The sequence below is a fragment of the Polyangiaceae bacterium genome, from assembly GCA_015075635.1.
Taxonomy (GTDB): domain Bacteria; phylum Myxococcota_A; class Polyangia; order Polyangiales; family Polyangiaceae; genus JADJKB01.
This window is the reverse complement of sequence record JABTUA010000002.1, coordinates 908,183-965,853: the sequence shown is the minus strand read 5'-3', so window position 1 is coordinate 965,853 and position 57,671 is coordinate 908,183. Positions and strand designations below refer to the sequence as shown.

At 68.8% G+C, this 57,671-nt stretch carries 53 protein-coding genes and 1 pseudogene (1 of these 54 cut by a window edge); 24 read left to right on the top strand and 30 right to left on the bottom strand.

What is annotated here, in order from left to right; genetic code table 11:
- Positions 1–76: 76 nt before the first annotated feature.
- From HS104_20705 to HS104_20675, 7 genes are all read right to left on the bottom strand, one after another.
- Complete coding sequence (locus tag HS104_20705) at positions 77–826, bottom strand: response regulator transcription factor (protein ID MBE7482388.1); 750 nt, start codon at positions 824–826, stop codon at positions 77–79.
- Between the two features lie 105 nt (positions 827–931).
- Positions 932–1,666: a hypothetical protein gene (locus HS104_20700; protein ID MBE7482387.1), complete on the bottom strand. Its 735-nt coding sequence runs from the start codon at positions 1,664–1,666 to the stop codon at positions 932–934.
- Positions 1,667–1,749: 83 nt separating this feature from the next.
- The gene (locus HS104_20695; GenBank protein MBE7482386.1) at positions 1,750–2,658 is read right to left on the bottom strand and encodes a cation transporter; all 909 of its coding nucleotides are present in this window, start codon (positions 2,656–2,658) and stop codon (positions 1,750–1,752) included.
- Between the two features lie 28 nt (positions 2,659–2,686).
- Complete coding sequence (locus HS104_20690) at positions 2,687–3,220, bottom strand: hypothetical protein (GenBank protein MBE7482385.1); 534 nt, start codon at positions 3,218–3,220, stop codon at positions 2,687–2,689.
- Positions 3,217–4,131 (bottom strand): FAD:protein FMN transferase, encoded by a 915-nt coding sequence (locus HS104_20685; GenBank protein MBE7482384.1) that lies wholly within the window; start codon positions 4,129–4,131, stop codon positions 3,217–3,219. Before HS104_20685 ends, HS104_20690 begins: the two co-directional genes overlap by 4 nt.
- Positions 4,132–4,135: 4 nt before the next feature.
- A complete protein-coding gene (locus tag HS104_20680) occupies positions 4,136–4,405 on the bottom strand; it encodes a hypothetical protein (protein ID MBE7482383.1) in 270 nt (89 codons plus the stop codon).
- A complete protein-coding gene (locus tag HS104_20675) occupies positions 4,398–4,904 on the bottom strand; it encodes a hypothetical protein (GenBank protein MBE7482382.1) in 507 nt (168 codons plus the stop codon). The genes HS104_20680 and HS104_20675 overlap by 8 nt, the downstream gene beginning before the upstream one ends.
- A 494-nt stretch (positions 4,905–5,398) precedes the next feature.
- On the opposite strand from HS104_20675, the gene HS104_20670 reads away from it, so the two are divergent.
- Together HS104_20670 and HS104_20665 are read left to right on the top strand one after the other, a co-directional pair.
- Positions 5,399–5,896, top strand: a complete 498-nt coding sequence (locus tag HS104_20670) for a hypothetical protein (protein MBE7482381.1) — start codon at positions 5,399–5,401, stop codon at positions 5,894–5,896.
- Between the two features lie 275 nt (positions 5,897–6,171).
- A complete protein-coding gene (locus tag HS104_20665) occupies positions 6,172–6,627 on the top strand; it encodes a hypothetical protein (GenBank protein ID MBE7482380.1) in 456 nt (151 codons plus the stop codon).
- 48 nt (positions 6,628–6,675) lie between these two features.
- On the opposite strand, the gene HS104_20660 is transcribed toward HS104_20665, so the two are convergent.
- The 5 genes from HS104_20660 to HS104_20640 all read right to left on the bottom strand — a co-directional run bounded on the left by HS104_20660 (position 6,676) and on the right by HS104_20640 (position 13,645).
- The gene (locus HS104_20660) at positions 6,676–9,954 is read right to left on the bottom strand and encodes a response regulator (GenBank protein MBE7482379.1); all 3,279 of its coding nucleotides are present in this window, start codon (positions 9,952–9,954) and stop codon (positions 6,676–6,678) included.
- Positions 9,955–10,123: 169 nt separating this feature from the next.
- Complete coding sequence (locus HS104_20655; GenBank protein MBE7482378.1) at positions 10,124–10,411, bottom strand: EAL domain-containing protein; 288 nt, start codon at positions 10,409–10,411, stop codon at positions 10,124–10,126.
- Positions 10,345–11,010 (bottom strand): response regulator, encoded by a 666-nt coding sequence (locus HS104_20650; protein ID MBE7482377.1) that lies wholly within the window; start codon positions 11,008–11,010, stop codon positions 10,345–10,347. The genes HS104_20655 and HS104_20650 overlap by 67 nt, the downstream gene beginning before the upstream one ends.
- Before the next feature lie 162 nt (positions 11,011–11,172).
- Complete coding sequence (locus HS104_20645) at positions 11,173–12,705, bottom strand: hypothetical protein (GenBank protein MBE7482376.1); 1,533 nt, start codon at positions 12,703–12,705, stop codon at positions 11,173–11,175.
- 16 nt (positions 12,706–12,721) lie between these two features.
- A complete protein-coding gene (locus HS104_20640) occupies positions 12,722–13,645 on the bottom strand; it encodes a ribose-phosphate pyrophosphokinase (GenBank protein MBE7482375.1) in 924 nt (307 codons plus the stop codon).
- Between the two features lie 545 nt (positions 13,646–14,190).
- On the opposite strand from HS104_20640, the gene HS104_20635 reads away from it, so the two are divergent.
- The 7 genes from HS104_20635 to HS104_20605 all read left to right on the top strand — a co-directional run bounded on the left by HS104_20635 (position 14,191) and on the right by HS104_20605 (position 21,323).
- A complete protein-coding gene (locus HS104_20635; GenBank protein ID MBE7482374.1) occupies positions 14,191–14,505 on the top strand; it encodes a four helix bundle protein in 315 nt (104 codons plus the stop codon).
- A gap of 357 nt (positions 14,506–14,862) precedes the next feature.
- Positions 14,863–15,054 carry a hypothetical protein gene (locus HS104_20630; GenBank protein ID MBE7482373.1) on the top strand — a complete coding sequence of 64 codons (192 nt, stop codon included), beginning with the start codon at positions 14,863–14,865 and terminating at the stop codon, positions 15,052–15,054.
- Positions 15,055–15,378: 324 nt separating this feature from the next.
- Positions 15,379–15,933: a hypothetical protein gene (locus HS104_20625; protein MBE7482372.1), complete on the top strand. Its 555-nt coding sequence runs from the start codon at positions 15,379–15,381 to the stop codon at positions 15,931–15,933.
- Positions 15,934–16,196: 263 nt separating this feature from the next.
- Positions 16,197–17,516, top strand: coding sequence for a hypothetical protein (locus HS104_20620; protein ID MBE7482371.1), 1,320 nt, complete (start codon positions 16,197–16,199; stop codon positions 17,514–17,516).
- Between the two features lie 12 nt (positions 17,517–17,528).
- The gene (locus HS104_20615; GenBank protein ID MBE7482370.1) at positions 17,529–18,464 is read left to right on the top strand and encodes a hypothetical protein; all 936 of its coding nucleotides are present in this window, start codon (positions 17,529–17,531) and stop codon (positions 18,462–18,464) included.
- 971 nt (positions 18,465–19,435) lie between these two features.
- Entirely contained in the window at positions 19,436–19,804 is a 369-nt protein-coding gene (tnpB, locus tag HS104_20610; protein ID MBE7482369.1) for an IS66 family insertion sequence element accessory protein TnpB, read from the top strand.
- Between the two features lie 13 nt (positions 19,805–19,817).
- On the top strand, positions 19,818–21,323 hold the full coding sequence (locus HS104_20605) for an IS66 family transposase (GenBank protein MBE7482368.1): 1,506 nt from the start codon (positions 19,818–19,820) through the stop codon (positions 21,321–21,323).
- Between the two features lie 813 nt (positions 21,324–22,136).
- On the opposite strand, the gene HS104_20600 is transcribed toward HS104_20605, so the two are convergent.
- The 4 genes from HS104_20600 to HS104_20585 all read right to left on the bottom strand — a co-directional run bounded on the left by HS104_20600 (position 22,137) and on the right by HS104_20585 (position 25,779).
- Positions 22,137–22,304: a hypothetical protein gene (locus HS104_20600; protein MBE7482367.1), complete on the bottom strand. Its 168-nt coding sequence runs from the start codon at positions 22,302–22,304 to the stop codon at positions 22,137–22,139.
- 296 nt (positions 22,305–22,600) lie between these two features.
- Positions 22,601–23,050, bottom strand: coding sequence for a hypothetical protein (locus HS104_20595; GenBank protein MBE7482366.1), 450 nt, complete (start codon positions 23,048–23,050; stop codon positions 22,601–22,603).
- The gene (locus HS104_20590; protein MBE7482365.1) at positions 23,051–24,727 is read right to left on the bottom strand and encodes a hypothetical protein; all 1,677 of its coding nucleotides are present in this window, start codon (positions 24,725–24,727) and stop codon (positions 23,051–23,053) included.
- Positions 24,728–25,020: 293 nt separating this feature from the next.
- Positions 25,021–25,779: a hypothetical protein gene (locus HS104_20585; GenBank protein ID MBE7482364.1), complete on the bottom strand. Its 759-nt coding sequence runs from the start codon at positions 25,777–25,779 to the stop codon at positions 25,021–25,023.
- A gap of 1,019 nt (positions 25,780–26,798) precedes the next feature.
- On the opposite strand from HS104_20585, the gene HS104_20580 reads away from it, so the two are divergent.
- The 5 genes from HS104_20580 (at position 26,799) to HS104_20560 (ending at position 31,852) form a co-directional block, all read left to right on the top strand.
- Positions 26,799–27,113 carry a four helix bundle protein gene (locus tag HS104_20580; GenBank protein MBE7482363.1) on the top strand — a complete coding sequence of 105 codons (315 nt, stop codon included), beginning with the start codon at positions 26,799–26,801 and terminating at the stop codon, positions 27,111–27,113.
- 251 nt (positions 27,114–27,364) lie between these two features.
- Positions 27,365–28,684, top strand: a complete 1,320-nt coding sequence (locus tag HS104_20575) for a transposase (GenBank protein ID MBE7482362.1) — start codon at positions 27,365–27,367, stop codon at positions 28,682–28,684.
- Positions 28,681–29,805 (top strand): acyl-CoA/acyl-ACP dehydrogenase, encoded by a 1,125-nt coding sequence (locus HS104_20570; GenBank protein ID MBE7482361.1) that lies wholly within the window; start codon positions 28,681–28,683, stop codon positions 29,803–29,805. The genes HS104_20575 and HS104_20570 overlap by 4 nt, the downstream gene beginning before the upstream one ends.
- Before the next feature lie 8 nt (positions 29,806–29,813).
- Complete coding sequence (locus HS104_20565) at positions 29,814–30,662, top strand: phosphate/phosphite/phosphonate ABC transporter substrate-binding protein (GenBank protein MBE7482360.1); 849 nt, start codon at positions 29,814–29,816, stop codon at positions 30,660–30,662.
- Entirely contained in the window at positions 30,659–31,852 is a 1,194-nt protein-coding gene (locus tag HS104_20560; GenBank protein ID MBE7482359.1) for a ferritin-like domain-containing protein, read from the top strand. Before HS104_20565 ends, HS104_20560 begins: the two co-directional genes overlap by 4 nt.
- An 883-nt stretch (positions 31,853–32,735) precedes the next feature.
- On the opposite strand, the gene HS104_20555 is transcribed toward HS104_20560, so the two are convergent.
- Genes HS104_20555 through HS104_20545 form a run of 3 tightly spaced genes read right to left on the bottom strand, consistent with a single transcriptional unit; the run spans position 32,736 to position 36,399 of the window.
- Positions 32,736–33,791: a hypothetical protein gene (locus HS104_20555; GenBank protein MBE7482358.1), complete on the bottom strand. Its 1,056-nt coding sequence runs from the start codon at positions 33,789–33,791 to the stop codon at positions 32,736–32,738.
- A 59-nt stretch (positions 33,792–33,850) separates the two neighbouring features.
- Positions 33,851–34,891, bottom strand: a complete 1,041-nt coding sequence (locus HS104_20550; GenBank protein MBE7482357.1) for a hypothetical protein — start codon at positions 34,889–34,891, stop codon at positions 33,851–33,853.
- Positions 34,888–36,399: a serine/threonine protein kinase gene (locus HS104_20545; GenBank protein ID MBE7482356.1), complete on the bottom strand. Its 1,512-nt coding sequence runs from the start codon at positions 36,397–36,399 to the stop codon at positions 34,888–34,890. Before HS104_20545 ends, HS104_20550 begins: the two co-directional genes overlap by 4 nt.
- Positions 36,400–36,559: 160 nt before the next feature.
- Between HS104_20545 and HS104_20540 the strand changes: the two genes are divergently transcribed.
- On the top strand, positions 36,560–37,657 hold the full coding sequence (locus tag HS104_20540) for an AgmX/PglI C-terminal domain-containing protein (protein ID MBE7482355.1): 1,098 nt from the start codon (positions 36,560–36,562) through the stop codon (positions 37,655–37,657).
- 288 nt (positions 37,658–37,945) lie between these two features.
- Here the strand turns inward: HS104_20540 and HS104_20535 are convergent, their stop codons facing one another.
- Entirely contained in the window at positions 37,946–38,095 is a 150-nt protein-coding gene (locus HS104_20535; GenBank protein ID MBE7482354.1) for a hypothetical protein, read from the bottom strand.
- A 147-nt stretch (positions 38,096–38,242) separates the two neighbouring features.
- Here HS104_20535 and HS104_20530 point away from each other — a divergent pair, with 147 nt between their 5' ends.
- Together HS104_20530 and HS104_20525 are read left to right on the top strand one after the other, a co-directional pair.
- Entirely contained in the window at positions 38,243–38,551 is a 309-nt protein-coding gene (locus tag HS104_20530; protein ID MBE7482353.1) for a hypothetical protein, read from the top strand.
- Positions 38,552–38,626: 75 nt separating this feature from the next.
- A pseudogene (locus HS104_20525) lies at positions 38,627–38,814 on the top strand (DUF1244 domain-containing protein).
- On the opposite strand, the gene HS104_20520 reads toward HS104_20525, so the two are convergent.
- From HS104_20520 to HS104_20500, 5 genes are all read right to left on the bottom strand, one after another.
- On the bottom strand, positions 38,805–39,704 hold the full coding sequence (locus HS104_20520; GenBank protein MBE7482352.1) for a hypothetical protein: 900 nt from the start codon (positions 39,702–39,704) through the stop codon (positions 38,805–38,807). The pseudogene HS104_20525 and the gene HS104_20520 overlap by 10 nt on opposite strands.
- Before the next feature lie 437 nt (positions 39,705–40,141).
- Positions 40,142–41,107, bottom strand: a complete 966-nt coding sequence (locus tag HS104_20515; GenBank protein ID MBE7482351.1) for a glycosidase — start codon at positions 41,105–41,107, stop codon at positions 40,142–40,144.
- Positions 41,104–43,374, bottom strand: a complete 2,271-nt coding sequence (locus tag HS104_20510; GenBank protein ID MBE7482350.1) for a glycosyltransferase — start codon at positions 43,372–43,374, stop codon at positions 41,104–41,106. The genes HS104_20515 and HS104_20510 overlap by 4 nt, the downstream gene beginning before the upstream one ends.
- 119 nt (positions 43,375–43,493) lie before the next feature.
- Positions 43,494–45,596, bottom strand: a complete 2,103-nt coding sequence (locus HS104_20505) for a serine/threonine protein kinase (protein ID MBE7482349.1) — start codon at positions 45,594–45,596, stop codon at positions 43,494–43,496.
- Complete coding sequence (locus HS104_20500) at positions 45,593–46,078, bottom strand: CBS domain-containing protein (protein ID MBE7482348.1); 486 nt, start codon at positions 46,076–46,078, stop codon at positions 45,593–45,595. The genes HS104_20505 and HS104_20500 overlap by 4 nt, the downstream gene beginning before the upstream one ends.
- A 371-nt stretch (positions 46,079–46,449) precedes the next feature.
- Here HS104_20500 and HS104_20495 point away from each other — a divergent pair, with 371 nt between their 5' ends.
- The gene (locus HS104_20495; GenBank protein MBE7482347.1) at positions 46,450–47,079 is read left to right on the top strand and encodes a hypothetical protein; all 630 of its coding nucleotides are present in this window, start codon (positions 46,450–46,452) and stop codon (positions 47,077–47,079) included.
- Between the two features lie 9 nt (positions 47,080–47,088).
- Here the strand turns inward: HS104_20495 and HS104_20490 are convergent, their stop codons facing one another.
- Positions 47,089–47,205 (bottom strand): hypothetical protein, encoded by a 117-nt coding sequence (locus tag HS104_20490; protein ID MBE7482346.1) that lies wholly within the window; start codon positions 47,203–47,205, stop codon positions 47,089–47,091.
- A 440-nt stretch (positions 47,206–47,645) separates the two neighbouring features.
- Positions 47,646–49,904 (bottom strand): potassium/proton antiporter, encoded by a 2,259-nt coding sequence (locus HS104_20485; GenBank protein MBE7482345.1) that lies wholly within the window; start codon positions 49,902–49,904, stop codon positions 47,646–47,648.
- A gap of 248 nt (positions 49,905–50,152) precedes the next feature.
- On the opposite strand from HS104_20485, the gene HS104_20480 reads away from it, so the two are divergent.
- The 6 genes from HS104_20480 to HS104_20455 all read left to right on the top strand — a co-directional run bounded on the left by HS104_20480 (position 50,153) and on the right by HS104_20455 (position 56,512).
- Positions 50,153–51,346, top strand: coding sequence for a hypothetical protein (locus HS104_20480; GenBank protein ID MBE7482344.1), 1,194 nt, complete (start codon positions 50,153–50,155; stop codon positions 51,344–51,346).
- 134 nt (positions 51,347–51,480) lie between these two features.
- Positions 51,481–52,656, top strand: coding sequence for a hypothetical protein (locus tag HS104_20475; protein MBE7482343.1), 1,176 nt, complete (start codon positions 51,481–51,483; stop codon positions 52,654–52,656).
- A 78-nt stretch (positions 52,657–52,734) separates the two neighbouring features.
- Positions 52,735–53,808: a hypothetical protein gene (locus HS104_20470; GenBank protein ID MBE7482342.1), complete on the top strand. Its 1,074-nt coding sequence runs from the start codon at positions 52,735–52,737 to the stop codon at positions 53,806–53,808.
- A gap of 343 nt (positions 53,809–54,151) precedes the next feature.
- Positions 54,152–55,429 (top strand): thiolase family protein, encoded by a 1,278-nt coding sequence (locus HS104_20465; protein MBE7482341.1) that lies wholly within the window; start codon positions 54,152–54,154, stop codon positions 55,427–55,429.
- A 2-nt stretch (positions 55,430–55,431) separates the two neighbouring features.
- Positions 55,432–55,836 (top strand): hypothetical protein, encoded by a 405-nt coding sequence (locus HS104_20460; GenBank protein MBE7482340.1) that lies wholly within the window; start codon positions 55,432–55,434, stop codon positions 55,834–55,836.
- 217 nt (positions 55,837–56,053) lie between these two features.
- Positions 56,054–56,512 (top strand): hypothetical protein, encoded by a 459-nt coding sequence (locus HS104_20455; protein ID MBE7482339.1) that lies wholly within the window; start codon positions 56,054–56,056, stop codon positions 56,510–56,512.
- Here the strand turns inward: HS104_20455 and HS104_20450 are convergent.
- From HS104_20450 to HS104_20440, 3 genes are all read right to left on the bottom strand, one after another.
- Positions 56,509–56,670 carry a hypothetical protein gene (locus tag HS104_20450; protein MBE7482338.1) on the bottom strand — a complete coding sequence of 54 codons (162 nt, stop codon included), beginning with the start codon at positions 56,668–56,670 and terminating at the stop codon, positions 56,509–56,511. The two genes, HS104_20455 and HS104_20450, sit on opposite strands and share 4 nt — an antisense overlap.
- A gap of 298 nt (positions 56,671–56,968) precedes the next feature.
- Positions 56,969–57,253 carry a hypothetical protein gene (locus HS104_20445; GenBank protein ID MBE7482337.1) on the bottom strand — a complete coding sequence of 95 codons (285 nt, stop codon included), beginning with the start codon at positions 57,251–57,253 and terminating at the stop codon, positions 56,969–56,971.
- 277 nt (positions 57,254–57,530) lie between these two features.
- Positions 57,531–57,671 carry the 3' portion of a hypothetical protein gene (locus HS104_20440; GenBank protein MBE7482336.1) on the bottom strand. 471 nt of this gene lie beyond the right edge of the window, so only the last 141 of its 612 coding nucleotides appear in the window; the start codon falls outside the window, past its right edge — the gene reads right to left on this strand; its stop codon occupies positions 57,531–57,533.

Here is a 57,671-nt window from a genome sequence, read left to right as displayed (position 1 = left end):
TGCCACCCGCACCCACACGCGACGTCGGCCGTGTGGCACCCGAGCTCACGTCGCGAGCCTCGAGGCGTCGCTCCCGTCAGGTCGTCCAGTGCTTCGCGAGGCTAGGCGGGTACGGTGACAGCGCGACGCCCTCGCGCGTGCGCTCGTACAAGTCCCTACCGGCGCCGAGCTCCTCCTTGAGCTGCCAGAGGAGGTTCTCCGTGGCCGACGAGGTCCGAACCCCTCCTTGGACCAGCCAGGCGATTCGAGCCAGCGGGAGCGGTGTTCCCTGCTGGGCAACGAGCAGCGCGAGCAACTTGTATCGAAGCGGAGCCAGTCTCACCAAGTGACGACCGGCCCAAACGCCCTCGCTGCCTGGATCGAGCCTGAAGGCGCCGAATTCCGTGGCCGGTGGCCCGCCCGACCGCGCGCGATCCTCGTGCCCCGCGCGCCGCGCACGGACGGCAGCGCGAATGCGCGCCACCAGATCCTCGATCTCGAGTGGCTTGATCAGGTAGTCGTCGGCGTGTGCCTCCTCGAAGGAGCGGACCCTGGTGCCGATGTCGCGGAGGCCGCTGACCATCAGGATCGCCCCCGCGAACCCGTCGCGCCTCGCTGCGGTGCAGGTGTCGATGCCGTTCTCTTGGCCGAGGTTGACGTCGGCCAGGATCGCGTCGCAGTCCATCAGGTCACCGCGGCTGGACGCCTCGGCGAAGCTGCCGAAGCCTTGGACGGTGAAGCCGCGCAACTTCAGAACACGGTGTAGCGTCCGAAGGAACACCGGATCGTCATCCACCACGACGACGCGGATGCCGGACCCGGGTTGCTGGGACGACAGGGAATCCACCGGCGCGAAGTCTCCGAGGAGCCTCCCGCGGCCCCCGTCCCGAGCGTACCACTTCGCGCGGGCGACCCGGCATGAGCGACAAACCGTGTCGTCACGAACGTGTCGCTACGTGATGTTTGCGCGCTCCAATCGCGGGGGCGCGCCGCGGTTTGGACGGCGACCTCCCGCGCGGAGGAGCCCGAGTGACAGCAGCAACACCGCGGCTCCCGGCCCGTTCGAGGCCGACGCTGCCAGGTCGCAGCCACAGCTCGAGCTCCGGCTCGCGGAGAGCTCGCTGCTCGGGCTGGGCGCCGGCGGGGGCGGGGATGCGGGCGGCGCGCTGGCAAGCGCGGCCGTCGGCCTGCTCTTCGCCTGAAAGTCGCCCTTGGTCTTGGTCGTCGCCGAGATCCGCTTCAGCCGGCAGCTGTCCTTGTCCCGCTTCTCGACGGAGTAGCGCGCCTGCACAAGGGTCACGTTCACGTCGCGGATGTTCAAGTCCTGATCGGCGAGCTCGCCGCAGGTCTTGGCCTTCGCAGCCAGGAACTTCGCGGACTCTTCGCGACCGGCGTCGCCTCGGATCTTGCCGAACAGCTCGATCAGATCGCCCTCGCGGAAGCCGAACACGCGCACAGGGCCCCGCTCCGGGGTGCACACGAGCGCCTCGCTCGGGTCCAGCACCGACTTTTCGGGCTCCTGGTTGCAGTTGGTCACGAACAGCTTCAAGTGTGGCACCGAGCCCTGCCCCTCCACCGTGAGCTCGAGCGTGATCTTCGCGCGGGGCGGCGGCGAGACGTCCGCGCGCGCCGCCGCGACTGCCAAGAGCAGCGCCCCCACGCAACTGGCCAGAGCTCGGCGCTTCATCTCGTCTCGCGGGCCCGCTCAGCCGATGCTCCTCGATTCACCGGCGAACAGCAAGCCGTTGCGCCGCCCTCAGCGCGCATGAGTCAGCCTTCGCGCCGGTCGAGCTCTTCGTCGTCGAACGAGCGTGGATCGTCCAGCGACTCCAGGTGAGTGAGCACGTTGGCGTTCGGGACGACGGCGCGGACGTCGCGCTCGATCTGCTCCAGCAGGCGATGACCGCGGTCCACCGTCCAGTCGCCCGGCACCAAGACGTGCATGGAGACGAAGCGACGGGCTCCGGCCTGCCGGGTTCTGAGCGCGTGGAAATGGACCTCGGGGCCCGTGTAGCGGTCGAGGACCTGACGGACGGCGCCCTGCTCGCTCGGGACGAGCGAAGCATCCAGCAAGCCCCGCGCGGATCGGCGGATGAGCTGGATGCCCGACCACACGATGTTCAGCGCTACGGCGATCGCCACCAGCGGATCGAGCCTCTCCCAGCCGGTGAGCGCCACCAACCCGACGCCGACCAGCACCCCCGCCGAGGTCCAGACATCCGTCATCAGGTGATGCGCATCCGCCTCCAACGCGATGGAGTGGTGGCGCTTGCCGGCCTTGAACAGCACGCGCGCCACGGCGAGGTTGATCACCGAGGCGACCACCGAGACTCCGAGCCCCAGGCCGGCCTGCTGGATGGGGGCGGGGTTCAGCAGGCGATCCACGGCTGCCCAGGCGATGGCGACGGCAGCGACCAGGATCAGCGCGCCCTCGACGCCGCTCGCGAAGTACTCGGCCTTGCCGTAGCCGTGGGCGTAGTCCTCGTCCGCGGGCCTGGCGGCCAGCGTCAGCATCCAGAGCGCGGTGCAGGCCGCCACCAGGTTGACGATGGACTCCGCGGCGTCCGACAGGAGGCCGACCGAGCCCGTGACCTGCCACGCGGCGAACTTGAGCCCGATGGTCAACACCGCCGCAGCGATGGACAGCCAAGCGAATCGGGTGAGCTTGGGGGTCGACATGGGCTCGGGGGCCCGGAGCATAGCTCCGTCACGTCGTCGCCGGGACACGGCGTAGCCTGAGCGCAGTGAGCCCCAGGACCACCAGGGTCGTCCCGCCGTAGAAGGCCACGCCCGCGGGTGAGGCCGAGTCGGTGCCGGCGAAGAGCCCGTGGACCAGCGCCAGCACGTACACCAGGAACGAAGCGTAGTGCAGCACGCGCCAGGCACGCCCCCCGATACGCTTGCGCACGTAGAAGCTCAGCGTGACCAGCACCAACAGCCAGAGAGCCAGCTTCCCCAGCTCCAGCGCGGCCGAGTGACGGGGCGCCAGGAGTGGGAGCAGCGTGCCCAGCACGTCGCTGCCGTATTCTCGATCGCCGGTCGGTGCCAGGGCGTGCAGCGCCGTGAAGCCGATGGCCAAGAGGCTCGCATGTTCGTGCACGTCGATGGCCATGGCTGGCCCCGGCCACACGCGGGTCAGCTTCAGGCTGGCGAACAGCCCGAGCACCACGGAGAACCACGCCAACCCGAAGGCCAGGAGCCCGCTCGAGCGGGTCAGATACCAGATGTCGTGGGAGCTCAAGTTGTGCTCCAGAGGTGACGGTCCCAGCGGGAGCTCTGCCGAGTTGCGCCGCCCTCGAGGACGAGCAACGCCGCCAAGTCGGGCTCGCGCTCGAGCCAGGCGAGCCCGGCAGCGCTGCCGGCGATCAGCAGCACCTTGGCGGCGACATCAGCCCGCGCAGCGCTGCTCCCGACGACGGTGGCGGAGAGCACGTCGGTCTCCGCGGGTCGTCCCGTCCTGGGATCGATCAGGTGGTGGGCGTCGCCGCGAGCGGTCGGCCAGCGGCGATGGTCGCGTCCCGAGGTCGCCACACCGCCGCGCGAGAGCGCGAGCGTCGCCAGGCACTCGTCGTCGTCGAGCGGGCTCGCCACCCCGACCGGCCAGGGACTGCCGTCGGCTCGAGCGGCGCTGACGGCGATGTCTCCGCCAGCATCGACCAGCGCCGGTGCTGCGGTCCCGAGGCTCGCGCAGAGCTCGTCGGCGGCGCGGCCCTTGGCCGTACCGCCGAGATCCAGGCGCACGCCCCGCGGTAGGAATACCCGGGAGCGGTCGGCATCCAGCTGGATCTCCTCGAAGCTCGGGGCCGGCTCGCCGTCCACCCGAGCTCGATCGGCCGGCGCGAGCTGGTCGAAGCTCCGATCGTATCCCGCGCGCTCCAGCGCCTCGAGCACGGTGGGGGTGGAGAGGCCGGCGCTCCAGCGGGCCGCGCCGAGCGCTGCTGCAATCTCGGCGAACAGCGGCGCGCTCACCGCCACCCACCCGCCGCTCTCGGCGTTCAGGCGGCAGAGCTCGCTGTCGGAGCGGAAGCGGCTCGAGCAGCGCTCGCGCTCGGCGAACCAGCCGGGCAAGTCGAAGCGAGGCGCGAGCTCCGGCTCCGCGTCGAGCGCGACGAACACCCGACTTCCCATGGCTCGGCACTCGACGGAGAGCACGGCTTCACCTCGAAGAGCGAGTCAGCGTGATCGGCCGCGGCGGTGGCTGGCTCACCACGCGCAGGCGAGGAGCGGGCGCAGGTTCGGCTGCGGCGCCCGGGACGGAGACCTCGACGAGCACCGGCAGCTCGTCATCACTCGACACCGTGGCCTGGGCTTGGCTGCTCGGCTGCTCGCGCGCCGCGAGGACCACCCAGCCGCCCAGCGTGCCTGCGACTGCCGCGACGGTCAGCACCAATTTCGCCGTCGTCGGGGACAGCTTCGAGTCAGTCATCGTCGTCCTCGTGATCGTCGTGGTCCTCGTGGTGCTTGGACTTGCGCTTGCCATTCAGGGCCAAGGGTGCGGCGCTGCCGTCATCGGCGGGGGTGGTCCCGTCGTGCAGCACCTCCGAGGTCGAGGCGTCCACGTAGACCGTGCCCCGGTCCAGAACGACCTCGTAGGCCGGGAGGCCGCGGTAGGACACCAGCTCCGGCGGGCGGGAGAGCCGCGCACCGGGCGCGCGTCGATAGGCGGCGGCGGCGGCGGCGTTCGCGTCGATGCCGGGTTGGGCCTTCGGGCCTTCGGGCCTCGATGCCGCCGCGAGCATCTGGTTCTGGCGTGCGATGCGGGCGTTGGCCTCGTCGATCAGGCGCCGGTAGGCGGCCTCGCGCTCCGTGGACATGGGCTTCTCCGCGGCGGCGCTCGAGGCTCGACCGAGCCAGATGCCGGCTCCGAGGAGAGCGAGCGCGCCGAACGCGGCGGCCGCGATGACGAGGGGACGTTGACTGCTCATGAGGGTCCTTTGGGCATGGCGGCTCGCGCCGCACTCGGAGCCAAGACGCCACGAAACGCTGGAAAGACGATGCGTCGGACCGCGCACGGCCAGGAGATTGCAGCGTTTTTCAGCGCGTGATGCGTCGGATGACGCATGCCGACTCGGCGTCCCCTCGAGCCAACCCCCTCACTTCAAGGTGCCGCGCAGGACCCGCGCGCCCCACACGCGCACGTGCTGTTCAGGGCTACCGCGAGCACCCAGCCCTTCCTGCATCTGTTCGGCGCGCTCATCCGCTCAGGCCGGGTGCACGGCTCATACCATCCTTAAAGTGGCAGATTCCCGGCCTCCGCCGCTCTTCGCAGCGCGCGCGACGTAACAAACTGTGACGCACCGACCCGCATCGGATGATCCATGAGCGTCGTTTCGAGACGCCGCGACGTCGGCGTTTTCGGCACGTTCGTGCACGATTCGACGGGAGGAAGTTCTGCTCGACGGTGGTGGACGCCGCCACGATGGACTCGTCCCAGTACAGCATCTGGGGGATCAGCTCCCTCGCCGTGGGCACGGGGGCGGTCGCGACCGGCAGCATCGTCGGCCCGGACGATGGCGGGAGCAACGTCGTGCAGAAGCAGCGCGGGCTGCTCATTGCAGCCGGTGGGCTCATCGCGATCGGCGCCGGGGCGTTCCTGCTGGGTCGGTCCGACGCGGCGTCGAAAGCGGCGTCGGAGGCGAACGCGGCCGTGGTCCAGGATCCGAAGGACGCCTTCGCGACGCGCGTGCAGGCGAAGTCGGCGTGGATCGCTTCGCGGACCGACTCGAACGCCGCGTTCATAGCGGCGATGCGTCAGGTGCGCGCGGCTGAGGATTCCGCAGCGAAGGCCAAGGACGACGCGGCGAAGGCGAAGAAGGCCGCGGACGAGTCGGAGAAGGATGCCGAGAAGGCGAAGTTGGACCCCGCCGACGCCAAGAAGACCGCGGACGAGGCGCTCAAGGCTGTGGCGCCGAAGTAGGCGCGCGACTGACCGGCCGAAGGTGGCGTCGGAGGCAGCAGTCGGGTGAGGGGGGCACTCCGCAGCGCCCTCCGGCGCCGCCCACGACCGGTCAGTAGACAGAAGCGTATCCGAGGTCAGTGGACTCTCATGTCCGGACTTGTGCGGAACTGCGTGCAGCTAACGCTGCAAGCCGGCGTCCGCAGTGGCATTCTGAGAGTCTGCATCCTCACGTCACGCGACTCACTCTGCTCCCGCAGGGGCTACCGCTTCGCCCGGCGGCCAGGGAGCAGTGTATGGCCCTGCTGCTCCGCGCCGGCGCCGACGCGCAGCGGCTGATCGACGGCCAGGGATGGCCGCTCGAACGCTTCGCCCGGCACATCAGCCGCCTGACGGTGCTTCGGGGGTCGGGGGCTCACCCGCTGGTTGTCTTGACCGAGACGAACCCCATCGCGCTGGCCGTCCTGCAAACGCGTCGAGTCCTCGCCGAGGCGGTGCCCGAGCTCGAACAAGCGCCCTGGGTCATCTTCCACGACGAATCGGCGGACCCATTCTTCGCGAGCTCCGCGCTGGGGATGGGCACGTTCGACATCGGCTACGAGCTGGGCCCCATCTGGCTCACCCCACCCGGGTACCAGTTCCTGGTGTTGAGCTCAGACGAGAGGCAGCTGGACTACGTGGCCGCGCGGCTCGCGACTCTCGCGCACTCGGTCGCCTTCTCCACTCGGCCGGGCGACTCGTCCGAAGACTGAGCTGCCTTCTTGGCGCGTGAGCCCCCTGCGCTGCCGCTGGCTCGCCACCTACCGGTTACCGTTCCCGTTGTTGCGCTCGATGACCTCGCGGACCTTGCGCGTCAGCGACGCAGGCGTGAGCGGCTTCTGGAGGTAAGCGACGCCGGAGTCGAGGATACCGTGCTGGAGGATGGCATCGTCGGTGTAGCCCGACATGAAGAGCACCTTGAGTCCCGGTCGCATCGCTCTGAGACGCTCGGCGATTTGCCTGCCGCTCATGAGCGGCAGGACGACGTCGGTGAGGAGCAGATCGATCTTCGCGCCGTGCTGCTCGCAGATGAGAAGGGCCTCACCGCCGTTGGCGGCTTCCAGTACGACGTAACCGTGCCGGCGCAGGATGCTCCGGGCGAGCGTACGCACTTGGGCGTCGTCTTCGACGAGCAAGATGGTTTCGTCGCCGTGGAGCGACGCCAGTGGCGGGCGATTCGACGACACCGCCTCCGCGCCGCTCACCCGGGGGAAGTAGACCTTGAACGTCGCGCCCTCGCCGGGTTCGCTGTAGACCCAGATGTGGCCGCGACTCTGCTTGACGATGCCGAACACCGTCGCGAGGCCGAGCCCCGTCCCCTTGCCTTTCTCTTTCGTGGTGAAGAAAGGCTCGAATATTCGGGCCTGCGTCGCCGCGTCGATGCCGATTCCAGTGTCGCTCGCGGCGAGCATCACATACGCGCCAGGCTGCACGTCGTGGTGTACGGCGGCGTAATCCGCGTCCAGCTCGACGTTTGCGGTTCGGATCGTCAGCTTTCCGCCCTGCGGCATCGCATCTCGCGCGTTGACGGCGAGGTTCATCACGATCTGCTCGATCTGGCCAGGATCGGCCTCGACGTTCCAGAGCCCGCTCTCCGGCAAGACGGTGAGAGTGATGTCGGCGCCGAGCAAGCGGCGGAGCATCTTCTCCATGCCAGCCACGATGTTGTTGAGGGAAAGCACCTTCGGCTCCAGCACCTGCTGGCGGCTGAACGCGAGGAGCTGGCGCGTGAGCTCCGTCGCACGAACCGCAGCCGCGCTTATCTGCTCGACGTCCGCGCGGAGCGGTTCGTCCGCGTCGAGGTCCGCGCCGATCATCTCCGCGTAGCTCAGGATGACCGACAACATGTTGTTGAAGTCGTGGGCGATCCCGCCGGCGAGGCGCCCGACAGCCTCCATCTTTTGCGCTTGGCGAAATTGTTCTTCCAGGCGCTTGCGCTCGGAGAGGTCGAGGGCGATGGAGATGTACTCTCCGTTCTCGAGCGGCGCGAGTGCGACCAGCACGGGGACGCGGCGTCCATCCTTGCACCGGTATTCCGCCTCGCTGGCCCGCGCCCCTGCCGACGCGTCGCGCCCCGCCGGCGCGAGAAGCTCCCAGACGACCTCGCCCGCGAGCAGCTGCTCGCGCGAGCACCCGGTCATGCCCAAGAATGCGTCGTTCGCCTCGAGAATCCGTCCGTCCGCGTCAGAGACGGTGACGCCGATGATGCCGGACTCGGCAAGGCGCCGGAACCGCGTCTCGCTCGCGCGCAAAACGCTCGTCCGCGAACGAGCGGCGTCCAAGTGGGCGCGCACCCGCGTGAGCAGCTCGCGCGCCGAGAAAGGCTTGAGCAGGTAGTCGTCAGCCCCGGCTTCGAGCCCCTCTACAACGGCCTCTTCCCCGGCGCGCGCCGAGAGGAGGATCACCGGGATTGGCCGCGTTGCGGGTATGGCGCGGAGGGCGCGGAGGAGCGCGAACCCGCCCATGCGTGGCATCATCACGTCGCTCAAGACGAGGTTGGGCACGGCCGTCCCGATCTGCGCCAGAGCGGCCTCGCCATCGGCCGCAGTATCGACGGTCCAGTGCGGGCTGAGCAGGCTGACGATGTAGTTGCGCATGTCTGCGTTGTCGTCGACGACGAGGATCCTCTCACGGTCCGCCGGCGACGGTTCCGCCGCCGGTTGCTCCGGGGAAGCGGCGCGTGCGTCAGCGGGTATCCACTGAGACGCTTCGAGAACGAATGGCGTGGCTACGCCTCCCCTTGCACTCTCGTCGGTGTCGCTTGCGACTACGATGCGGTCCTTCGGCAGGTGGGCGGAGCCGAGCGGAATCGAGACTGTGAAAGTGCTCCCGCGGCCCACTGCGCTCTCCACGCGGATCGAGCCTCCGTGCAGGCTGACGATCTCCCGCACGAGCGCCAGGCCGATGCCTGTCCCCTCGAAGCTTCGCCCGTGCGAGTTCTCCACGCGATGGAAACGCTCGAAGACGCGTTTCTGCTCGTCCTCCGGGATACCCGTCCCCGTGTCGCTGACCACGAGGTCGACTCGGTCGCCGTGCTCCCGCAACCGCACGGCGATCTCGCCTTCCAAGGTGAACTTGAATGCGTTCGAGAGGAGGTTCGAAACGACCCTCTCCCACTGCGAGCGATCGACGAAGACCGGTTGGCGCAGGCTTGGGCAATCCACCACCAGTGACAGCCCGGCGGACTCGATGAGTGACTGGAACGCACCCGCAAGCCCCGCCGTGAGCGCTGCCAGATCCGTCGCTTCGAAGCGCGCATCGAGCCGCCCCGCCTCGATGCGCGAGAAGTCCAGGAGACTGTTGACCAGACGAAGCAAGCGGACGGCGCTGCGGTGGACTGCGCGAAGGGGCTCGCCGCCGAGAGTCGACTCCCGACGGAGCGCGTCCTCGATCGGCCCGAGCATCAAGGTGAGCGGTGTACGGAACTCGTGGCTCACGTTGCTGAAAAAGGCGGTCTTCGCGGCGTCGAGCTCTCCGAGCTTGACGTTCGCGTCGCGGAGCTCGCGATTGGCTGCGGCCAGCTCTTGGCTGCGCTTGATGACCTCCCGTTCCATGGCTTGCGTCTTGTCACGCAGCACTTGGCCGAGCTCGGTCGCCTCGACCAAGTTGGTGACGTCTTCGACCCGATGCAGGATGTAGAGCACTTCGCCGGAGCGGGAGAGGACCGGGATGTTCTTTGGGCTCCAGTACTTCGTCTGGAACGTGCCGTCTGGGCCGCGGATGTCATAACGCTGCACGGCCATCGTGTCGGGTGCACGCGTCGCCAGCGCTCGCTCGAGCGATGCCCGGAGGTTGCTCGCACCGGTGGCCTCGGGATCGTCCGGGTTGTCTGGGAAGACCTCGAAGAGCGGCCTACCCATCGTCTTCTCTCGCGTGGTTTGGGTCGCGGCCAGGCGTGCGTCCGTCGCCGCGACCATCGTGAATCTCGGCGCGTCTGGGAGAAGTACCAGGAGAACGTCCGGCGACGACTCGAACAGCAAGCGGAGATCGGAAGCGATCGCATCGCTCGCTGCTGCAGCCGGATCGTCGACTTCACTCATCGCTGGTCCCCCCGAGGATTAGTCTGCGGCACGGGCAAACACCCCTCGGTCAGGCTCTCCGGAACGCTGCTGGCGAGCTGGGGAGGGTCAGGGACGGGCGGTGTTGTTCCCATGAAGGCGCTGAACCCGTGCTGATGCCGCGTATGGGAGACAAGCCCCAGCGGTTCGGTCACCAGTTTGCCTGCGCGAACGGCCGCGCCGGTTTCGAGAAGTGGTAGCCCTGAAGGAGGTCCAGACCGAGATCCACCAGGGAATCCCGTTCTTCCGGGGTCTCGACGCCTTCGGCGATGACGCCGAGCCCCATCTCCTGGCAGAGCGAGGTCATCGAGCGGACCAGGCGCCGCTTCAGGGAGCTCTGGTGGAGCCCGCGGATCAGCGACATGTCCAGCTTCACGAAGTCCGGCTCCATCTGAACGAAACTGGCGAGGCCGGCGTACCCCGCTCCCAGATCATCCACAGCACCGGATGAGGCAACGTGGGCTCCTCGCTCCTGAGCAGCGCCTCGTACGCAAACACCTGCCGGTCGGCGGCGCTGACGATCGGCTGAAACGCCATCCAGAGCGAGTCGAGTGCGCGATCGAAGCTGGTCTCGAGCCCGGCGCGGTCGGAAGCTTCGCCGGTCATGGTCCCGAGAGCACGGAGGGCCTCCCGCTTTGCCCTGCCGAGGTGGTACAGGCGCACCGCGCGACGGACCGCCTCGGTGATGTTTTCCGACGAGACCGGCTTCATCAGGTACTTCATCACGCCGTAGTCGATGGCCCGCAGGGCCGTCTCGAGCGTCGGACCGCCTGTCATCAAGATCACGGGCAAGTCACGGTCGCGGCGGCGCACTTCGCGTAGGAGCTGAACGCCGTCCATACCCGGCATGGAGATGTCGCTGACCACGGCGTCGAAGGCGCCGCGCTCGAGGAGCTCGAGGGCGCCAGCCCCGTCCGACGCCGGGAAGACGTTGAAGCCCGCCGAAGTCAGCACGCGAGAGTACACGCCGCGGACGGCGTCGTCGTCATCGACCAGAAGCACGCTGGAACGCTCCGACTCCATCTCGTCGCTTAGCAAGTCTCCCAGTTTAGGGTTGGGCCTCCGGCAAAGGAAGCGTCAGACATAGACCATAGACCCCCTTGTCGTCGGACCGCGCACGGCCAGGAGATTGCAGCGTTTTTCAGCGCGTGATGCGTCGGATGATGCATGCCGACTCGGCGTCCCCTCGAGCCCACCCCCTCACTTCAAGGTGCCGCGCAGGACCCGCGCGCCCGCGCCGCCCAGGCTGAGCTTCTGCCCGGCGGCGAGCTCGTGCTGCGCGACGACCTGACCGGTTACGACGTCCACGACCTCCAGTGACAGCGCCGCCCGCGCCTCCATCTGAGCCTGGTTCAGGATGCCGAGCGGCAGCACCAGGAAGCTCTTCCCGCTCACGCTGCCCGGCGCCGCGACGACCCCGCTCTCGGGAGCGGAGAGCTCCGGCCACATCACGTCCGGCTTCGCCTGACCGCCTTCCTCCGCGTAGAAGCGGAGCGGGGCGTCGCTGGCCTTGGGATCGCGCCGCGCCCAGGAGGCGAGATCTCCCGGCACGTACGACGGCAGCGCCGAGAAGGCGTCCGCGCCGGACATCTCCCACAGGTTCTGATCCCCGCGCACGCCGGCGCTCGAGTGAAACACGTGCAGCGGCAGGCCCGACACGTAGCTGGCCACGGCGCCCGTCACCAGCTCGAGCACGCCGTTTTCGCTCGACACCGAGGCGCCGGGACCGATGGGCTCGTTGTTGCTGGCGACCGGGATGCCGGCGCAGCCGTGGACCCACCAGGGCTGCCAGACCGGGCGCCAGTGGCCGTCCACCTGGCCCACGTCGCGATCGAAGTGCAGCGTGGCCAGATCGGCGATGCCGCCGGCGTAGAGCGCCTGCGTGGCCGAGCAGACGCTCGGATCCGGCGCCGAGGCGGCCACCAGGATGTTCGTCTTGCCGTTCAGGTACTGCGTCAGCGCGCGCAGCTCGGACTCGCCCTGGGCGCCCCCAAAGCCGTTCTGCCACGCCTCGTTCGCGAGCTCGAAGTGGATGATCTTGTGCTCGCGTCCCTGCGACATGGCGACGAAGCGATCCACCAGCGCCTGGCGGTCCGCGGGGTTGGGCAAGTTCTTCTGCCCGTCGCCGATCAGCGTCCACTCGATGCGCAGGCCGTATTGGTCGTAGGCCAGATCCGTGAGCCCCGCGATGACCTGGTCGTAGTCCGGCCAGTGCCAGTCGATCTCGCGACCGTCCCAGTAGTCGTTCGCCGAGTAGTCGCCCACCACTCCCAGCGCGCGCACGTAATGAAAGCCGTGCTGCGCCAGGAACGCCAGGTTCTGCTCGAGCCGCGCCTTGTCGTGCTTGTAGCCCCAGGCCGCCCACATCATCGTCGCGCCGAGCGCGTTGAAGCGACCCTGGTCGTCGCTGAGCGAGCTGCCGTCCAGCACCACCGGGCCGCTGCGCTTGCCGCCGCTGCCGCCCCCGCTGCCGCTCGAACCGCCGCTTCCCCCGCTGCCGCTCGAGCCGCCGCTGCCGCTCGAGCCGCCGCTTCCCCCGCCGCCGCCGCAGCCGACGCAGGCGTCGTAGCCGAGGCCGTCCGCGCGGCACGCCTTCACGCCCAGCCCGCCGCCGGGGCAGGCGCACTCGACCTGCTTGCCCGCCACGCAGGTCTTGGCCGGCGAGCCGCCGCCTTCGTCGCCGCAGCCGGCGAAGCACGCGAGGGCGAGCAGCAGGGCACCCGATCTCGACACGCTCATCATCCTACCTTCAACAGCGCGCCAGGGCGCTCGCCAGGAGCTCCACCACGGAGAACACCGCCTGCTGGGGCAGCTTCTGGCTCGACGGATGCGAGTCCGTTCCGCTGATCGTGTCGAGCACGCCGGAAGCCGAGAGCGCGCGGAGCGAGTCGCCGGGCAGCACCAGGTGGCTGGCGATGGCGTGCACGCGGGTCGCGCCGGCTTCTTGGTACGCGCGCGCCGCCTGCAAGAGCGAGCCACCGGTGCGGATCATGTCGTCGTAGATCACGACCTCGCGGCCGCGCACGTCGGCGTTCACCCCCGTGACCGCCAGGTTGCCCGAGGCGGCGTCCCGGCGCTTGTAGACGAAGGCTGGCTCCACGTCCAAGGTGTGCGCGAGGCTCTGCACCCACTTGGCGCGACCCGCGTCGGTGGCGCCGAGCACGTAGTCGCGACCCGCCATCGCCTGCTCGATGGCACGCGTCACGATGGGCGCGCCGTAGACGTGGTGCGTGACGTGAGCGTCGCCGAAGTAGAACTCGATGCCGTCGGTGTGCAGGTCGAAGAGGAACACGCGGGTCCCGGCCTCGCAGGGCGGGATCGCCGAGATCAGGCGCGCGCGGGTCTTGGCCGTGACGACCTCGCCCGGCAGTATCGCGCGCTCCATCGTCGAGTAGCCGAAGTAGGGCATCACGATCGAGAGCGAGCGCGCGCCGGCGCGGGAGATGGCGCAGCCCAGGTCGTAGACCTCGAGCCAATCCAGATCGCTCGGCGTGCCGCCGAGCAGCACGACGTCCCGACCCCACACGTCACAGGCGAGCCGCCGATACTGCTCGCCGTCGGGGAACGACTTGCGCTCGACCTCACCGCGCTCGAACGGGCCCGCGGCCAGGAAGCGCGGCTCCAGGTAGGCGTAGGTCGAGGTGGTGACCAGGAGGTGGCTGCCGCTCGGCATGGGGGCCTACGCTACCTCGCCCGGGCCGAGATCCAGGACAAGAGCGGGTCGCGCGGCGGTTTCACGCGAAACTTCATGTAGCCGGCACAAGGGCGCACCGAGGAAACGGGCGCGCAGGGCGGCGAGGGGCGGCGAGGGGTGACCGAGGCGCGGTGAGGGGCGGCGAGAGTAACGCGCATGCGCGCGCGGAAACGGGCGCGCGCGAGGGCGAGGGCGAGGGCGAGAGCGAGAGCGAGAGCGGGGGCGAGGGCGAGGGCGAGGGCGAGAGCGAGGGCGAGGGCGAGGGCGAGGGCGAGAGCGAGGGCGAGGGCGAGGGCGAGGGCGAGGGGCAGGAAATGTGTCAGCGATGTCCTGGCAGTGCACATCGAAGAGAGTCTGCTCGCTCGCTCTTCGATTTTACCGCCGTGCTCGACCGCGTCCAGGCCGCGGCCGCGCGCTGACGCGCGCGGTGCTCGCTCGCTGGCGCTCGCTCGCAGCCTGGACCCGGTCTGTGCGCGGCGGGCGGAGCGCAGGCGCTCTCACGAGCAGAAAGAGAGAAGAACGAGATGCTGCGAATCTACCCCATCACCGTCGAGGCCATGCGCGAGCTCCGGCCGTTCATCGAGCGCATCGAGAAGAGAGACAGCGACCTGTGCCGGCAGATGAGGAGAGCGGCGTCCAGCGTCGTGCTCAACATGTCCGAGGGCATGGGATCGCGAGGCAAGCTCAGGCAGGTCAGGTACCACACCGCGCTCGGGTCGGCGCGGGAGACCCTGGCGTGCCTCGAGGTCGCCGAGGCGTTCGGCTACATCGCCGGGGTCGATGCCGCGGTTCGGGCGCGCCTGGACCGCATCATCGGGACGCTGGTGAAGCTCGTTTAGGGCGCGCCGGGAGTGGGCGAGAGCGGGGGCGGGGGCGGGAGCGAGGGCGAGTGGGGGAGCCGGGGCACCCGGGGATTGATCGGGAGCGGGGGCATTGGAATTCGCTCCGCGGACCAGGCCCCGGCGCCTCGCGACTGTTCCTACCGGACAAACAGCCGGCGCCGGTCCCGGGGGATTTATCTCGCTCCGCGGATTGCCCCCGCGCCTCGCCACTCTGGCGTGCGGTTGAAACAGCCGGCACCGGCCCGGGCCGGTTCTTGCACACGTCTCTCAGTGGCTGATCGTGATCTGATCATGGCAAGACTGAGGATGTAGTCCCGGGCTCGGCCTTCGGCCTCGCGAGCTCTTTGCGCTCCCATGGTCCTCCGCGCCATGGTCACCGCGGCAGAGACGGTCACCCGCTTCCTCCGGAGGCTCGGTGAAGACCCCGAGCCTCCACGCCTCGCTCCCCCGAGGAGACCGCCGTTCTTCGTCAGCCCCGCCCTGCGTCAGAGGCTCGGCGGGCACGGGGGCGACTCCAGCGCGCAGATGGAGATGTTCGTGTCGTAGCGCGCTCCCGCCGCCGTCGCGTGCAGGGCGGACGTATGCCTGGTAGCCTCTGTGACGGGGACCATGGTGGGTGCAGCAGCGCGGGTCGAGGACTTCGAGAGCCGAAACAGGCCGGCTTCCGGCGTTGCTCGCGCCGGCGGCAGCCTTCGGCAGAGAACTACCCCCCCTTTGTCTCACCTCCGCGCGCGAGATCGAGGGAGTATTCCCGACGAAGCGCGGGAAGCGGGGTTTCGAAGGCCAGCGCAAGAGCTACGTGGAGTCACACCCAACGCATCGGCTCTCCGGCGCGCTGAATGCGGCGCGTGCGGCGGCGCCATCGCTCTGGTGAGTGGGAAGGGCAGCGGCTACTACGGCTGCCTGAACGGCTCGCGGCGCTCCTGTGAGAACCGCGTGCTCATCGCGCGCAAGCGCCTCGAGGAGAAGTTCCTGGGCGCGTTGAACCAGGACGTGCTGAAGCCCGAAGTACTGGCCTTGGTCTACGAGCGCACCGCGGCGAAGGTGAAGGAGCAGTTCGCGCACGTGCCCGAGGAGCTCCGGCTCAAGCGGCTCGAGCTGAATCGGGCCGAAACGCGCGTGCACAACTTCGTCGAGTTCGTCGCGAGCGGCCGGGCGACGGGGGCGCTGGCCGACGCCCTGGCCCAGGCCGAGGAGCAGGTGAAGACCCTGTCCGCCGACATCGCCAGCATGCAGACCGCCAGCGAGCACGTGTTCACCCCGCCGCCGAAGGCCTGGATCGCCGATCGGATCCGGAAGCTCCGCGCTTTCCGGACCACGCACCGCGGAGCCATCGTGACGTTCTTTTCGACCTGCTCGTGCGCCGAACCCGCATGTTCGACCGCAAGCTCGCGCCGAAGAAGAAGCGCACGCGAGTTGAGTTGATCGACATCAATTTCGGTCGGCGGAGGGCTTGACAACCCCCGGGGGGGGGGGGGGCTAACCTGAGTCGTATGATTGGCGCAGCGGAGGCCGCCATGCGAAAGGTGCCGGATCGTCAACGGCGCAGAACAGCAGCGGCTTCGATCGCTGCGCTCGCCGTGCCGCTTCTTGGCAGCTCGGTGGCGTCGGCGGGCCCATTCACGACGGTAGACTGTCCGCGGTACCCAGCGTGGCAGGAGATACCCGTTGGCTACTCCACGGGAGAGATGCACCAAGACTACAATCGGCCAGGCCACGCCAACAACCTGGTGCATGACCGGACGATTCACGCGAACGCGCGTGTGTCACACATGTATTTCAAGTTCGCGCCCGGTGGCAACTTGGAGTTCAACTATGACTTCTTTCACGCGGCACCACAATTCACTGTGGACCCCGCGGACTGGCAGTCCTACACGGGCACGCTCAGTACCAGCTGGCATCACGTCTCGCTGCCATTTCGGGCTCAAGCACAGGCGCTATGGACACGCCTGACTACGGATGGAAGCGTCGCTGCCGCCGGCTTCGCACTCGACAAGGTCGGTGTGAGCTGCGAACCGAACTTGGCGACCGGCCATGGACTGCTCAATCCCGGGGTTCGCAGCATGGGTGTTCTCCTCGGTGCCGACGACAGTGTCACTTTCTATTTTCCCGCTGCATCCGGCAGCGGCGGTGCGCGAAGCACCAACTTCATTCTGTGGTCGGACACCCCCGGTGCCGACGTCGACCTCTACGTGAGGTGCAACGCCGTGGCCACCAAGGAAATCTACACCTGGCGCGGATACTCGAGTGATGCTCAGGAGTTCATTCACGCCGCCGCCGCCGACTGCGCGCCAGGAGGCGTGTGGTACGTCACGGTTCATAACTTCCTGAGCACGCCGTCGCAGTTCAACCTGGTAGCCTCCTATAATTTGGAAGCGTTGGCTATGGACGTCGGCGTAAGAGTGAGCGACTACCATCCTGGATTCACTGAGCTGGAGGCGATCGCGTACACATCGCAGGCTGTTGTCCAGGGTACCCGCCGGCTCTACGGATCCACGGAAGGTGGGCTCTTTCTGCGACGCATCGACACATGTAGCGAGAGTACTTACTCGACGTACTGTAGCCAGGCTGGCGTCCAGGTGGAGCGGAGATATGACTGCGAGCGGTCCTACGCCTGGGGATGGCCCATCCTCAAGCAGATCGTGCTCTGCAACGACGCAACCGGCGTCACTGCGTCCCACGAATTTGGACACGCCGTTCTGGGCCTGGGCGACGAATACCGGGACGTTGGCAACCCACCAGCGTCCTTGGCGACGTGTGGACACAGCTTGATGGGAAACTACCCGTGGTGGCTGAACAACCTCTGCTATTCCGGCAACCACAACAAGGACTGGCAATCCGGTTCGGGCGGCCCAAGTAGTCTGCCGAACGCTTGGTCAGTGGTCACGGGTGGAGATGGTTGGTGGCCGCGAGCGCCTCCGGAAATGGTCCCGTTCAAGACCCCTGACAACGTGTCCTTCGTCTCCCACGACTTCAACGGCGCGGTGCCCGTGTTCATTCACTACTAGAGGAGGTCGTACATGAAACACCAATGGGCGCAGCTTCTCCTTGGCACATTTGGAACTGTGCTGCTCGCGTGCTCAGAGTTGGGGGAGCCGGCGGGAAACGCGGCGGAGAAGAAGAGTCAGACGCCGGCTCCGGCGACTTTAGTCGTGGTCACTGTCACCCCCGCGGACCTGTTGTCGGCGACCGGCACGACTCCCATCGTGTTCTGGTTTGACTACGGCGACCGGGCAGTGCCAGGTAGTGTCTTGGACGCAGTGAAGAAGACCATCCAGCTCGAAGAGTTTCCGAGCGGCAAGCCGGTCGCGTTCAGCGTGCAAGAGCAGCCATCTCCTGCAGTGAGTGTACCGTCGGATTCCACTCAACCCAAAGGGAGCAGTCCTGCACCGCGGGCGCCGGTCGTCGTGACCAGCAACCCCCAAAGGGCTTCGTTGACAGTGGTGCCGGTCGAGGATCTGTCCAACACCTGGCACCGCGTGTCCTTCGACGCAAAAAGCGCCGGTGTCACCACAATGCGAACGATGAACCCGACCTCTCCGGATGGGCGCTCCGGTTCCCGCTTCAACCCTGGAAACGCACCTTCGCTGCAAAGCGTGACCTCCTGTGCAGGGCCGCCCGGATCGAACAAGGTTGTCTTGCGGTTCTCGGAACCGGTCCGAACCGAGAAGCAGAGCGACATCGCGGTCACCTGGGGAGTCAGCCCAACATGTACATCGAACTCGGAGCCGGGCACCGACGCCCGAACGATGTTTGGCTTCAGTTGCGCGGCGGCCGGCGCGCCTGTGACCCTTCAGATAGGCATCGGGACGCTGAAGGGCGTCGATGGACAGCTCGCTTCGGTCTTCGGCCCTTCCGGCCAAGCCAACGCTTTTGTGAGTGCGCCCCTCCAGCAGCTGATCGATATGACCCAGGCGTTCGAGTCCGAAGCGCTCTGTAGAACCTGGGTTCCGTAGTGTACGACACACGCTCACTGGCTGCGATTCTTTTGGTGGCTTGCAGCGCTGAGTCGACGCCTCGCACGACGTTACGCCTCGAGGACTACGATCGCTCCTGCACGGTAGCCAGCGATTGCACTCCGGCCTCGGTGGGGTCGTACTGTCCGTGCACGCCATGCGCGAACGCTGCGATCAACAAGTCAGAACGGGCGAAGTACGACGCGGACGTCGCTGAAGTCGATTGTCAAGGCCACACGGCACTCTGCTCGCCCTGCCCACCGGTGCCTGCGACGGACTGCGTTGCCGGACTATGCCGGCTCGTCCAGTAGGTTTGGCCGCCAGCGCTGCCTTGGCGGCGACGTAGTTCGACTGCCCGCGGTTGCCGCGGCGCGACCCGCTGGAAGGACAAGAGCGGGTCGCGCGGCGGTTTCACGAGAAACTTCATGTAGCCGGCACAAGGGCGCACCGAGGAAACGGGCGCGCAGGGCGGCGAGGGGCGGCGAGGGGTGACCGGGGCGCGGTGAGGGGCGGCGAGAGTAACGTGACCCATCAGCGACACCGGGATGATTTCCGCGGACGTGGCCGCCAGGCTCGGCTTCGACGCGGAGGTCATCAGTGGCAAATGGACGGAAGATCGAGGACGAGGCGGAGGCGCGGCGGTGCCTGCTCGCGGCGAAGCGGAAGGGCCTGAGCGCCGGGGAGTGGGCGCGGGCGCACGACATCGACGGGCGGTCTCTGAACGCGTGGCGGGTGAATCTCGAACGGCGGGGAGCGAGCGCTCAGCCGCGACGGCGAAAGTCGAAGGCGGCAGCGACGGCGCACGCGTTGGTCGAGCTTGTTCCCGCTTCGCCGAGCATCGCCGTGGCCGGGAGGGGCCGGTACGTTCTCGAGGTTGCCAGGGCTCGGGTGGAGTTCGGTGACGACGTTTCGGTCGAGACGCTGCACCGGGTACTCGAGGCTTTGCGCTCGTGCTGAGCCTACCTCCGACGGTGCGCGTGTTCGTGGCGGTGGCCCCACTCGACATGCGCGGCTCCTTCGACGCCCTCGCCGGCGCTGTGCGCGGCCTGGGGCTCGATCCAGTCGATGGCCACCTGTATCTCTTCCTCAACAAGCGCAGGCGGATCGCGAAGGCTCTGTGGTTCGACGGGTCGGGCTGGTGTGTTCTCGCCAAGCGCCTCGAGGCTGGGAGCTTTCAGCTTCCGCTGCTGGACGGCGACAAGCCGCAGGTGGTGATCGACGGCTCGGCGTTCGCCTCGCTGCTGGCTGGGATCGACTTCACAGCGGCGCGGCGCGGCTGGTACCGGCGGCCTCGATTCGAAAAAGCACGCAAGGGGATCGACACGGATCTCCAAGTATGATCTCTACTCGTCTGTGGACGGGCTGGAAGCGCTGCGCAAGGAGAACGCCGAGCTCCGTGCGCAAGTCGCGCAGCTCCTCACCGAGCTGGCACGGCTCAACGATCGCGTCTCGGAGCTGCTCGCGGTAGCGCAGCGCAAGCAGCGAAAGGCTCCTGCTCCCGGCGCTGCAGCGCCAGCCGCTGCCCCGCCCGTCGTCGAGGGAGAAGCCCAGCGTGCTTTCGAGGAGCGGCCCAAGGCCCCGGACAAGCCTGCCGCCGAGCCTCCGCCGAAGAAGAAGGCGAGGCCAACGGGGCGCAAGCCGATCCCCAGCCACCTCGAAGCCGAAGAGCACGAGCTCCGCCCCGATGCGTGCGGCGAGTGCGGCGGAGCTGCCCTGGACGTCGTCGACGAGCTCGTCGAGGAGAAGCTCCACGTCGTCAAGGAACACCAGCGCCGGCGCGTCGTTCGTCGCTACACGTGTCGCTGTCGCGAGTGTGGCGAGCGCACGACGCTGCGCTCTCTGCCTGCCCCTTACGAGCGCTCCAAGGTCACCTGCGAGTGGCTCGCGTGGCTCGTGTACCAGAAGTTCTGGCTGCTCACGCCGCTCGACCGCATCCGGCGCGACCTCGCCGAGCGCGGAGTCCCGATCGCGATGAGCACGCTGGTGACCTTCATCGAGCGCGCTGCCGACCTGCTGTCGGGCATCGACGGTTTGCACTGGAAGCAGCTGCTCGCCGGCTCCTGGATGGCTACCGACGGCACCGGGTTGAAGGTCATCATCAAGAAGCTTCCCGCTGCGCACAACGGTTACGTGGAGCTCTACCGCAACCACGACGTCGCGGTCTTTCAGTACGAGCCCGACAAGAGCGGCGAGGTCGTCGCCGCGAAGCTCAGACCCTTCCGAGGTACCCTCACCGCCGATGCCGAGCATCGCTTCAACGACGTCTTCGCTTCAGGCCGCGTGCTCGAGGCCGGGTGCAACGCCCACGGCCGTCGCAAGTTCCGTGACGCAGAAGACACCCAGCCGGTGCTCGCTCTCGAAGGCGGCGCCTTCCTGGGCGCGATCTACGGCGAAGAGGGAGAGGCGCAGAAGCTCGGCCTGGTCGGAGAGGCGCTCAGAGAACATCGCCAGCGGTGCATTCGCCCCATCGTCCAGGACTTCGAGCGCTGGCGCGACGCCGTCGAGCCGACGCTCTTGCCCTCCGAGCCGCTGGCGGCGGCGATTCGGTACTACAAGAACCATCGGGACGCGCTCTTCCGTTTCGTCGACGACCCGCTGGTCCCCATCGACAACTCTCCCACCGAGCGCGAGTTTCAGAACGTCGCCAAGCTGCGCCTCAACATGCTCTTCGCCGGCAGCACGGAAGGCGCCCACCGTGCTTGCGTGCTCCTCGGCATCATCGCCACCTGTCGAGCTCTAGGTGTCCCTGCGCAGGCCTATCTCACCTGGGCCTTCGAGCGCCTCGGGACCCACCGCGATGTCTTCGCGCTGCCGCTCGAGGCCCTGACCCCCGCCGCGTTCAAGAAGACCCTCGGCTGAGCCCCACGCACGATTCCACCCGCCGCGCATCCCGGCGTCGCTGATCGGTCACGCCCCGCCCAGCTCCCCCGCGAGCGCGATCAAGATCTCTCTCGGTGTTGCTGCCCCAACTCGTCGCCGCTTCGCGGCGCCGGTCTTCCCCAAATTCGGGCTTCGCCCGAATGGGGAAGACGCGTCGTCCCGAGACCGCGGCGCCGGCGCCCGTCGCATGGCCGGTGGCGCGCTGCGCTGGCCGAGTGACTCGGCCTGACGCTCACGGGACCGGGTAGCGGCGCAAGCGAGCTCGTGCGTGTGGGTCTCGAGCTGGCGCAGAGGAGCAGTGACCACCGGTGCAGAGCTGAGCGACGGGGCAGTCCTCGGTTTGCTTGCACAAGATCCATGCTGGCGGAGGGCCGCAAGAGGCTAGGCACTGCGCGCTGTTCGGGCGAAGGCAACACCAGAGGCTTGGCGGGCAATCGGCCGACTCGTCGCAGGCAAGATCGAGGCTTGCTTCGTCACAAGAGCGATCACGCGCTACGCACGTGCGTTTCGCGCCGTCCCAAGATTGGCAGCATCGCTCGCTCTCCAGCTCGCAGTCGACCGAGCCACAGCGCAGGCGGCCTGGATCTGATCCGGGAGCGGGCGGTGCGCTTGCTCTCCGTCTTGGCGGAGGCACCGGCCGGGCTTCGACGGACATCGGAGGAAGAGGCCTGATCGCCCGACCAAGGCGCTCGCCTTCCCGTGGTTCAGATCTCGACGCGTACGTCGCGAAGCCCACGGCGACAGCCACTGACGCGATAGCCCAGGCCGCGGACCGAGCTCTGCGCTGCGCGGTCACTTGCCACTCATGCAGGCGCTGAGGATCGTGCACGAGCTCGGACAGCACACGTGCGGTGAAGGGCACCCGCCCGGGACACCGCCGCAAGTGCACTCCGGCGCGCCGGCGTCGTCGAACAGAATGCAGTACCCCTCGCAGAGCTTGCCGTTGCAGCAGGTTCGCACGGGCTCGTAGATTTTGGGTAGCGGCGGGAGACAAGCAGTTCCGCCGTCGACCAGCACGTATCCGGGCCCTGCGTCCGATGGAGCCTTGGGGCCGGCATCCTTGGGTGCGGGCCTGATGGGTGGCGGGATTGGCTTCTTCGACGGGGCCGGAGGGGGTGCGAACGCATCGGAGGGAAAGGGCTCATCGTCCGGTGGGGGGCTCCGGTCCGCCACGACGTGCCCTCCGCACGCGGCGAGGCTGAGCGTCGCGCTGAGCATGGCGCTCCAACCTCGACTGGTCTTTCCTTCCGACGCGCTCATTTCCGACCCTGGATCTTGCAGAGCTCCGTCCTCGCTCCGACGCACAGCCCACCGCAGCACACCGCGGGCCAGAGGCAGCCCCCAATGGTGGTGCCGCATTGGCACTCCACGTCGAGGATGCACCACCCGCCGCAGTATTTGCCTTCGCAGCAGCTGTCGTACCAGATGCCCTGCCCGACGTCGGCGCAGGACGTTGGAGCCCCCGACGCCCCGTCGAAGCCCACGTCCGGCGCCCCTTCGACCGCCTTCGCGTCTTCAGGATCGGCGTCGGGCTCGGCGTCCTGATCGCCTGCGGTCCCACCGGAGCTGCCAGGTGCGCTGGGCCCCGCTTCAGCTTGTGGCCGCCCCTCCGGCGCGGCCACACCTTCCAGCGGAGCCGTGCGTGTCCCGCAGTGCAGCGCCCCGACGAGCGAGAAGGCGACCCAGACCCAGCCCTTCGAGGTCATTCACTGCACCAGATCGGCGCTCACCCACGCGCTCCCAGAGACGCTCTGCGGCTGACCAAGGACCGGCGTCTCCCAGTAGCAGGGCACTGGACCGCCGGCGCGACCAGAGGCGGGCCGCGAGTCGGTGAAGCCGGCCACGTTCTGCCAAGCACCGACCGCGCCGCCGCCAAACGGATCGATGATGAACGGATTGTGCAGCTGAGTGATGCCGAAGTAGTCCCCCCAGTAGCCGTTGGATTCGGGGCATGCGTACCAGTTGATGCTCCCGTTCACGAGGGGAGCGAGGGGCCAGTAGAACGCGAACGCGGGGAGACTCTGGGTACCAACGGTTCGATCCGAGATGGTAACCCCCCACGGTGCGACGTACTTGTCAGTCGGATCGGTCACGAACGCGGTCGAGAGATGCGCGAACGTCCACCCGAACGGACCCGGCGGCTCCGCGCGAAGGTTGAAATCCAGCGCCGGTTGGAACTGCCTGCCTGGGTTCGGCGCCAGGCTGATCAACGACTCCGTCGAGAGGAACGGGTTCTGCTCGCACGCTGCAAAGGTCGAGTCGATCTCCGCCACCTGAATGCGATCATTGCCCGCGCCGTCCGTGTATTGGAACGCGAAGCGGTACGCAGAGTCGGTTCCATTGGTGTTCGACCCCACGGCGAAGTCGTGCCGAAACGCGTTCTTGATCAGGTGCGTGGTCGCTCCCGTGCCGATGTTTACGTGAGCCATACCCTGCTTCATTTGTGAAACTGCGCAGGTGCCGGGGAGGGCGTTCAGGACGTCACCATAGAAGACCTCGCTCGGACCGGCGACCTGGATGGTCCTGAGCTCGTACGGCGCACTGCCCAACGGGCCTGGCGGCACGAAGACGCTTTGGAGGAAAATGTCACCCGCGCCGTCGGACTTCAGGCGGGGCTCCAAGTTGCCGAGTCCCGCGATGGCCTGCGGCGGGACCGTGACCTCAGTGAAGTTGTTCCAGGCCGCTGTCGTGTTGCGGTAGAGCCTGAGCGTGCCCGTCCCAGCCCCGGGAGCCGGGTGTGGCGCGTCCCGATCCTCCGTCACCACCCACACGCGGCCGGCCCAGTCCACGGCGATGCCGGTCTTGTCCAAGAACACGCTGGTCGCCGGCGGCTTTGGGAGGACCTGATGGCACGTCACGTCGAAAGAAATGGCGGCGTTTACGGAGCGTGCGACGCAGAAGCCGTTGATGGCCTTCCCGAGCTCGGGCAAGTCCGCGATGACGTCGCTACCCTTGCTATGGGTGTCGAACGACTCATCGGAGGCCGCCATCTGCGCCAGGTAGACGGTGCTCGGAGTGCTCCGATCGGTCGCGTTCGAGGGGTCGGCCCAAATGGTCCAACCCGCCGCGTGAACCTTACCGTTGTAGGTCCAGACAACGCCGCCCCCAGGGACCGGGACGCCACGTGCCCAGCCCATGAGCGACGCGCCTCGACGAACTTCCACGATCGAGTTGCTGTCGAAGTAGAAGAATTCGGGCCCCCCCGGGAGCTGTTCGATCGTGAAGTCATTGAACGACATCACGGCCGTGTCGCTGAAGATGCCGTCCGCGACTTCGACGCGCGCGGTCGTGAGGGCGGTCTCCGACTGGAACGACTCATCCCCGATCGGCGCGGGTGGAGTGACGGGGACGGACCAAACGCAGCCGCCGGCGAGCGACCACAACGACGAGAGCGCCAGCGTACCACCCAGAGCTCTCAGCCACCGCCGCTGCGTGCTGCGTGCTGCGTGCTGCGTGCTGCGTGCTGCGTGCTGCGTGCTGCGTGCTGCGTGCTGCGTGCTGCGTGCTGCGTGCTGCGTGCTGCGTGAGCATGAGCCGACCCTCCCTGAATGTCGCTTCAGGCTACGCGGTCGCGCCGGGCTCGGTCAATCGCCCGCGCCACGCCCCGCGAGGATTGGTGCGAGGCGCTCCGACATCTACATGCGTAGCAACCGTGGCCACGCCCGCCCCGAGCCCGCTACCCGCCCGAGAACGCCGCCCCCCCCAGCTCCCCCGCGAGCGCGATCAAGATCTCTCTCGGATCACTGGTCTTGAGCGCGGGCAGCGCGACGAGCGGAGTCTGCTTCGGCACCAGATCGCCCAGCGCGGCGGTCGCTGCTCGCGTTTGTGCTTCGCGCGCCGCGTACTCCGCGCGATAGGCGGCGAGCGCGGGAGCGAGCTCCGGTGCGGCGGGCAGGCTCGCCTCCAGGGCCTGCACCCAGACGGGCGGCGCGGTCACCGCGCGGTTGAGCAAGACCGCGGAGGTGGGCAGGGAGCGCGCGCGGAGCTGGTCGACGAGGTAAGTGGCATCGTCCAGCGAGCTTCCGCTCGGGCCCGTCACGATCACGTAGCGCGTGCTCGGGAGGGCGATGCGGCGCTCGACGTTCCGCACGAGGTGGAGCCACTTCTCCCGCACCGGGAGGAACTCGGCGAACAGGGCCGCGATGTCCCGGATGGCCACGGCGCCGACCAGGTTCGAGACCAGGTGGCCGACGCGCTTCTTGCCCCAGGCGAAGAGGCCGCGTTCGTCGGGGCGGTCTTCCAGCGTGGCGCCCGCGAGCTTGGCGAGGCCCACCATCCACTCCAGGGTCTTGGCTTCGAGCATGCGGCCGAGGCGCGCGGGGTAGTCGAGGAACTCCAGGGCGTGGCGCGAGGGGGCGGTGTCGAGCACGACCTCGTCGTAGCGGCCGGACTCGAGCTCGTGATCGATGAAGGCGACGCTGATGAGCTCGTGCACGCCGCCAGCGCGTTCGACAGCTCCTGGTACATGCCGTTCGCGAGGACGCGCGCGCGGGCGGCCGGGTCGTCGAAGAGCCAGTCCACGAACAGATCCACGGAGCGGTGGGCGTCGGGCATGCGCGCCCAGAGCTCGGCGCCATCGATCTTCACCGGGCAGGCCTCGATGCCGATCTGCACGCCGAGCGCGTCGGCCAGGCGACGCGCCGGATCCACGGTCACCACCAGCGTGCGCCGCCCCTGGCGCGCGAACGCCAGCGCGAGGGCGGCCGAGGTCGTCGTCTTGCCGACGCCGCCGCCGCCCACCACCACCGTGAGCGCCGCGCTCATGCGAAGACCTCGAGGTGAGGTGAGAGCTCCCGCGGGGACGGATCGCGGAACAGCTGTAGCCGGCACAAGGGCGCACCGAGGAAACGGGCGCGCAGGGCGGCGAGGGGCGGCGCGGGGTGACCGGGGCGCGGTGAGGGGCGGCGAGAGTAACGCGCATGCGCGCGCGGAAACGGGCGTCGGCGCGAGGGCGAGGGCGAGAGCGAGAGCGAGAGCGAGGGCGAGGGCGAGGGCGAGGGCGAGGGCGAGAGCGAGGGCGAGGGCGAGGGCGAGGGCGAGGGCGAGGGCGAGGGGCAGGAAATGTGTCAGCGATGTCCTGGCAGTGCACATCGAAGAGAGTTTGCTCGCTCGCTCTTCGATTTTACCGCCGTGCTCGACCGCGTCCAGGCCGCGGCCGCGCGCTGACGCGCAACGGGCGTCGGCGCGAGAGCGAGGGCGAGAGCGAGAGCGAGAGCGAGAGCGAGGGCGAGGGCGAGGGGCAGGAAATGTGTCAGCGATGTCCTGGCAGTGCACATCGAAGAGAGTTTGCTCGCTCGCTCTTCGATTTTACCGCCGTGCTCGACCGCGTCCAGGCCCGGCCGCGCGCTGACGCGCGCGGTGCTCGCTCGCTGGCGCTCGCTCGCAGCCTGGACCCGGTCTGTGCGCGGCGGAGGAACGCATGCGCTCTCACGAGCAGAAAGAGAGAAGTGCGAGATGCTGCGAATCTACCCGATCACCGTCGAGACCATGCGCGAGCTCCGGCCGTTCATCGAGCGCATCGAGAAGAGAGACAGCGACCTGTGCCGGCAGATGAGGAGAGCGGCGTCCAGCGTCGTGCTCAACATGTCCGAGGGCATGGGATCGCGAGGCAAGCTCAGGCAGGTCAGGTACCACACCGCGCTCGGGTCGGCGCGGGAGACGCTGGCGTGCCTCGAGGTCGCGGAGGCGTTCGGATACATCGCCGGGGTGGATGCCGCAGTCCGGGCGCGCTTGGACCGCATCATCGGAACGCTGGTGAAGCTCGTTTAGGGCGCGCCGGGAGTGGGCGAGAGCGGGGGCGGGGCGGGAGCGAGGCGGGAGCGAGGGTGCAAGCCCGAGCTCGACTTCATCGCCAAGGGCTCGCCGGCACGGAAGCGTTTAGCTTCCTAGACTTCGCTTCGAGTGGCGATCGCCACCGGCGAACGGGCGGTTCGCCACCTCCAGGAGCCCGCGCAGCCGGCTAGCACGCGGCAATTTCGCCAAGGACGTGCCTGGCACGCGGCGTGCGCAGGGGCGCGCCGATGGCCGTCCTGTGGTGGGTTTCCGAGCTCACGCCGAGCGCAGCCGGCGCCGAGTATCGCCGGCGCCACCCGGAGCTCGGCGAGCTCTACCGCGTCGTCGCCGACAACTTCCGCACGCTCGAGGCCGCCGCCGACCACGACGTCATCGCGCCGCTGCCGTCCTTCGTGAGGGACGAGTTCCTGGGCTACCTCGACTGCGGCGTGCTCGGGCGAGGCTTCGGCCTCCTCCAGTGCACGGACCCCGAGTGTCGAGACAAGCTCCTGGCCGCGTTCTCCTGCAAGGGACGCGGCTGGTGCCCCTCGTGTCTGGGCAGGACCATGGCCGAGACCTCCGCGAACTGGGTCGAGCACGTCCTGCCCTCGAGCGCTCCGCTCCGGCAGTGGGTCCTCACCTTGCCGTTCGAGCTGCGCGCTCGCGTCGCCTACGACCGAGAGCTCTGCGGGCGCATCACGCGGCTGTTCGCCGACAGCGTGCTCGGCTTCTACCGCCGCACGATGCGTGACCTGCATCGCGTGGGCAAGGGCGAGAGCGGCGCCATCACCGTCGTGCAGCGGGTTAGCTCCGACCTCCGGCTCAACCCGCACCTCCACCTCCTCGCCTTGGACGGCGTCTTCGTCGAAGCCGACGACGGACAGCTCGCCTTCCACCAGCTCTCCTCGCTCGACAACTCCGACGTCGCCGATCTCCTGCACACCGCTCGCGTTCGGATCCTGGCCTTCCTCGAGCGGCGCGGCGTCATCGAGCGCGGTCCCGACCCGCACCTCGCCGACGACGGTTTCGCCGAGCGCGAGCCGGAGCTCGCCGCCCTCGCCACCGCCGCCGTCAGCGGCAACCCACCCGCCGGGCCCGAGCACCGCCAGCGTCCCCCCATCGCCTTGCCCGAGCACGGCGAGCGCTTCGTCTCCGGCCTCTCCGCCCGCGAGGACGGCCTCTCCGTTCACGCCGCCACCACCGCTCCCGCCGGCGACGCCCGCGCTCGCGAGACGCTCTGCAAGTACGTCCTGCGCCCGCCGCTCGCCCAGGACCGCGTGCGCCGGCTCGGGAGCGGGCTCGTCCGCATCCTGCTGAAACGAGCGTTCTCCGACGGCACCACGGCCATCGAGTCGCGCGGCGGTTTCCGCCGAAAGCTCGGCGTTGACTCGCCCGCGGAGGAACCCGACCATGCGCGCTCCGGTTCGCCGGAGGTCTCCCCACATGCACCGCACCTGAATCCACCCATTGGCCCAAGGGACTTGGGCCCGAGCAGCGCGACTTCGCTGAGCCGTCGAGGATTCGTCTTCGCCGCGCTCCGAGGGGGGAGCGCGAGGAGAAGACGATGACCGAAGCAAGCCATCTGAAGACCATCGAGCAGATCGCGACCGACGTCGTGGCTCAGCACGCCGTCAGCGTGGACAAGAACGCCGAGTTCCCGACCCAGAGCATGGCGGCGCTCGCCGAAGCGGGCCTGCTCGGCCTGGTCAGCGCCACCAGCGTGGGCGGCATGGGCCTCGGCATGCGCGCCGCCGCCGACGTGGTCGAGCGCCTGGCGCGGGAGTGCGGCTCGACCGCGATGGTCACCGCCATGCACTACGCGGCGGTGCAGGTGATCGAGCAGCACGGCCCCGAGGACGTGCGCAAGCAGATCGCCGCCGGCAAGCACCTGACGACGTTGGCGTTCTCCGAGCTCGGCTCGCGCAGTCAGTTCTGGGCGCCGGTGAGCGTCGCCGTCGCGGACGGCAAGAGCGTGAAGCTCACGGCACGCAAGAGCTGGGTGACCTCGGCGCACGCCGCGCAGAGCTACGTCTGGTCGAGCAAGCCGCTCGCGGCGGCGGAGGCCTCGACGATCTGGTTGGTGCCGGCCGACACGAAGGGGCTCCGCGTCACGGAGCGTTTCGACGGCATGGGCCTCTGCGGCAACGACTCGGCGCCGATCACCGCCGAGGACGCGCGCATCGACGCGAAGAACATGCTGGGCAGCGACGGCGCGGGCTTCAAGCTCATGCTCGAGGTGGTCCTGCCCTGGTTCAACCTGCTGAACGCAGCCTGCTCGCTGGGGCTGATGGAGGCCGCTACGGCCCGCACCGCGCTCCACGCCACCGCAACCGGCTTCGAGCACTCGGGCAGCCGCGTGGCCGATCTGCCCACGGTGCGCGCCTACCTCGCCCGAATGCGGGTCAAGACCGATGCGGTGCGCGGGCTCCTGCTCGACACGCTGGACGCCCTCGAGAAGGGACGCCCCGACGCAGTGCTGCGCGTGCTCGAGATCAAGGCCTTCGCCGGCGAGACGGCGACCGAGGTCACCGATCTGGGCATGCGCGTCGCCGGCGGCGCCGCGTTCCGCAAGGAGGTCGGGGTCGAGCGCGTGTTCCGCGACGCGCGCGCAGCCTCGGTGATGGCTCCGACCACCGACGTGCTCTACGACTTCATCGGCAAGGCAGTGTGCAACCTGCCGCTGTTCTGAGGTGAAGCATGGCCAGCGAAACGTTGATGCTCGGCGCGGTCGCCTACGACCCGAAGGTGGTGACCATCTGGGAGGGCTTCCGCGCCTGGTTCGCCAAGCGCGACCTCGACTTCGACTTCGTGCTCTACTCGAACTACGAGGCACAGGTCGAGGCGCACTTCCACGGCGACTTCCACGTCGCCTGGAACTCTCCGCTGGCCTGGCTCGAGGCCCTGCGCGCGGCGCCGCTCCGTGGCCGCCGCGCCGAGGCCATCGCGATGCGCGACAGCGATCAGGATCTCCAGAGCCTGGTGTTGGTCCGGGCCGACTCCGGCCTGAACGAGCCGGTGGATCTGGCCGGAAAGCGCGTCGGTGTCGGCGCGCCGGACTCGCCGCAGGCCACGCTCATCCCGCTGCTCTTCTTGGCGGAGTGTGGGCTCGAGCCGGGGCGCGACTTCGAGGTGGTCCGGCACGACGTCCTCGTGGGCAAACACGGCGATCACATCGGCGGCGAGCGCGACGCGGTGCGGGCCCTCGCGCTCGGGCAGATCGACGCCGCCTGCGTCATCGACGGCAATCACCTGCTCTTCGCGCGCGAAGGGCTGGTGACCCCGGGGGCGCTCAGGGTCGTGGCGCAGACGGGCAAATACGACCACTGCAACTTCACCATCCTCGACGACGCCCCGAAGGCGCGAATCGACCGCTTCCGTGAGCTCCTCTTGTCCATGTCCTACGACGACCCGGAGGTGCGGCCTCTGCTGGACCTCGAGGGCCTCAAGGCCTGGCGCCCGGGACGCACCAGCGGGTACGCTCTACTCGAACGCGCGGTCGATCGCTTCGAGTACCTCGACGCTTGGCTCGCCCGCATGAAGCCATGAGCGAGGAGCAGCTCGACCTCGGCGATCTGGGCCTCGACGAAGGCGCGCACCTGCTCCTGGCTCGCCGGCTCGGCGCGCTCTCACCCGGCGCCGAGCTTCGCGTCACCGGGACGGCACCGACGCTCGCGATCGATCTCGGAGCGTGGTGCCGCAGCGAAGGGCACGAGCTTCGCGCGAGCGGCGCCGAGCTCCGCGTGCGGCGCGGGACGGCGCAAAACGCGCGGCGCGTCGGGGCGGAGCGTGCCGGCGCGGCGGATCCGCGGGGTGAGGACGCCGTCTGGGAGCGGCCCCGCGCGAGCTTCGGCCTGGCGGCCCGGGGCGCGCTGGTCGAGGCGGGGTCGCCCGAGCTCGGCTTCCTGCTCGACGACAAGCGCGTGGTCTGGGCCGACGAAGCCGCGCGCCTCTACGCCCAGGCCGCGGCGGCGCAGTGGGACCCGGCCACGGCCATCCCCTGGCACGAGAAGGTCGAGCTCCCGGACGACATCGAGGACGCGGTCGTGCAGTGTTTGACCTACTTGATCGAGAACGAGACGGCTGCGCTGATCGTGCCCGCGCGCTTCGCGTCGCAGATCCACCCGCACTTCCGCGAGGTGCAGCAGCTGCTCGCCATCCAGGCCGCCGACGAGGCGCGACACATCGAGGTCTTCACCCGGCGCGCGCTGCTCTTCCGCAGCGAGCTCGGGCTCTCGACCGCGGGCGGGCAAGCGTCTCTCGCGACGCTGCTCGGGGAGCCCGACTTCGCGCTCTCGGCGTTCCTCCTGTCGGTACTCGGCGAGGGCAGCTTCCTCTCGCTCTTGTGGTTCCTCCGCGATCACGCGCCCGATCCGGTCACCGCCGCCGTCGCGCGCCTCGCCGCGCAGGACGAAGCCCGGCACGTCGCGTTCGGGCTCGCGCACCTCGCGCGGCACGTCGAGCTGGATCCGAGCTTGCGCGCGCGGCTCGGGGCGGCCGTCGAGCGGCGTCACGCGGCGCTGGCCGGGACCGCGGGCTTGAACAGCGAGGTGTTCGACGCGCTGATCCTGCTCGCCGCCGGCAGCCTCGAGCCGCCGGCGCTCCGCAAGGGACACGCCGCCGTGATCCAGCTCACCCTCGACATGGACGCGGGCCGCCGCGCGCGACTCGAGCGGCTGGGCTTCGCCGCGACCGACGCCGAGCGGCTCTCGAGCCTGCACACGCGAAACTTCATGTAGCCGGCACGAGGGCGCACCGAGGAAACGGGCGCGCAGGGCGGCACTGGGCGGCGAGGGGTGACCGAGGCGCGGTGAGGGGCGGCGAGAGTAACGCGCATGCGCGCGCGGAAACGGGCGCGCGCGAGAGCGAGGGCGGGGGCGAGGGCGAGAGCGAGAGCGGGGGCGAGAGCGGGGGCGAGGGCGAGAGCGAGGGCGAGAGCGAGAGCGAGAGCGAGAGCGACTTCATCGCCAAGGGCTCGCCGAGCACGGAAGCGTTTAGCTTCCTACATGGTGGGTGCAGCAGCGCGGGTCGAGGACTTCGAGAGCCGAAACAGGCCGGCTTCCGGCGTTGCTCGCGCCGGCGGCAGCCTTCGCCGGAGAACTACCCCCCCTTTGTCTCACCTCCGCGCTCCGCGCTGTCGTATGGATGTCGGATCTTGTCGGTTGACGCCTCGTCAGCGCGAGCGAGTCTACGGCCCGAGCGGGAGAGCACAAGTTTGAGGGCGAGGCTGACGTTGGTTGGGGCGATACCGGCACTACTTGCTTCCTGTAGTGGCGCCGACGACATTTCGTCGGGCGGCAGGATCCAAGGCACCGAGCGAGCCTTTCTAGAGGAAACAGAATCGGCGCGAGAACGGGTGTCGGAGCTTCGGCGCATGTTCGAAGTGCGACGGTCGGTGTCTCGACTTGCCGGTTCGCGAATGGAGAGTGAGCCCGTCCTCAGCAACAGCTCGGTGTTGCGGACGCGCGCTGTCGGTGAGCGTGGAGACGATCGCGCGAAAGCGCGGCCTCTCGAACGCGACGAGGCTCGACGGAACGCGGCTAGTTCCGTGGAGTTATCGGTCCTGCGACAGTGATCAGAACGCGGCGCAAATCCAGGATCGTTTCCATGGAGGACTGAGCTCTAGGGCAGGAACGCCTGAAGCGGCGCCTCGAGCACCTCTTCCACGACGTCGGCGCTGGTTCCTCCGCGCAGCCCCCCGAAGACCCAGAGCTTGCCTCCCGCGACGCCCACGCCGGCGTGGCGTCGCGCGACGAAGGAGGGCACCGGATCGTAGGCGCGGCTCTCGTGCGTCAACGTGTTGAACACCATCACCCGACCCTGGAGCTCGTAGTCGCCGAAGCTCCAGATGCGATGGCCGATGGCGAGCACGCCGTTGCTCGAGACGGGGTGGGGCAGGAACACGGGCTTCGCGAAGGTGTACGTGGCCGTGTCGAAGACATCGACCTGGGACTGCGTGGCTCCGATGAAGCCACCCAGCAAGTAGATCTTCTGGCCGATCGCCACGCAGCGGACGCCGCGACTATCGGCCCAAGTGGCCACTACCTTGCACTGGAGCTCCTCGTCCCAGTCCAACCCCGTGCACGCGACCACGTCCTTCGCGCTCTCGAACCCGTCGCCGAAGGTCCCGCCCAGCATGTAGAGCTTCGGTGGATCCCCCGCCAGCGCGTAGCAGGCATCCCAACGCGCCTGCTCGAAGGTGCGCGTGCGCACCACGGCGCTCGGCTCCCCGAGCTCGACCTCGTCGATGGAGGTGACCGGGCCTCCCAGAGACTTACCCCGGCCCCCGATCAGCCAGAGGGTGAGGGGCCGGCCGATGTTCAGCACCGCCAGCATGCCTCCCGCCGACCGCGGAGTCAGCGGGCTGTCGAGGGCGACGGTTTCCCACACACCCGTGATTCCGCTCATCCGCTCGAGGGTCGCGGCAGGATCGAGCGGCCCGATGCCGTTGGCCGCGTACAGCACGTCTGCCCGCGACCCATAGCCGTGCTGGCCGCGCGCGTTCTGCAGGCCCGAGCCTGCGATCTGGAACACGGGCGCGCTGTCCGGACCCACCAGCCCGTCCTTTGGAGAGACCACGCTGCCGGCATCCGGGTTCTTCTCCACCCGATAGTCGTCGCTGCCGATCAGCTCGCCGCAGCCCGTCAAGAACAGGAGCACGACCGCTCGGCGCAGCATGGCGATCAGTCTGGGGGGCAGTGAGATCTCCTTCAAAGCAGTCCGCCTTCGCAGCTCACCTAGAAACGACCGAACACGCTGCCGCCAGTTGGCCCGACCAGCAGCCGGAGCTTGGCGCTCTCTCTTGTGGCGTCCGCGCTGGGCGTGGACAGGAGCAGGTAAGCACCGAGGCCGAGACCGACGAGGCCGACGCCGAAGCTGGCGGTGGACACGACCGCGTAGCGGTTCATGGCGTCGATGTCGCGCTGATAGCGCGCGTCGCAGCGAGCTATTCCCCTGGTGCAGTGGTCGTCGAGGCTCGACTTCTCCTGCAGCGCAGCCAGGCCCGTGAGCGTGCCGACCGCGACGCCTGCCGCTCCGACGCCGAAGGCGAGAATCGGCCAGGTGGCGTCGGGTCGATCCGGCTGCGCGGCGGCGCGCGCGGGCTTCGGGCCCAGGCAAAGCTCGATGCGATCGGTGGCGCCCGGTTCGACTTGCAGGTTGAGCACACGGCTCGCGTCGGCCTTCGTGATGACGAAGACGTGGGCGCCGGGGTCGATCACCAGCTCCACCTCGGTCGCTGGAAGAGCCTCCCCGGGGCCAGGTTCTCGGACTCCGGCCACCAGGACCGGGCGCGGAGCGGTTCGGTCGAGCTCCAGCGGTCGTCCGTCCACCGAAACCGCCAAGGCCCGGTCGTCCAGCGAGAGGCTCACGCGAGCGAGCTTCTGCTCCGCCTCGCTCAGGTAGGCCTTGGCTTGGGTCTCGAGGCTCGGCGTGAGCTCGGGCGTCGGGGCAGCGCGGCTCTGCTCCAGAGCCAGCAAGAGCAGCTTGCGCGCCCGGGTGTAGCGGCCGAGCGCTCGCTCGCAGAATGCGAGGTTGTAGGTCGTGGTCGCATGGGGACGGAGCTTCGCGCTTCGCTGAAACGCGGCGAGCGCGTCCTTCCATTGCCCCGCCTCAGCGAGCCCTGCGCCGAGGCGAAACGCATCGCGAGCCTGGACGACGGACGTCGGTTCGTCGGGCGGTGACTGGGCTGACGCGCTCCCGATACCGAGCGCCAGCGCCAACGAGAGCGAACGCGCGACCGTGACCGCACGTGCCAGACCGAAGCGGGAGTCATTCAAAACGGCGGCTCCGCGACTAGACCGGTCGAGGTCGGTTTCAGCGGTGGCGTCGGGATCGGTGGGGGCGCCGGCGCCGCTGGATCAGCTGCGGAAGGCGCCGGGGTCGAGGTCTCGGGTCGCTTCACGACGGGTGCGCTCCCAGGGCGCGGCCGCGCTCCTCCATCGATGCCAGGCGCCGGAACCTCGTCCGAGGGCTTGGGCGCGGCGGGCTCCGTGCTCGCGAGCGGCATGGGCAGCGCGAGCGGCGCCTCTCGCTCGCTCGCCGTTGCGCTGGCCGGCGAAGCGGGCGCCTCGTCGCTGGCTGCCGAGCCAGCGGACAGACGAACGCCGACGACCAACAACGCCAATGCGCCGACCACGCCGATCGAGACCAGCACACGGTTCGGCGATCGCGCTGGGACCGCGCGCTGCCCCGAGGTGTCGTCGTGAGCCGAAGTCGAGCGCGCCGCGACCGTCGACTCGTCGCCAGAGACCGTGCTCTTGCGGAACGGGCCGATGCGCACGGGTTCCTCGTGCAGTGGCGTGTCATGCGCGCGACTGCTGGGCTCGGCGAACGACGGCACTTCCACGTCAGTGTGCTTGGCCAGCACCGCGGCGACCTCCCGCAAGTCGGCAGGCCGCTGCGCGCGCTCGCGGGACAACATGCGGCTCAGTAGCGCCGTGACGTCCCTGGGCAAATCGGGGAGCCGGCGTTCGATCGGCTCGATTCCCTCCATCAAGCGCTTGACGATCTGCCCGAGGTTGTCGCCATCGACGGGACGCATGCCCGCGAGCGATTCGTACAGGATGGCGCCGATTGCCCAGAGGTCGGCGCGATGATCGATGTCCGACTCCCCGAAGCACTGCTCGGGAGCCATGTAGCTGGGCGTCCCGAGCACGGCGCCCGTGCCGGTCACGAGCCCAGTGTCGACCGTCGGTTCGAGCACCTTCGCGATGCCAAAGTCGAGGACCTTGACCGCGCCCTTCGACGGATCGGCGTCGACCACGAAGATGTTGTCCGGCTTCAAGTCGCGATGAACGATGCCGAGGTCGTGAGCCCTGCCGACCGCGGACACGACCGGCAAGAGCAGGCTGGACGCTTCGGACAATGAGAGCTTGCCCTTGCGTTCCAGCAGGCTGCCCAGGGTTTCACCCTCGAGCAGGTCCATGACCATCAGCAGCGAGCCGTCGTCGAGGGCGAACACGTCGTGGATTCGCACGACGTTGGGATGATCGACGGCGCTCGCTGCGCGCGCCTCGCGAAGAAAGCGCCTCTGAAGCTCGGGACGCAGGTCCGCGCCGGGTCTGAGGAACTTCAGCGCCACCTGTCTTCGGGTCACGGTGTGGGTGGCCGCCCAGACCTGGCCCATGCCACCTTGCCCGAGCAGCCGCTCCAGACGATAGCGGCCAGCGACCAAGGCCCCGGGCTCTCTCTGCCCGGGTTTCGGGTCGTCGATGCGCGCCGGCGCGTCCGACGGGTCGTCGCCGTCGGCATTGGGCCGCTCCGCCTCGTGTCGTTCTTCGTGCATCCGTCGAGCCACGACCTCGCTCCGTTGCGCCGAGTGCAAAGCACACTCTAACCCAGCCACCCGCCGCGGCGTGCCGTCGCGAGCGCTCGGGGCGCGCAGAAACTGCACGCGCTCTCTCACGCGTTGTCCCGGCGAGTGGACGGCGCGAGACTGCCCAGTGATGCGACTCTCTCTTCTCGTGGGCGTGGCGCTGATAGCGCTCCTGTGGAGCTGCGCGCCGGCGCTGCCTCCGGCATCGCCGGGTGGCGGCGAGGTGGAGAACGCAGAGCGCGCGACGAGCGACGCGGCTCTGGCCATCGACGAAGCGCGCTGTCGACAGGGGCTGGGGAGGCTGAACCCGTTCGTCGTCACCTGGGACGCTACCGCCCGGGCCGAGCTCGCCGCACACGCTCAGCAGTCGCTGGCCGTGGTGAAGATGTCCGGCTGCGGGCTGGAGCTGCTGCCCGCGTGCCAGGTTCCCGGTGAGTATCGGTTCCGCGCCACGTCCGGCGACCTGCAGAGCCTAGACGTTCAGAGCCGAGACGAGCTGTACGCGAAGCTGCCGCTGAGCGTGGCACAGCTCACGGGGCGCGTCGGGAGTGACCGCGCGCTGCGGCTCCGCTACTTCGTGCGCGGGCTGTACTTCGCGACCGCTCCGTCGCTCTACCGGTCACAGCTGCGGGACGGCTGCGAGGGGGCGACCCACCTCGTCCTGAACTACGCTGCCGGCGCTTTCGAGCTGGATGTCGCCAGCGGCAGCGCGCGAGCGGCCGGCGTAGAGGCGCTCGGCGCCGGGGCCGGCGCACGCCGGCAGGACGAGCGCCGCGCGGTCTTCAGCGGCGGCAAGCTCGGCGCGTGCTCGAGTAGCTCGGAGTGCGACGCGCCGGTGCGGCTGCGGCTGATGCCGATCTTGGGCGGTGACCCGCCGGAGGACGCCCGGCACGTTGCCGAGCGGGCCACGACCAAGCCCGCTCTGGCGGAAACCAGCGCTGCGGCTCGCACGCGCGAGGACATCGTGGAGACGGTGCGCAGCGCTTTTCCGGGCTTTCGAGCCTGCTACGAGGATTTGCTCGGGCGCGCTCCCACGGAGAGGCGCCGGGTCGAGGCGCACTTCACCATCGAGCCCGACGGCGTGGTCTCCAAGCTCGACCTCGTCGTGACGGGCGGCGCCGATGCGTCCTTCACCGGGTGCTTCCGCGAGGTGCTCTACAACGTACGGTTCGCTCCCGCGGCAAAGCAGGCCACCGTGGCCTTCCCGTTCGAGTTCTCTCCCGGCTGAGCTCGAGCTCTCGACGCGCCGTGTCCGCTCACCGAGGCGGACACGCGTCCGCAGGCCGGACGCGGCGCCCGGACACCTGCGACAAAAGCCCGTGAAAATCCCGGGCATCGCCGAACGCAAGCTCGAAGGCATCCCGCGTCCGCGGTGCCCCCGCCTCGCTGGCATCTGTTGCGCTACTTCGGAGTGCTCTCGAGCCACTCCAGGTCGTAGACGGCGCTCGGAAGAAGATTCGGGCGCCGCTGTTCACCTCGATCCGAGAGAGCGAGCGGAAGCGATAGTCGGAGGCGGCTACGGGCCCAGCGCGGTCGACTCGAGCACGACGATGCGCCCGGCTGCGGTGTTGTCGAGCACAAGGACGAGGTTGACGGCGGCCCTTTGCGCGAGCTCGTCCGCGAGCGGGGTGTTGGAGAGCTGTTGCAGCGCATCCGCGCCGGTCATCTACGCGCCGGCGCCACTTCCCTGCAAGGGACACGCAGGACAGAATCTGCGATGATGTGCATGCACACGTGGTGCAGGAGGTTGGCATGAAGATCGCACGCTCGCACGCACGCACGCTGTAGCAGTCCCAGCGGCTTGGGGGCTGCCATGACGCCCCGGAGGCCGTTGATCCTGCAGGTCGCCATCGGGCTCTCCGCATTCGCCCTCGTGGGTTGGAACCAGAATCAGGTCGGAGTCGATCCAGGTCACATCGCCCAGTGGGGGAACGGCGTCGACGCGCTGATCCTGCTCGCCGCCGGCAGCCTCGAGCCGCCGGCGCTCCGCAAGGGACACGCCGCCGTGATCCAGCTCACCCTCGACATGGACGCGGGCCGCCGCGCGCGACTCGAGCGGCTGGGCTTCGTCGCGGCGGATGCCGAGCGGCTCTCGAGCCTGCACACGCGGAACTTCATGTAGCGGCACGAGGGCGCACCGAGGAAACGGGCGCGCAGGGCGGCGAGGGGCGGCGAGGGGTGACCGAGGCGCGGTGATGTGTGTCTCCAGCTGCACTGGGCCGGTGTCCTTGCCTTCGGGCGGAAGCTGCGCGCCGTCTGTCGCAACTGTCTCTCGCGCTGGTACCGCGAGGCAGCGAGCGAGCGCGGAGTCGAGACCGACGACCCGGCGGCGAAATCGTGTACGGGATGCCCTACCCCAAATGGAAGGCGAAGTATCAGCGTTGAGCGAGGGCGCGTGCGCCGAGCAGCACTTCGCGTACCACCGCCGCCGCGTTCACGGGGCCCGCGTGAGGGACGCTCTCGAGTCGAGCCGCTACCAAGAGCGTCGGGTGCGCGGGCGGCGCGAACGCCACGAACCAGCTGTCCATGAGCGTGTCGCTGGGTGAGCCGTCGGGCCCTGGTGCGTCGACGCCGCCGGTCTTGCCGGCGAAGACATAGCCGCCGATGCGCTGAGCGTAGCTGCGCCCGTAGTCCTTTTCGACGGCGTCGACGAGGGCCGCCCTTACCAATGCCAGCGTAGTGTCGGCGTAGGGGACACGCCGCGTTGCGGGCGTCGCTCCGCCGCTGAGATGCAGGGTTGGCAGCGTGCCGCCATTGGCGATCGCCGCGTAGGCGCGCGCGAGTCCGAGCAGATTGGTGTAATAAGCGCCGTGGCCGATGGCGTCCGCCAGGTCGAGCGCGGGTCGCGCGGGATCGGGTACGGGATCTCGCAAGACGCCTGCGGGCTCGTCGGGCGCGATGCCGCTCGGTTCGCCCAACCCGAACGCGCTTGCCACCGCATGCAGCGGTTTGGGCCCCTGCTTTTCGGCGAGCGCATAGAAGAACGAGTTGCACGACACCGCCAACGCCTTCGAAACATCCTCGGGTCCGTGAGCGAGAGGGCATGTCAGCGTGAGCTCGCCGAAGGGATAGCTTTGGTTGCAGGTCAGCGTGGTGTCCGCGTCGATGGTGCCCGCTTCCAGCGCTGCGATCGCACTGAATACTTTGAACGTGGAGCCTGGCTGGTGGAGCGTGACCAACGGGTCGCCCCGACTCCCGGCGATCGAATGGAGGGCGAGCACCTTGCCGTCTCGAGGGTTCAGCGCCACCAGCGCTCCCGCATGATGGGTCGCCACCAGGGACCGCTCCGCGAGGTGTTGAAGCTCCGGCACGAGGGTCGAAGTGGGTGCTACCGATCTCGCTGGGGCTGGCGTCAGGGTTGGTGTTGGGGCCGGCTGGAGAACTCGTCCGGGGGTACAGGCGGTTGCCAGCACCAACCCGAGCAGGCAGAGGACGGTGCGGCGCATTCGCGCCGAGCTTAGTCGAGGTTTCGGCACTCGCCCAAGTCCCGCGTGTCGGTCGTGCGCGCGGCCATTCGACACGCTGCGACCGGACGTCACATGTTCTGTCAATAGCCGGCGGAGCTCCACGTGTCGAATCGCGACGCCGAACGCCGGTGACTCTGGCACGGGGCGCCGAGGATCTTCTCGACGCGCGCAGGGCTTCGACGAGCTCGCGCTCGAAGCGCAGCGGCGGATTGGCGACGCGGAACACGCCCGCGCAGCAGGCCGAATCAGGCCGAGAGCGAAGGCTCGCCGTGGGCGTCGAGCCAGGCCAAGAGCTCACGAATGCTGCCGCTCGCGAGGGCCACGCCGCTGTCCGCGGCGCCGTAGTAGAGGCGCAGCGTGTCGCCATCGGGCGCCAGCGTGTGCCCGCACGGGAACACGACGTAGCCGACGTCGCCTTCGCGTTCGTAGGGAGCCTCGGGGCCGAACACCCAGCTGTCGCCGCGCAGCAGGCATTGCTCTGGGCGCGCCCGGTCGAAGAGCGCGAGCCCGAGCCTGTACAGGCAGCCGGCCGCGGTGTGCCGCACACCGTGATAGAGCATCAGCCAGCCGCGGTCGGTGGCTATCAGTGGCGGGGACAGGCCGACCTTGTTGGCGTCCCACCACGCACCCTTGCGCGAAGGGAGCATCAGCCGGTGATTGCCCCAGTTGAGCAGGTCGGGGGAAAACGAGATCCAGATGTGTGCGCCCAGGTCCGTCATGGGCCGGTGCACGAGGGCGAAGTTCCCGTCGATGCGCTCGGGCAGGAGCGCGGCGTCCTTGTCGTCGGGCTGCATGACCAGGCCGCAGCGCTCGAATTCGCGAAAGTCCTCGGTCAACGCCAGCGCCACACCTGGGCCGCCACGACTGAATGCCGTGTACGCAATCGCGTACTTCTCCAGCTCAGGTACCCAGGTAATGCGGGGATCTTCGATGCCCCAGATCTCCTCCGGATGTCGCTCCGGATCCGGCAGCAGCGTCGGTGACTCGTCGATGACCCAGCCGTCGACCCCGTTCTGCGAGCGTGCGGCGCACAAGTGGGAGTGTCCGCGCCGATCTTCCACTCGACAGAGCAGGAGCGTGGTGCCGTCGCGAAGCAGGGTCGCGCCGGGGTTGAACACGGTGTGAGCCGGATACGGCCAGTCTGCCGCCGTCAGGATCGGGTTCTTGGCATGCCGCCTGAAGAGCACGTCGTAGTCTCGTCGCCGGTTCATGCTCGACCTCCGACCAGCGCGGCTGGTCCGCTTCGGTGTCTGGCGCGCATTTCGAGCAGCGCGAGCAAGAACGACAGGGTCGATTCCGCGCCACGGTTCTCGTTGAGCCGGTCGGCGTGCAGGCCGTCCCGGCAGGCGCCGGTCTGCGCGTCGATCAGGGCTGCGCCGAGCTGGTTCTTGCCGAAAAACCAGCCGAACGCCGTGACCGCGCGCTCCGCCCACCTGGGGTCACCCGTGGCACGCTCCGCCTCGAGACACGCGGAGATGGTCGCGCCCGCTTCCAGGGGCTGCTGGTCGAAGCGCGCCTTGTCGGCGCCGCGCCGAAAGAACCCATTGGAGCCGACCGGCGCAAAGTCGCCGTGTGCGTCCGTCTGGATCTCGACCAGCCAGGTGAGCGAGGTCATCCCCACCTGCTTGACTCGCTCGTCGCCCATGCGGGAGCCGGAGGCGATCAGCGCCTGGCACAAGCTGGCGTTCGAGTAGGTCACGGAGTCCTCGAACCAAGCCCAGTCCGGGCGACGCGCGCGCACGAACAACTCGACCAGTCGAGTAGCCAGGTCGTTCCGGAGCGCCTGCACTTCGCCGTCTCCGGCGAACGCCGCGAGGTATTCGTCCATCCCGAGCAGCGCGAAGGCCCAAGCCCGCGGGCTGGTGAAGTCGAGCAGAGGCGGCAGCGCGGCGTGGAACAGCTGGCTCCCCAGGATGCGCCAACCCGCGTTTGGGCTTCGACCGACCAGCGCGCCGAGCGCCCAGAGCGCCCGGCCTTGGCTGTCCTCCGAGCCGGCTGCTTCGAGCCAGCTGCGCGAGTACGACATGAAGTTGCGAAATCGCCTGCGGTCACCGTCGAAGGCATGCCTGACGAACGCCAGGTAGCGAGCCAGGAGCGGGCGCACGACCTTTGCTTGCTCGCCGCCGGGCGAGTCCATCAGCACCATCGCGAGCAGCGCACGCGCGTTGTCGTCCAGGCAGTAGCCGTCCTCACGACGCGGCACGTCGTAGAGCGCGTGTTGCAGGACGCCAGTGGAGTCGCTGAGAGCCGAGAGGTGCTCCAGCTCGACCGCTGGGAGCTCGGAGGGTTCGTGCCGTGCGACCCGCGGCTCGGTGGCGTGGTCGGCACGTGCCTGGGTGAAGCTCTCGAGGTAGCGCCCGGCGACGCCGGGCCAGCGCATTTGCGGCCCGAGAGCTGCTGCTCGCTCCGACATCGCGGCTCGCTTCGCGTCGTCCCCCAAGAGGTCGGCGGCGGCAACGGCAATTGCCCGAGGATCCCGCCAGGGAACCAACACGCCTCGACCGTCGGCCAAGAGCTCGCACGCATACCAATAGGGCGTGGAGATCACGGCCTTGCCGGAGCCGACCGCGTACGCCAGCGTGCCGGAGGTGATCTGTTCGGCCTTCTCGTATGGGGTCACGTACAGATCGGCGGCCGCTAGGTACTCGGTGAGCTGCGCCCGACTCACGAAGGCGTCGTGGAAGACCACCGACGACTCCACGCCGAGCTCCCGCGCACGCGCCGCCAACATCGAGCGGTACGCCTCACCGTGCCGTTGCCGGACGTGCGGGTGGGTCGCGCCGAGCACGATGTACCTCGCCTCGGGGTGGCGCTCCAGGATCGAGGGCATCGCGTCGATGACGTGCTCGATGCCCTTGTCGGGAGAGAGCAGCCCGAACGTCAGGATGACCTTCTTGCCGTGGACGCCGATCCGACTCTTGCTGTCGCGCGGGTTCGGCAGGGCCGGAATGCCGTGTGGGATCCAGTCGATCTTGCGCTCCGGGATGCCGTAGACGTCTCGGAGCAGCTTCTGCCCGTGGGTGCTCATCACGACCAAGCGCTCGGAGATTCGACACAACTCGGTCATCACCTCGCGTTGCGCCGCGTCGGGTCGCGCCAAGATCGTGTGTAGCGTCGTCACGATCGGCATGCTCAGCCCGCTCAGCAACTCGAGAACGTGACTGCCAGCGCGGCCGCCGAAGATCCCGTATTCGTGCTGGACGCACACGACGTCCACTGCGTTCGACTCGAGGAAGGCCGCTGCGCTGCGATACGAGGCCAGGTCGTCCTGTGCGATGTCGAGCGCGACGCGTGACGGGTACGAGTAGCGCGCGCCCGACTCGGTCATCGCCAGGACCAGCGAGTCGATCTCGGGATGCTCGGAGCAAACGGCGTCGCAGAGGTCGGTCGTGAAAGTCGCTATGCCGCACTGACGCGGGAGGTGGTTTCCCAGGAAAGCGACACGTCGGATGGTCCGGTTCCGGATGACCTGCTCGATGGCTCCTCACTCGCCGAGCGCGCTTTTGGGGACTACGCGCGCATCGCCACGCTCGACGACCACAACGAGGCGTCCACCCTACGCCCGCGGCAGGGTCCGCGCAAGGAACGCACCGCATCTCACCGGTGAGAGCCTAGACCGGATGTCGCAAAAGGCGACAGCCACGCCGGTGACTCGAGGAGACCTGCGGAGAGCCCCATGAACACTGCGCGTCGCGTGTCCTCCGGTGGCAGCGCGTGATCTCGGGTCATGCGCAGCGTGAGAGTCCCGATGTCGCGACAGCTGGCTGCTGCAGAGAGCACGCCGGTCTCGACCTCGAGCAACGGCAGCGGCTGTTCGACCCGCGGGCGCTCCGACTTGGCTGTCAGCGATGCATCCGCCAGGGGGCGCAAGAAGTCCGAAATTTCTTCGTCGCAATAGCGGGTCCGCACCATGCGGCACGCCAGCTCGCCCGGCACGCCGAGCGACTGCGGTATCACCGCGCCCGGCCGGAGCCCCGGCGTGAACGAGAGATTCGCGTCGAGCCAGCTGCCGAGCTCGAGCACGCGCGTGTCGAGCTGGGTCACCAGCTGGCGCAACATTTCGCTGGAGGAGAGCACACGCATTTCCGCCAGCGTCTCTCCCAGCGGGCGCTGCTGCACGGTGGCTCCGGCCACTGCGTCGTCGAGCGCCGCTCGGGAAAGGAAGCCGCCTGCCAGGAGCTGCGCGCCGATCAGCTCGCTCGGCTCGCTGGAGGCCACGAAGCACGGCACGCCCGCGTCGAAGTAGACCAGCTTGCGGCGAGCGCCGGCGCGCGCAGACAAGAGGCCGGTCGCCCGGGTCCCCGCCAGCATGAAGAGCATTCCCGGCAGCCTCGCCCGTTCCAGCGAACAGCGCCAACGCGGTGCCCGTCCCAGCTCCGCGTCGAATCGGGCCTTGGACGCCCGCGCCAGGTGCACCAACTCCGGCACATCCACCAGCGCAACCGGCGCAGAGCGGCCGCTGGCCGCCAGCGTCGCGTCCGAGACGCGGCCGGTGGCGAAGCGCTCGACGAGGTCGGCGAGTGAGCAGGGCAGCTCCGTGTGGGAGCCAGGCTCTCGGACTCGAAACAGCCGCGCAGTCGGCGCGCTGCTCGGTGTCGGTCTGCGCGGGGCCGCGACCGAAGGCTCGCCGCCGCGGCCGTCGATCAGGACTCGGTCGGCAGCGTCGATGCGAGCCACGAGGTTACCGACGGCTGGTGTCGGCGACCGCGAGCTTCGCGGCGCGCCGGTCGCCGCCACGCCTCGGGCGGCGAGCCAGGCCGCCATCTGCGCGGCGTCCAGCGGAGCGCCGCGCGCCTGCTGCAAGGCGCCCACCGCGCGATCGAAGGCGCGCGCCGACGGAAAGCGTCGAGCCGGTCGCCGCTCCAGGGCCCGGGCCAGCACCTCACGCACGTCCGCGGAGACACGTGGATCGAGATCGCCGAGGTCGTCCGTGTCCGCGCGGCTCGCCCGGACGAGGCTCCCCAGCGTGGTCGGGGCGCCGAACAGCCGCTTGCCCAGCAGGAGCTCTCCGAGCAGGGCGCCGACCGAGAATACGTCGGAGCGGGCGTCGATCCGCTCGCCCAAGATCTGCTCCGGTGACATGTAGCCGAGCTTGCCGCGGAGGTCCTCGGCGCCGCCGGCGCGCCTTTGGTTGTGACTTCGCGCGACTCCGAAGTCGATGAGGGTGACGGAGCCGTTCCGGCCGATGAGGACGTTGTCCGGCGAAACGTCCTGGTGGACGATCCCGAGCAGGCGGCCGTCAGGGTCTCGCGCCTCGTGCACGGCGGAGAGGCCGAGCAACACCTGGTGCACGATGGCGAGAGCGACCTCCACCGGGAAAGCCCCGCGCTCACCCGCGAGCCCGGCCAGAAGGAGCTCGCAAGAGACACCGTCGACGTAGGACGTCACCAGATAGGGGACGCCGTCGGACAGCCCGAAGTCGATGCAGCGTGCCACATTAGGATGGGAGATCTGTAACAGGACTCGCGCCTCATGGAGGAACAGGTCCACCAGGTGATGGCTGTCGCGGCGCATCGGAAGCAGACGTTTGACCGCGACCGGGCCAGTCGCTGACGAACCGGCGTAGACGTCCGCCATCGCGCCGCAACCGAGGTACTCCTCCAGCGTATAGCCGCCCACGACCGAGCCGACGGCGGCGCCGGGGCCCTCGAGCTCGTGGGGGACCGGATGCGACGGCGTGCTGGAGCTCGAGTAGCTCACCCGCTGCCGCCCAGCGTGGCGTACCCGGCGTCGAAACCGGTCGGCGCCAGGCACTCCACACAGAACGCGCGGCCACGCTCGCTGCACGGCTGTTCCAAGTGCTCGTCGCTCCCACACGAGCCGCACAGGTCCATGCCGCGCTCGCCGGGCAACAGCCGCGCGCGCCGGAGCTCCGCGCGCGTCAGGATCCCGGCGATCGAGTCCTGCTCGTCCAGTACCGGAACGCACGCGAGCCCGCGCTGGAGCATGCCCTCGATCACGCCGCCGAGAGCGTCGTGGGCGCAAGCGAAGAAGAACGACTCGGTTCCCAGCGAGTCGAGCGGGGCCTCCGCGTCCGCGACAGACAGCTCCGCGCTGCTGACCACCCTCAGCAACATGTCGTCGTCCATCACGAGCAGCCAGTCGGCCGCGTGACACCGGAGCAGCGCCTCGGCAGCGGAGACGCTGGAGCGACGCTCGACGAACAGCGCGGGCGCCGTCATCACGCTCTCAACCGGGTCGTCTTTCGTTTGCGTCGGGCAGGGCTCGTCGTTCGGCATCCTCTTCGCCTTTCTCCTTCGGCGCCGCGTGGGGGAATCGGTTCGAGCGAAGCCTCGCTCGTGTCTGCCGTCTCGACCCTCGCAGCGGTCAACGTAAGGCGCAGGACGACGCTTCACAAGCCGTAGGGGGTCACGCTTCGGCCACTTCGCGATGACGCGTCGGTGCACTTCGTGGCACCGGCTTGAATGTCGCTCGCGTTCGCCGCACCCCTGTCGTAGGGGATGGGTCCCTTGCAGCAAAGGATTGGATGACCGAGCAGGAGAGCAGTTTCGAACGCGTGCTGAGCCGATGTTTCGACGGTGAATCGCGGCGCGTGCGTTCCCTGGCTGCTGCGCTGTACCTGATCCTGGCGCTGCTCTTGCTCATGCAGCTCGGAAATCCGGGCTCCCTGCAGCGGATCGCGATTCAACCGCTGGGCAGCACGCTGCTCGCGCTGCCGTGTCTGTTCCTGAGCAGCTACGCGGTCTTGGTGGTCGGCGACAGCCTGCTCGGACGCTATCGGAGCGAGTGTGCGCCGGGCCTCGGGGACGCGCTCCTGCACGCTTCGGTCGGAGCCATCGGGTTGGGCGCCCTGTTCGGCGCCGGGCTCTGGTCGCAGCGAACCGCGGCGTTCTCCGTGGGCGGCGCAGGATTGACGCTGCTCGGCGCCGGGCTCTTTCACGGCGCCCGTGCGCTGCGTGCGACGGAGCAGAGCGACGAATTCGCGACGCGCCGCGGTCGCGCGTCGCGTGTGCGAGGTCGCGTGGTGCGGAGCGCCGTGTTCGCGACGCTCGGCAGCTTGGCGTTCGTGGTCGCGGTCGGGGATCTGACTGAGTCGAGCTTCGACGCGCAGGCCGGATTGGTCGGCTTGCTGGTGGTCGGGCTCGGCACGCTCGCCTTCGCGAGTTATGCCGCGCACCTCTTGTGGTCGCTCGGCGCGGACGACCGGCACTGGATGCCCTGATTCCTCGCCTCAGCCGTCGAGCAGGCTGCGACAGCGACGCGCGGCGCTGCGCACGCGCAGTCGGCTGAGCGCCTTGGACTCGATCTGGCGGATCCGCTCCCGGGTGACCGAGAAGCGCTGCCCCACCTCTTCGAGGGTGCTCTCACCTCGGCTTCGTCGTCGTCGGCCTCGTCGTCGACGGCCTCGTCGTCGTCGTCGCCGTCGCCCTCGCCTTCGTCGAGGCCGCCCGACAGGTCGTCATCCTCGTCATCGTACGGCGCGCTGCTGGGGGTGCTGAGACCGGCGCTGATCATGCTGAGCTCCTTGCTGGTGTCGTGCGCGACGATGGACACGCCCTTCGACCCGTCAACGGTCGACCGGTCGGGGGATACGCTTGCTCGCGATGGCCTTCGCGGGCGCGCTGTTCGGAGTGGCGTTGTTCGCTCCGAAGGCGCTGGGAGTACGTCGCTGGCCTGACGAGCGCCGTGAACCGTCCGCTCGAGCGTCGACCAGGCCGACACCAGATCCGCTGCGCCGGATCCAGCGCGGTGCGAGCCGAAGACACCAACCTCCGAGGCCGCGCTCGCTCAGAGCGTGCCGCCGGTGGAATCCGAGGAGTCGGACGGGCTCGCGCCGAGTAAGCGCTCGACCATGGGCGTATTATCGTCATCAGTCAGCACGAACAGCGCGTCGTCCGCGAGGATCTCGGTCTGGCCTCCAGGTACGACCTGCTCGCCGCGACGCAGGATTTTGATGACGAGCGAGCCGGGGGGCAGAGCGAGCTCGGCAAGCCGCTTGCCGACGAGTGGTGACGCCCCTGGGACGTGAACCTCGAGGAACCGCGTCGACGTGGCGCCGGACTCCCCCCGGCGCGCCTCGAGGATCAATGCCTCGGTCTCGATGGCGGTTGCGCCAGACGCGAGCAGCATGAACCTGGCCATGGCGTAGCCCAGCTCGACGTCGGCGTGCACGACCTGGGTCCGGGGAAGCTCGGACAGGACACGCCGCAGCGAATGGCCGTGTACACGGGCGATCACGTCGATCTTTGGATTCACGCGCTGAGCGTGCTCGATCGCGCGCTGCGCGGCCACGGCCTGCGCGGTGGTCACGAGCAACATCTTCGCGTGCCGGATGCCGGCGCGCTGGAGCACCTCGGGGTCCTCTGCACGGCCGTGTATGACGTGCACGCCCTGACTGCGCAATGTCATCACGGTCGCCTCGTCCTGTTCGACCACGACGAACGGCATTTCACGCAGTCGCAAGAATCGTGTGAGCACGCTGCCGACATCGCCGTGACCGAGCAGGATGACATGATCGCGCATCGGTCTGTCGTTGCTGCCAGACTCGACCTGTGGACCATCGATCACGGGCGTCGCGTGTTTCTCCGGCGGGCCGGACTCGTCGAAACGGTCGAGTAGTGCGGAGCGGACTTCGGCTTCGTCGGCTGGGCGCCCGAGTACGGTGACCTGGTCCCAGCCGAGCAGCCTGGTGTTGCCGGTCGGTGCGACTACCTCGTTGCCTCGCGTGACGAGCGTGACAATCGCGCCCGGGGGCAGGGCGAGCTCGCGGATTCGCGGGCCCGGTCGGCCCTTCGGGTCAGGCAGATCGATGACGATCAAGTCGAGATCGCTGTGCGCCATCGTGACGAGCTCGAGCCCGTATCGTGGCTGGGGACGCGACGGTGTCGACAGCCCGAATCGTCGTGCGAGCACGCCGAGCGTCGATCCCTGAATGCCCACCGACAAGATGACCGCGAAGAAGACGAGATTGAACACGTCCTGCCCGGTCGGAATCCCGGCGGCCATCGGGTAGGTCGCGAGGACGATTGGGACCGCACCGCGAAGTCCCGCCCAGCACATGAAGTGGCGCTCCTTCGCCGCGAAGCCCATCCCGAGCGTGCCCAACCACACGGCGGTGGGCCGGGCGACGAGGGTCAGCGCCAGAAACAGCAGGACGCCATCGAGCCACAGGCTGCTCCACTGGCTCGGAAAGACCAAGAGCCCCATCATCACGAACACGCCAATGTTCGCTATCATCGACAACGCAGCCGAGAAGTTGCGGATGCCCTGTTGGTAGATGAACTTTCGGTTCCCCATGACCAGGCCGGCCGTGAAAACGGCGAGCATCCCGCTGGCCTCTGCAGCCTCTGCCAAGCCGTACGTCAGCAGCACGACGGCAATCAGCAGCACGTAGTAGTAGCCTCGATCCTGCGGGTTCAGCCGGTCGAAGATGGCGAGTGCGGCGCGCGCGACCAACCAGCCGGCCACCGGCCCGGCCGTGAACTTCCAGGCGAACACCCCCAAAATGGTCCAGCTCAGCGTCGTGCCGGAGGTCAGCGCCTCGACGACGACGAGTGTGAGGAGGATCGCCATCGGATCGTTCGCTGCGCTCTCGATCTCGATCGCCGATGCGAGCCGCTGCCGAAGCGAATGGCGACGAAGGATCGAAAACGTAGCGGCCGCATCGGTCGACGAGATGACGGCGGCAATGAGGAGCGAACGATCGAAGGCCCAACGCAAGCCGAAATGGAGGACGCAGAACACGGCGCCCGCCGTGAGCACGACACCCCACGTCGCCATCCCGCCCGCCGGTAGCGCGACAGCCCTGAGGACGCTGCGTTTCGTCACGAGCCCGCCGTGGAACAGAATGAACACCAGGCTCGCGTTCGCGACCTGGTTTGCCAGGTTGACGTCGTCGAAGTGCCACAGCCCGAGAACGTCGCTGCCCGCCAGGAGCCCGAGCCCCAGAGCGACGAGGATGACAGGCACGCTGAACCGATCGAGCCAAACAGCCCCGATCACGACGCCCAGCAGCAGTAGCGGACCGATGATGTAGAGCGTCTCCATCAGCGTTCTACCCAGGTCTCGTCAAGAATCGGCGGTCACGACCCCCCGGTCGCCTGCGATGCGCTCGTACCGGAGCTTGGCGACCCAAGCAAGACCTCACTCCGATAGCATCAGCCGCCCGAGCAGAGGACCCCACAGCTCGTCGCGTGACAGCCGATTCTGGCGCAACCCGGAAGTCACGCCTGGGTGCCGTGCGGTCACCCTCGTGAGCCGAGACCTCGCACGGCGTGCTACGCTGAAGCGGTCGGATGAAGGGAAGCTCCGCGGTGTGGGGGTGGTTGCTCGTGCTCGGCGCAGCCGCTTGTTCGCTGTCCAATCTGGACGACCTCAGGGGGACGCCGGACGGAACGGGCGGCGCGGCGGGCAAGGCCACTGGCGGCGCGGCGGGCAAGGCCACTGGCGGCGCGTCGGGCACGGCTACTGGCGGCGCGGCGGGCACGGCCGCTGGCGGCGCCGCGGGCGCGGCTACCGGCGGCGCTGGCGGGAGTGGCGGCAGCGGCGGCGGTGGCGAGCAGTGCAACAACGGCGTCGACGACGATCAGAACCAGCTGACCGACTGCGCCGATCCGGCGTGCGCGGGCGTCACGCAGTGCGTGCTGCCCACGCCGCAGAACTGGTCCGGACCGGTGTGGCTGGCGCTCGCGAGCAGTAATGACGCCTTGCCGTCGTGCCCCGGTGGCGGGCCTGCCGCGATCGACGGAGGCGCGGGCGCGCTCGACGCCCCGCAGCTCACGTGCACGGCGTGCCTCTGCGCGAATCCGAGCGGCGGCAGCTGCACCATGGGCTCGACGGGCACCGTGTATGCCGGTGGCAGCTGCGGCAGCGGCTCCGCGTCGTTCTCGATTCAACCGGCCAAGTGCGTCGATTTCCCGTTCGTGAACGGCGGCGCGCCGAAGAGCTTCGTGTACCCGGGCGTGAGCGTCAGCGGCTCGTCGTGCACCTCGAGCGGCGGCGCGGAGAGCGCGCGCCCCGAGCCCAGCTACGCGCTGCGCGCGCGTGTGTGTGCCGTCACCGCCGGCGGCGGCTGCGTCGGCGGCACGAGCTGCGTGCAGACCCCGGCGTCCGGCTTCGAGACGGCGGTCTGCGTGTATCGCTCCGGGGATTTCGCGTGCCCGTCGGGCTACGGCAAGAAGACCACGATCTACGACGCCAAGACCTTCGTGGACACCCGGACCTGCGGCGGCTGTTCCTGCGCCGCGCCCGTCGGTCGCACGTGCGACGGCTGGTATCGCCCCTACTACGACAAAGGCTGCGTGAATCCGTGGGGCGGCGGCACGCCGCCGAAGGTCGAGGCGAACCCAGGGTGCTTCCCCGGCACCACGGCGTACCAGAGCCTGGTGGTGAACCCGGGATCCCCGACGGGGGGCTCGTGTCCGCCGGCGACGTTGCCGCAAACCGGCAGCGTCGCCCCCGTCGGTCCGACCACCGTCTGCTGTCTGTGAGCTCCGATCACCGCGCGCACGCGCACTGGCCGCTCCAACTCGTGCGGGACCGCTGGGCTCGGGTGCGCGGAGTAGACCCGCCGAGCCCACGCATCCGCACCCCATCCCGGCGATCCACGATTAGCATGTCACGCGTGACCGCGCCGCCTTCGAGCCTGAGCTCGCCAGACCACATCGCGCGCCTTCGGACGTCCAACGGCGACGATTTCGAGACGATCCCCGAGCTCGAGCGATGGGCCCGCGGAATTCCCCCGGAAGAGGTCCCCGAGGCCCGAAGGCTCTGGCAGACCTGGCTGGGTGATCCCGCGCGCGATGCAGCCCTGTTCCGGCTGTCGGTCCAGCTCGGCGGAGAGCTGGAGCCAGCGGAACGCTACCGCTTGCTGGCCGAAGCCGCACCGCTCACGACCGACACGGGCTACCGCACCGCGCTCGCCGCGAGCGCCGCGAGCACCGCGGTTCGCTTGGGGGATCTCGACGGCGCGCGCCGCTGGCTGGCCGAGTGCCAACCGAGCCCGACGCTCGCCGTGGACAGCGTGCACCGGATCGCCGAGGCGACGCTCGCGATATCCGAAGGGCGGCCTGCGGGTGCCGTGCTGCTGCTCGGAGAGCGCGACGGCGAGGTGCCGATCCTCCGGAGCTATCGCTCGCTGGCGATGGCCGTCCGCGCGCACGCCCTTCGCGCATCCGGCGCAAAGCCCGCGGCGGACCGCGCGCTCCGCGAGCTCCTCCGGCGCGTCGGTGTCGATGGCGCGCGCTCGATCGTCGACAAGCTGCCTCGAGCCTGGGACATCGACGCTTCGTATCTGGACGTACCTTGGCGAGACTCGGAGGTGAGTGCCGCCTGGTTACGCATCGCGGGCGGCTCGCTGGCCGCGGTGGTCGCGATGGCGCTCGCCGTTGCGACGAACGCGGACCTTGCCGGTGCCGGCGCGGACCCGGACGCCTGGTTCAAGCTGGTCGCCGTGAGCCCGTTTCTGTTGGCCCTCTCCGTCTGGCTGGCGCTCACCGGAAGGCGCAACCTGCGCATCGCCAAGCACGGCTTCGCCGGGGAGGGCCGCGTCGTCGGCAAGACACGGCGAGCGTACCGATCGCGACGGACCGCGTACTACGGCCTCAGCGTTCAGGCAGACGTGCGCGACCCCGACGGTCGCGTCTGGCCGGTGCTCGCGACCAGCATCGACGACCATGGGACGGCCCGGGCCAACGCGCTCCTCGACCGCTCCGTGCGCATCCTCTGGCATCCGAGGCACCCGAGCGTGGCGCTGGTGAAGGTCCAGCCGGGCTCCGCGCCGGAGCCAGGCGACCACTGATCGGACGCTTCGCACGCATGGCTCCGTGCCTGGCGCCCAACAGGCCGAGCCCGTATGCTCGAGCCTCGGGGAACGCGGATGCGACGACTTCTTCTCCCGCTGGTCTTGGCGAGCCCGCTCGCGTTGGCTGCCTGCGGCGGCGACGACGGCGGAGAGAGCGGCCCGAGCACGGGTGGTGCTGCGAGTGGTGGGAACGGCGGAACTGGCGGCAGCGCGGGCGGCGGCGGCAGCGCGGGCGGCGGCGGCAGCGCGGGCGGCGGCGGCAGCGCGGCCACCGGCGCGCTGCCCGAAGGCGACACCGGCCTCGGTGCGAAGTACCCGGGCGACGTCGGCATCGGCAGCGACCCCGCGGTGCTGTTCGCGGACGACTTCGAGGCTGCGACGGTCCCCGTCGATCTCCGCGACAAGTGGGACGTGGTGTGGGACGAGACGCGCCTCCGCATCGCCACCGAGGCGGACAACGTGAACGGCGGAAGCAAAGCCGTGGAGATGCCCTTCCCCAAGACGTCCGGCTCCGTCGGCAACGGGCTCATGAAGCACCTGCTCGCGGAGCAGGACATCCTGTTCTTGCGCTTCTATCAGAAGTTCGAGGCGGGTTTCGACGTGACCGGCGCGGGCTCGTTCCACAACACCGGCTCCATCTCGGCGCACTACCACGTGAACGGACAGTCGACGCCCGGGGTCCCCGCGGACGGCAAGAACAAGTTCTTGGTCTCGTACGAGGCGACCGTCTACAGCAATGGCCCGCCGCCGGGACACCTGATCGCGTACGTCTACCACCTCGAGCAGCGCGACGACTACGGCGACATCTTCTACCCGACCGGCGAGGTGAGCCCGAACACCTCGCTGCCGGGCAACTTCGGGCCCGACTTCGTCAAGCGGCCGAACGTGGCGCCCGCGCTCGACGAGTGGCAGTGCTACGAGCTGATGGTCAAGGCCAACACGCCCGGGCAGCGCGACGGACGCATCGCGATGTGGCTCGACGGCAAGCTCATCGCGGACTTCCCCAACATGCGGCTGCGTGACATCGACAGCTTGAAGATCGACTACCTCGGCATCGGCGGCTACATCAGCCCCAACGAGGTGCGCGAGAACAAGCTCTGGTACGACGACGTCGTCGCGGCGACCCAGTACATCGGGCCGCGCAAGTGAGGGTTGTGCGCGCCGGCCCGCCTTGTTCGCGCGAACGCTCGCCAGCGACTCATCGGGCGCACTCTCGCCGGAGCATGCGAGGTTGCCGTCGCGAAGACACGGCGAGCACGGTCGTGCTCGCGCGTTGGCCCTTTTGGGGTCACTTCCCAGCGGCGCAGGCGCTGCACCTCACGGACCCAATCCAGCTCGCGCTCCATCGCGCACTCGTTGCCGTCGATGGCCGTCTGCACGCAGCGAACGCCGATCCGTCCGTCGAGGACTCGCGCACTTCTGCCTGCGCCCTGCGCCATTCCGCGTGGCATGTGACTTGCTGAAGCCGCCAGATCTGGAGGTTCTCATGGCCATGCGAAACAAACTGGCAGAGCCCGTCTCCATCGCCGGCGTGGGCTGCACGCGCTTCGGAGATCTGCTCGAGACGCCGGAGATCAAAGGGCTCAGCTTGCAGGAGCTGTGCGCCGTTGCCAGCCGCGAGGCGCTCGACGACGCGGGGCTCGCCCCCCAGGACGTGGACGCCGTCTTCGTGGGCAACGCCATGGTTCACAGCTCGCAGCTGCCGGCCACCGAGACTCAAATTGCGAAGTGGACCGGCATGCAGTTCAAGGCCGGCGTTCACTTCGAGGCGCAGTGCTCGACCACCAACGTCGGGGCTTCGCTGGCCGCGATGGCCATCGCCTCCGGCGTGTACGACAGCGTGCTCGTGGTGGGCGTCGAGGCGACGCGCACCAAGGTCAAGGGCGCGAGCCCCTTCGCCCGCGAGGAGCTGCCGAACGACCAGGTGTGGCTCTGGACGGACATGGCGGTGAACCAGGCCTACGCGGTGCCCCAAGGCTACGAGATCTTCTCGGTCTACAACGGCATCCCGGCGCAGGCCTACTGCCGCAAGTACGGAATTTCGCTCGAAGACTACGAGCGCGGCATGTTCGAGCTCTGCCGGACGCGGCGCCTGCACGGCTCGATGACCCCGAAGGCGGCCACGCAGGAGACCCTCGAGGCCGAGGCCCAACGTCAGGGCATGGGCGACCCGTGGGAGCTCTGGCGCTCTCGCCACAACCCGTTCATGGCCTGGCCAGCCCGACTGCACAGCATGGTGCGCACCGCCGACGGCGCGTCGGCCATGCTGCTGACGCGCGAGACCATCGCCAAGGGGCTGAAGAAGGCTCCCATCGGCGTCAAGGGCTTCGCCATCAAGTACTCCGACCTGCCTTGGTACGGAGAAGACCCGACGCTGTGGCCCATCGACCGGATGGCGCTCGACACGGCCTTCGCCATGGCGGGCATCACCGGCAAGGACATCGGCTACCTGCACACGCACGACTGCTCGCACATCTCCTCGATCCTGACCGCCGAGCTGACGGGCTACCTCGAGCCGGGCAAGTCGCTCCAGGCGGCGCGCGACGGACGCCTGCGCTTCGACGGCGATCGTCCCATGAGCACCCACGGCGGGCGGCACGCCTTCGGTCACGCCTGGGCGGCCAGCGCCGGCTCCGACACCTACGAAGCCGTCAAGCAGATGCGCGGCGAGGCGGGGTCGCGACAGATCAAGAAGCAGCCTGGGATCTCGGTGATCCACACCCACGGCTACGCAATGATTTCGACCGTCCTGGTCCTGGAAGGGAGCTGATCATGCCCGACTCAGTCATCAAGCATTTCTATGATGGGCTCGATCACGGCGTGCTCATCGGTGCTCAGTGCAAGCAGTGCCAGCACGTGACCTTCCCGCCGACGACGGCCTGCGAGCAGTGTGGCGGCTCGGCGTTGCAGGACAAGAAGCTGTCTGGGAAGGGGACGCTTCACTTCCTGTCCCACGGGGTCGCCCCGCCGCCGAACCCGCGCTTCGCGGACATTGCGCCCTACGCCTACGGGCACATCGTGCTCGAAGAGGGAATCGTCGTGAACGCCATCGTGCGCGACGTCGCCACCGACCCGAAGACGATGAGCGAGATCTACGCTCGCGGGCCCAGCAAGGTCGTGTTCGACGTGCTGCGCACGCCGGACCTGCCAGTGATGGCCTTCAAGCTCGTTCGCTGAGACCTCCGCTCGGAGACCCCGGCGGCCCGGCCGGCCGCGGCCGCCGCCGGGCCTCGGGGCCTCGCCGCGCTCGACGTGCCTCCAGCAGGAGGCGGGACGCCGAGCGGAAGACGCCGTGGTCCGTAGCGCGCGCCGCACGGTGCACCGCCGCCACCCCTTGTAGCCCCGCGGGCGCTCACCTACGCTTTTCCCAACGGAGGTCGAGGCTGTGCGGTGTGTGGTGCTGGTTCTCTTGTTTCTTGGCCTCACGGTGGCGTGCGGAGGCGATGACGGCGGGGGTTCCGGGGGCACCGGCGCCGCGGCGGGCACGGGCGGCAGCAGTGGGGGCGCGGCGGGCACGGGCGGCGCGGCGGGTGCTGGAGGCGGGACCGCGAGCCACTGCGGCAGCACCAAGTTCGTCGCGAGCTGCAAGAGCAACGACGGGACGGGATCTTGCTTCGACTTCCACGACGACACGTCGTCGAGCGACGCCATCAAGCCGGTGTGCGACGTCCAAGGGCCGGGCACTCTCGACGCGGCCGCCAAGTGCGACCCCACCACGGGCTTCGGAGCCTGCGCCATCGAGTACATCAGTGGATCTTGCCGAGTGTATTACTGGGGGCCGCCGCAGTACACCGATGCGTCGGCCGCCATGGACATCTGCAAAACGGCGGACGGCACGTGGTACCCCCACTAGAGCGCCGAGCAGTTTGATTCCACCGCGATCACGCGGCGGTCGCGCACTCGCGGTGGACGGTCTCTACGTTCTGGATGGCGGGCGGCGAGCAGCGCGAGTTCGTCGCGGCCGTCGGCAAGGCGGCCCAGGTCGAGCATGGCTTTCGCGTCGGCGATCATGTGTCGGGCGAGTCGGAGCCCGTGGAGGACGCGCGCACCGAGATCGCCGAGTTCTACAAGACCGCGAGGCTCAGGGTGCTGAACCGGCCGGCGACGGATGTATCGTCGCCGCCGCCCTGGCTCGGGGTTCCGCCGGATCTCGAGGTGTACCGAGCGCGTGGCCATCGCCGCCTGGATTCAAAGAGGTTCGACGCCAGCTCTTGCACGACGCTGTCGTGGCCCAATGCGAGTGAGAGCCGACCACACGCCGCTTCGATGACGGGCGACGATCGCGCTCGCGAGCAAGAGACCGGTACCCTCAGAACTGCGAGACCTCCTTCGCCGCCGTGCACGTCGGCTTGCAGCCTGGACCGTTCGGCTGAATGGTCTCGTACTGGGGGGAGAATTGCTTCTGGCCGATCTCGACGCCCTCACGGACTAGTCTGACCGACGCCGACTTGGGGAAACCGTCCACCTGCACGGACAACGCATCGTGCATCAGGCAGGCGTTGACGTTCGGGGACCCGCCTTGGCAATTGCACGGAAACCCTTCCTGAGTGTCGGGGATCTGGCAGGTGAGCGCGAACACGGCGGAGTCGATCATCAGTTCTACCGCATAACTGCCGGGCGCAAACGTAGTGGCCGATGACAAGATTGTGATGTCGAGGCCCGAGTCGCAGCCGGCGTCGGTGCAGTACTTCCAGCACCCGAGCTCGCCTGAAGTCGCCAGCAGCGCCAGCAGAAAGCATCGAGCTGCTCCCCCGATCATGGCCCGTCGAGCGTAGCACGCCAGCTCGATGGCTCGTGCCCGCGCCGGAGCGCGCGGGAGACGAGTCCGCTGCGACCTCCTGTCATCTTCCCGGATTCGAACAGGGGCAGCGCTACTTCTTGCCGACCTTCTTCGAGACTACTTTGCAAGGTGCCAGGTCGTTGAAGGTTGCCTCGACGATGCCCTCCACCTCCACGTTGACGCCGTCGCCTTTGAAATCGGCCAGCAACTCCTGCTGCGTCTTTGCGTCGAC

Coding starts and splice junctions, on each gene's coding strand:
- HS104_20675 (MBE7482382.1), bottom strand. CDS start 4,904: ATGAGCAGTCAACGTCCCCTCGTCATCGCGGCCGCCGCGTTCGGCGCG.
- HS104_20565 (MBE7482360.1), top strand. CDS start 29,814: ATGGCCAGCGAAACGTTGATGCTCGGCGCGGTCGCCTACGACCCGAAG.
- HS104_20570 (MBE7482361.1), top strand. CDS start 28,681: ATGACCGAAGCAAGCCATCTGAAGACCATCGAGCAGATCGCGACCGAC.
- HS104_20575 (MBE7482362.1), top strand. CDS start 27,365: ATGGCCGTCCTGTGGTGGGTTTCCGAGCTCACGCCGAGCGCAGCCGGC.
- HS104_20665 (MBE7482380.1), top strand. CDS start 6,172: ATGGCCCTGCTGCTCCGCGCCGGCGCCGACGCGCAGCGGCTGATCGAC.
- HS104_20640 (MBE7482375.1), bottom strand. CDS start 13,645: ATGCCGAGCGGCAGCCACCTCCTGGTCACCACCTCGACCTACGCCTAC.
- HS104_20545 (MBE7482356.1), bottom strand. CDS start 36,399: ATGCACGAAGAACGACACGAGGCGGAGCGGCCCAATGCCGACGGCGAC.
- HS104_20500 (MBE7482348.1), bottom strand. CDS start 46,078: ATGACGGCGCCCGCGCTGTTCGTCGAGCGTCGCTCCAGCGTCTCCGCT.
- HS104_20460 (MBE7482340.1), top strand. CDS start 55,432: ATGCCCGACTCAGTCATCAAGCATTTCTATGATGGGCTCGATCACGGC.
- HS104_20680 (MBE7482383.1), bottom strand. CDS start 4,405: ATGACTGACTCGAAGCTGTCCCCGACGACGGCGAAATTGGTGCTGACC.
- HS104_20465 (MBE7482341.1), top strand. CDS start 54,152: ATGCGAAACAAACTGGCAGAGCCCGTCTCCATCGCCGGCGTGGGCTGC.
- HS104_20635 (MBE7482374.1), top strand. CDS start 14,191: ATGCTGCGAATCTACCCCATCACCGTCGAGGCCATGCGCGAGCTCCGG.
- HS104_20615 (MBE7482370.1), top strand. CDS start 17,529: ATGAAACACCAATGGGCGCAGCTTCTCCTTGGCACATTTGGAACTGTG.
- HS104_20630 (MBE7482373.1), top strand. CDS start 14,863: ATGGTCCTCCGCGCCATGGTCACCGCGGCAGAGACGGTCACCCGCTTC.
- HS104_20700 (MBE7482387.1), bottom strand. CDS start 1,666: ATGAAGCGCCGAGCTCTGGCCAGTTGCGTGGGGGCGCTGCTCTTGGCA.
- HS104_20530 (MBE7482353.1), top strand. CDS start 38,243: ATGACGCCCCGGAGGCCGTTGATCCTGCAGGTCGCCATCGGGCTCTCC.
- HS104_20470 (MBE7482342.1), top strand. CDS start 52,735: ATGCGACGACTTCTTCTCCCGCTGGTCTTGGCGAGCCCGCTCGCGTTG.
- HS104_20450 (MBE7482338.1), bottom strand. CDS start 56,670: ATGATCGCCGACGCGAAAGCCATGCTCGACCTGGGCCGCCTTGCCGAC.
- HS104_20560 (MBE7482359.1), top strand. CDS start 30,659: ATGAGCGAGGAGCAGCTCGACCTCGGCGATCTGGGCCTCGACGAAGGC.
- HS104_20515 (MBE7482351.1), bottom strand. CDS start 41,107: ATGAACCGGCGACGAGACTACGACGTGCTCTTCAGGCGGCATGCCAAG.
- HS104_20480 (MBE7482344.1), top strand. CDS start 50,153: ATGAAGGGAAGCTCCGCGGTGTGGGGGTGGTTGCTCGTGCTCGGCGCA.
- HS104_20660 (MBE7482379.1), bottom strand. CDS start 9,954: ATGAGTGAAGTCGACGATCCGGCTGCAGCAGCGAGCGATGCGATCGCT.
- HS104_20695 (MBE7482386.1), bottom strand. CDS start 2,658: ATGTCGACCCCCAAGCTCACCCGATTCGCTTGGCTGTCCATCGCTGCG.
- HS104_20670 (MBE7482381.1), top strand. CDS start 5,399: ATGGACTCGTCCCAGTACAGCATCTGGGGGATCAGCTCCCTCGCCGTG.
- HS104_20595 (MBE7482366.1), bottom strand. CDS start 23,050: ATGACCTCGAAGGGCTGGGTCTGGGTCGCCTTCTCGCTCGTCGGGGCG.
- HS104_20445 (MBE7482337.1), bottom strand. CDS start 57,253: ATGATCGACTCCGCCGTGTTCGCGCTCACCTGCCAGATCCCCGACACT.
- HS104_20535 (MBE7482354.1), bottom strand. CDS start 38,095: ATGACCGGCGCGGATGCGCTGCAACAGCTCTCCAACACCCCGCTCGCG.
- HS104_20540 (MBE7482355.1), top strand. CDS start 36,560: ATGCGACTCTCTCTTCTCGTGGGCGTGGCGCTGATAGCGCTCCTGTGG.
- HS104_20555 (MBE7482358.1), bottom strand. CDS start 33,791: ATGCTGCGCCGAGCGGTCGTGCTCCTGTTCTTGACGGGCTGCGGCGAG.
- HS104_20620 (MBE7482371.1), top strand. CDS start 16,197: ATGCACCAAGACTACAATCGGCCAGGCCACGCCAACAACCTGGTGCAT.
- HS104_20485 (MBE7482345.1), bottom strand. CDS start 49,904: ATGGAGACGCTCTACATCATCGGTCCGCTACTGCTGCTGGGCGTCGTG.
- HS104_20580 (MBE7482363.1), top strand. CDS start 26,799: ATGCTGCGAATCTACCCGATCACCGTCGAGACCATGCGCGAGCTCCGG.